The following is a 56526-nucleotide window of genomic DNA, read 5'->3' as shown; positions in this document are numbered from 1 at the left end:
GATCCAGTGTGGGAAGGGGCTTGCCCCCTCCCATAGCTGGGCCTCGTTTGGCAGTACCTTCTTCGTGGGGGTCAATGATGTCGAGCAAATACCTGCAAGCGTTTACCCTGGCCTTCGCCGCCTTTCTGGCAGCCTGCTCCCCAATAAAAGTGCTCAACGCACTCACCCCCAACAGTACCTTTACCAAGACTTCAGCCATTGCCTACGGCGATGATCCCCGCCAGAAACTCGATATATACCGAGCCGTTCCTGCCGTGCCCAACGCTCCCGTAGTGGTGTTCTTTTACGGCGGCAGCTGGAACAGCGGATCCAAGGACGACTACAGCTTTGTCGGCGAAGCCCTGGCTTCAAGGGGCATCGTGGTGGTGATCGCCGATTACCGGCTGTACCCGCAAGTGCGTTACCCCGCCTTTCTCCAGGACGGCGCCAAAGCGGTGGCCTGGACGTATGACCACGCCGCTGAATATGGCGCCGATCCCCAGCAGCTTTATGTGATGGGCCACAGCTCCGGCGCCTACAACGCCTCGATGCTGGCGCTGGATGGGCGTTGGCTAAAAGAAGTGGGCTTGGCGCCGTCGATCTTCAAGGGATGGATCGGCCTGGCCGGGCCTTATGACTTCCTGCCGATTGAAAACCAGGACGTGCGCCCGGTGTTCTTCTTCCCCGATTCACCGCCGGAGTCGCAGCCGATCTACCACGTCAGCCGTGACGCGCCGCCGACGCTGCTGATGGCCTCGACCGACGACAGCTTGGTCAACCCGACGCGCAATACCGCAGGGCTGGCGAAAAAATTGCGCGAGGCGGGTGTGCCGGTCGAGGCGTTCTACTTCACCAGGACTAACCACGCGACGTTAGTGGCGTCTTTCGCCAAGCCGTTGCGCTGGCTGGCGCCAGTGTTGAACCAAGTGACAGCGTTTATCCAAGCCACTGATCCCGCTGGTTCAAGCGCCAGGCTATCGCCCACAAAGTGAGGCTGCGCAGGGCCATGAACAGCAGAAAGGTTATCCACAACCCATGATTGCCCAGGCCCTGCAACGCCCAGGCAAACGGCAGTGTCAGCAATACCGTCAGTAGCATCCCATTGCGCATTTCCCGCGCGCGGGTGGCGCCGATAAACAGGCCGTCCAGCAGGTAACTCCACACCGCAATCAGTGGCAGCAGCGCCAGGTAAGGCAGGTAGGTGTCAGCGGTGTCGCGCACGCTGGGGATATCGGTCTGCATGGCGATAAACAGGTGCCCGGCAAAGCTGAACAGCAGCGCAAACCCGACGCTGGCGATCAGCGACCAGCCACCGGCGACCACCAATGAGCGGTGCAGCGACTGGCGGTCGCGGGCGCCGATGGCGTGGCCGCAGAGGGCTTCGACCGCGTGGGCCAGACCGTCCAGCGCATGCGCCGTCAGCAGCAGGCCGTTAAGCAGCAAGGCATTGGCAGCAACGGTGGCATCCCCCAGCCGCGCGCCTTGCACCGTGATCATGAAAAACACCGATTGCAGCGCCAGGCTGCGGATAAAGATGTCGCGGTTGACCGCCAGCAACGGGCGCCAGCTTTGCCACACTTTCAACGCGGCCCAAGCGATATGGCCTGGATAGGCGCGCAGGGCCTTTTGTGTGAGCGCCAGGCCGAGCAGGGCGCCGGTCCATTCGGCGATGACCGACGCTCTCGCCGACCCGACGACACCCCAATCCAAACCGAGTACGAACCACAGGTTGAGAGCGATATTCACCAGGTTAGTGGTCAGCAGAATTGCCAGCGGCGCACGGGCGTTCTGTGTGCCGAGGAACCAGCCGACCAGCGCATAAGTGGCCAGGGCTGCGGGCAGGCCGAACAGGCGCGTGTGGAAGAAGTCGCGGGTGAGCTGATTCAGCTCGGGGGAGGGCTGCATCCATTCCAGGGCGAGGTGGCTCAGGGGGATGCCCACGGTGCCCAGCAGCATCGCCAGCCCCAGTGCCAGCAACAGACCTTGCAGCAGGATTTGCCGCAGTGCCGCCCCGTCATTACGCCCTGCAGCCTGCGCGGCAAAACCGGTGGAGCCCATGCGCAGAAAACCCATGGCCCACGCGAGAAAGGTATACAGGCTGGCCCCGACGGCCACGGCGCCCAGTTGATGGGCATGGGGCAGGTGGCCGATGACCATGCTGTCGACCAGGGCTACCAGCGGCACCGAGATGTTCGACAGAATCATTGGCGCGGCAAGGGCCCAGACGCGTCGATGCGTAGGGCGGTGGCGCCAGTCGGTGAGTAAGGTGGACATGCAGGCTCCTTGGGGGAGCGGCATTGTAACCGTCCAGTAGCTACGCAGCAGAACCAATGTGGGAGGGGGCTTGCCCCCGATAGCAATAGATCAGCCAGCCTATCTGTAGCTGACCCACTGCTGTCGGGAGCAAGCCCCCTCCCACAGTTTGATCTCCAGTGGGTGTGGGAACTGGCTTGGCTTGAGCCGATCGAGAACCAAACCACCCTCCGTCGGTCAATGTGACCAGCGCCACATCGGCTTCGCCGGCACTGATATATAGTTCACCCCTCGGTTCCCTCTGACTACGAGTGCCCCATGCTTAACAAAGGATTGTTCCTGGCCTGCGCGCTGGCTCTGCTGAGCGCCTGCGATTCCTCCGATAAACCGGCTACGCCGCCCGCACCTACAGTGGCGGCAGCGCCGAAACCGGCCAAGGCGGCGGTGGATGTACCAGCGCTCAAGCAGCGCTACGCCGGGCGTGAGTTGAGCGTGGTGGACGTGTCCGAGGTTCAGTTGGACGGGGCCAGCACCTTGTCGGTGAGTTTTTCCATTCCCTTGGACCCCGATCAGAAATTCGCCGACAAGCTCCATCTGGTGGACAGCAAGTCGGGCAAGGTCGATGGCGCCTGGGAGCTCTCGGATAACCTGATGGAGCTGCGCCTGCGCCACCTTGAGCCGCAACGCAAACTGGTGCTGACGGTCGACGCCGGTGTAAAGGCGGTCAACGACAACACGCTCGCCGCCGAGTACATCGCCCGCCTGGAAACCCGTGACCTGCAAGCCACTGTCGGCTTTGCCAGCCGTGGCACCTTGCTGCCGACGCGCCTCGCTGAGGGCCTGCCGGTGATCGCGCTGAACGTCGACAAAATCGACGTTGAATTCTTCCGCATCAAGCCTGAATCCCTACCGTCATTCCTGGCGCAGTGGGGGCGTAACACCAGCCTGCAAAGTTATGAATCCCGCGAACTGCTGCCGCTGGCGGATCTGGTCTACGGCGGCCGTTTCGACCTCAATCCGGCGCGCAACACCCGCGAAACCCTGTTGCTGCCGATCGCCGGCCTCAAGCAATTGCAACAACCGGGCGTGTACCTGGCGGTTATGCGCGCGTCGGGCACCTACAACTATTCGCAACCGGCGACGCTGTTTACCCTGAGTGATATCGGGCTGTCGGTGCACCGCTATGCCAATCGCCTGGATGTGTTTACCCAGGCGCTGGAAGGCGGCAAGGCGCTCGATGGCGTGGACCTGGAAGTGCTCGATGCCGATGGCCGCGTGTTGGGCCAGGGCAAGACCGAGAAGGGCGGCCACGCTGAGTTGCCGTTGCCGAAAAAAGCCCAGGTCTTGCTCGCCAAGCAGGGCGAACAGACCAGCCTGTTGCGCCTCGACAGCGCCGCGCTGGACCTTGCCGAGTTCGACATCGGCGGCCAACCCTCGCACCCGTTGCAGTTTTTTGTGTTCGGCCCACGCGACCTGTATCGCCCCGGCGAAACCGTGCTGCTCAACGCCCTGCTGCGCGACAAGGACGGCAACGCCGTCAAGCCGCAACCGGTGAGCGTCGAGGTACGTCGCCCGGATGAACAGGTCAGCCGCAAATTCGTGTGGGATGCTGACGCATCCGGCCTGTATCAGTATCAACTGCAACTGGCCGGCGAAGCACCGACCGGGCGCTGGCAGTTGGTGTTCGACCTGGGTGACGGTAAACCGCAGCTGTATGAATTCCTCGTCGAAGACTTCCTGCCCGAGCGCCTGGCGTTGGAACTCAAGGGCAGCGACACGGCGCTGAGCCCGGCGGATAACCCGGTCATCCAGGTTAACGGTCGTTACCTGTACGGCGCGCCTGCGTCGGGTAATCGGGTCAGCGGGCAAGTGTATGTGCGGCCGCTGCGCGAAGCGGTCAAGTCGCTCCCTGGTTATCAGTTCGGCTCGGTCACCGAAGAAGAACTGAGCCAGGATTTCGAACTGGACGAAAGCGTCCTCGACGCCAAGGGCCAGGAAAAACTGACCCTCGAAAGCAAATGGGCCGAAGCTAAATCCCCCTTGCAACTGATCGTGCAGGCCAGCCTGCAAGAGTCGGGCGGTCGGCCGATCACCCGTCGCTTGGTGCAACCGATCTGGCCGGCCGAGCAACTGCCGGGCCTGCGCGGGCTGTTTGACGGCACCGAAACCAATGGTGATGGCCCGGCGGAATTCGAAGTGCTGCTGGCCAATCAGGACGGGCAGAAACTCGCCGCGCAAAACCTCAAGGTGCGCCTGGTGCGCGAGCGCCGCGACTATTACTGGAACTACTCCGACAATGACGGCTGGAGTTACCACTACAACGAGAAATTCCTCAACCTCGACGAACAGACCCTGAATATCAAGGCCGGCGACACCGCCAAGGTCAGCTTCCAAGTGGAGTGGGGGCCTTACCGCGTCGAAGTCGAAGACCCGCAGACCGGGCTGATCAGCAGTCTGCGTTTCTGGGCCGGTTATCAGGCCCAGGACAACACCGAAGGCGGCGCCGTACGGCCCGATCAGGTCAAGCTGGCGCTGGATAAACCGGCCTATGGCGACGGCGACACCGCCAACGTCACCGTGACGCCGCCCGCTGCCGGTAAAGGCTACTTGCTGGTGGAGTCCGCCGAAGGACCGCTGTGGTGGCAGGAAATCGACGTACCGGCCGAGGGCAAAAGCTTCGCCGTGAAGCTCGACCCGAAGTGGTCGCGCCACGACCTGTACGTGAACGCCCTGGTGATTCGCCCCGGCGAGCGCAAAGCCAACATCACCCCCAAACGCGCAGTGGGCCTGCTGCATCTGCCGCTCGATCGCACCCAGCGCAAGCTTGGCGTGACCCTCAGCGCGCCGGAAAAAATGCGCCCCAAACAACCGCTGACGGTGAAGATCGCCGCCAAAAACGCCGACGGCAGCGTGCCGAAACAGGTGCATGTGCTGGTGGCAGCCGTGGACGTCGGCATCCTCAATATCACCGAGTATCCGACGCCCGATCCGTACTCCAGCCTCTTCGGCCGCAAGGCCTATGGCGTGGACCAATTCGACATCTACGGCCAGTTGATCGAAGCCGGGCAGGGCCGTTTGGCCAGCCTGGCCTTTGGTGGTGACGCCGCGCTGGCCAAGGGCGGCAAGCGCCCGGACACCAGCGTGACCATCGTCGCCCTGCAAAGCGCGCCGGTGACGTTGAACGACAAAGGCGAGGGTGAAGTCAGCGTCAATATCCCCGACTTCAACGGCGAGTTGCGCCTGATGGCCCAAGCCTGGAGCGATGACCGTTACGGCATGGCCGAAGCCAAGACCGTGATTGCCGCACCGCTGATTGCTGAACTGTCAGCGCCGCGCTTTCTGGCCGGCGGTGACCAGACCACCTTGGCCCTGGACCTGTCGAACCTGTCGGGCAAGGCGCAGAAACTCGATGTGCAATTGAGTGCCGAGGGGCAGTTGGAATTGGTCAACACTGCCGCGCAGACCGTTGAGCTCAAGCAAGGCCAGCGCACTACCCTGCGCATCCCGGTGAAAGCCTGGGGCGGGTTGGGCAAAGGCAAGGTGAAAGTGACAGTCAACGGGCTGGATCTGCCGGGTGAAAACCTGCCGCCGTTCAGCCGTGAGTGGACCTTGGGCGTGCGCCCGGCCTATCCCGCGTTGCTCAAGCATTACCGCGCAGTGCTTAAAAGCGAACCCTGGAGTTTGCCAGCCGGCACCCTGGATCAGTTCGACACCTCCGGGCGCGAGGCGCTCTTGAGCCTGTCGAGCCGGCCGCCGCTGAACCTCGGCGCACAAATCTCGGCGCTCAAGGCTTACCCCTATGGTTGCCTGGAGCAAACCGCCAGCGGCCTGTACCCGTCGCTGTACGCTGACGATGCCTTGCTCAAGCGTCTGAGCATCAAGGGCGAGCCGGATGCCGAGCGCAAGCGCAAGATCGAGCTGGGCATTGAACGCCTGCTGGGCATGCAGCGCTACAACGGCAGTTTTGGTTTGTGGGGCGCTGACGGTGAAGAGGAATATTGGCTGACGGCCTACGTCACCGACTTCCTGCTGCGCGCCCGCGACCAGGGTTTTGCCGTGCCGCCTGAAGCCTTGAAAAAGGCCAGCGAGCGCCTGCTGCGGTACGTGCAGGAGCGCAACCTGATCGAAGTCGACTACAGCGACAACGCCGAACACACACGCTTTGCCGTGCAGGCCTACGCCGGCATGGTGCTGGCGCGCAGTCAGCAGGCGCCACTGGGGGCGCTGCGCAGCATTTTCGAACGGCGCAGCGATGCGCGTTCCGGGTTGCCGCTGGTGCAGTTGGCCATTGCCTTGCAGAAGATGGGCGACCAGCCACGCGCGGACCAGGCCTTGCAGGCTGGCTTGGCAGCCCAACGTAGCGCCAAGGAATGGCTGGCCGACTACGGCAGCCCGCTGCGGGACCAAGCGATGATCCTGGCGTTGCTGGAAGAAAATGACTTGGCCAAGGGCAAGCGTGAGGAGCGTCTGTTCACGTTGTCGGATCAACTGGCTGCCAGCCCGTACCTGTCGACCCAGGAGCGCAATTCACTGTTTCTGGCGGGGCGGCTTGGGTTTGCCAAGCCTGAGGCGAACTGGCAGGTGTCCCTCACCGGCAGCGGCGGTGTGCACGAGTTGAACAACCAGCAGTCGACGTTGGCGCTGGAAGGCAACCTGCTGTCCAGCGACCTGAGCCTGAGCAATCAGGGCGAAACACCGGTGTACCAGCAACTGACGATCTCGGGTTACCCGCAAGTGCCCCCGGCACCGGGTGGCGACAACCTGAGCATCCGCCGCGAATACCTGGGCATGAACGGCCAGCCGCTGAACCTGCGCAACCTCAACAGCGGCGACCTGGTGCTGGTGCACTTGGCGGTCAGCGCCAAGCAGCGTGTACCGGATGCCTTGGTGGTCGACCTGCTGCCCGCGGGCCTGGAGCTGGAAAACCAGAACCTGGCCCAGAGTGCCGCCAGCCTGGAAAACGCCAGCAGCCAAGTGAAGGAATGGCGCGAGTCGATGCAGAATGCGGCGCTCAAGCATCAGGAGTTCCGCGATGATCGCTACGTGGCGGCGATCAACCTGGACGGCGATGGCACCACGCACCTGCTGTACCTGGCGCGTGCGGTGACTCCGGGCACCTATCGCGTGCCGCCTCCGCAAGTGGAGTCCATGTATCGACCGAACTGGCAGGCGGTGGGAGAGACCCCGGCGGACTTGGTCATTAAGGGTCGTTGAAGAAGCAATGTGGGAGGGGGCTTGCTCCCGAGAGCGGTGGGTCAGTTGCCAGATGCATTGACTGAAACACTGCTATCGGGAGCAAGCCCCCTCCCACAGGCGATTACTGACCGTCCTGGCTTAGTGCACGACCCAACTAAGCAGCCAAAGGCCCAGCAGCAGCCAGATAATCCCCATGATGATCGACGCCCGCATAAACGCGCGTACTGCCGAGTACAGCAGCATCAGGCCGACGATCAGCGTGATGATGCTGATAATCGACGTATCCATGCCCAAGGTTCGGGACAGGCCTTCGACAAAGTTGCCCCCGGCATGAGTCAGGGCCCCGAATAATCCGCTGAGGCCGTCGACGATAAAACGGATGATGGAACCGAGCGCCTGGCCCAACCATTCGAAAAAGCTTTCTACCTGCATGTGCATGTCCTGATAAGAGGTGGGCGTGTCTGTGCCTTTGGTTGTTAATGCAACAGGCTAGTTCCCTACCAGCATAGAGGTTTGCCCGTTTGAATTTGCGTTTAGTTGCCCGCTGGACCCTGGCGACCCTTCTGTTGGTGATTGCCCTGCTGTGGCTGGCCGACCGCATCTGGCCGCTGCCCCTGCCCAAGGACGACTTGGCGCGGGTGGTGCTGGCCGAGGATGGCACACCCTTGTGGCGGTTTGCCGATGCCAATGGGGTGTGGCGCTACCCCGTGCAAACCGGTGAAGTCTCGCCGTATTACCTGGATGCCTTGCTCACCTACGAAGACCGCTGGTTCTACCAACACCCTGGCGTAAACCCGTTGGCGTTGGTGCGCGCGACGTGGCAGAACCTGACCGGCGCGCGGGTAGTGTCGGGCGGCAGCACCTTGTCGATGCAGGTCGCCCGTTTGCTCGACCCGCATTCGCGCACGTTCCATGGCAAGTTGCGTCAGCTGTGGCGCACGGCGCAGTTGGAGTGGCACCTGTCCAAGGAAGAGATCCTTAACCTCTACCTGAACCGCGCGCCTTTTGGCGGCACGTTGCAGGGCGTGGCGGCGGCCAGTTGGGCGTACCTGGGCAAATCCCCTGCGCAATTGACCCATGCCGAAGCGGCCTTGCTCGCGGTACTGCCACAGGCGCCGAGCCGCCTGCGTCCAGATCGGCATCCGCAGCGCGCCCAGGAGGCTCGGGACAAGGTCTTGCGCCGCCTCGCCGAGTTCCAGGTATGGCCGCAATCGGCGGTCGACGAAGCCCTTGAAGAACCGCTGCTACTTGCCCCGCGTCTGGAACCGAGCCTGGCGCCCTTGCTCGCTCGCCGCCTGAACCGCCCCGACAGCCCGCCGCTGATCCGCACGACCGTTGACGCCACCCTGCAACGCCGCCTCGAAGATCTGTTGCTGGGCTGGCGCGCGCGGCTGCCGGAGCACACTTCGGCGGCGATCCTGGTGGTGGAAGAGGAAACCATGGCGGTGCGGGCGTACCTGGGCTCGGTGGATATCAACGACGCCAAGCGCTTTGGCCATGTGGACATGATCAGCGCGCTGCGCTCGCCGGGCTCGACGTTGAAACCCTTTCTGTATGGCATGGCCCTGGATGATGGGTTGATTCACTCCGAATCGCTGTTGCAGGACGTGCCCCGGCGGTATGGCGATTATCGGCCAGGCAACTTCTCCATGGGGTTTACCGGCGCGGTGCCGGCGAGTACTGCGTTGTCCAGCTCCCTTAACCTGCCGGCGGTGCAGTTGCTGGAAGCGTACGGGCCCAAGCGGTTTGCCGCCGAGATGCGCATCGGCGGTGTGCCCTTGGCATTGCCCGCGCTGGCCGAGCCGAACCTGGCGCTGATCCTGGGCGGCGCGGGCAGCCGTCTGGAAGATCTGGTGGGCGGTTACAGCGCCTTCGCCCGGGACGGCAAGAGCGCCTCTATCCGACTGCAGCCGGACGACGCGCTGAGAGAGCGGCCAATGCTGTCGCCGGGCTCTGCCTGGATTGTGCGGCGCATCCTCAGTGGGCAAGCGCGGCCGGATCGCGACCCGCGTGCCGAGTTGGTGCAGCGCCCGGTGCTCGCCTGGAAAACCGGCACCAGCTACGGCTTTCGCGATGCCTGGGCGATTGGCGTGGGGCCGCGTTACCTGATTGGCGTGTGGATCGGCCGACCGGACGGCACGCCCGTGCCGGGCCAGTTCGGCTTGGCGTCAGCGGCGCCACTGATGTTGCAGGTGCACGACGTGTTGACCAATCGCGACAGCCAGCGCGGCATCAGCGCGCCAGTCAAACCGGTGCCGGCCAACGTCGGCGTGGCGGCGATCTGTTGGCCGCTGGGCCAGCCCATGAGCCGCAGCGATCCCAATTGCCGCCGCCAACGCTTCGCCTGGACCCTGGACAACACCACGCCGCCGACCTTGCAGGCGTTGGATCAACCGCTGAGTGTGGGGTTGATGGAAAGCGTCTGGGTCAATGCCAAGGGCTTGCGGGTCGATGCTCATTGCCCCGGCGCAGTCGCCAAGCCTATCGCCCTTTGGCCAGCACCGCTGGAACCTTGGCTGCCAAGGGCCGAACGCCGTGAAGCACGCATCCCAGCCGCCGACGCGGATTGCCCGCCGCCGGCGCTGGCCGCGTCTTCACCGTTGTCCATCGTCGGCGTGCGTGAAGGCGACCAATTGCGCCTGCCCGCCGCCAGCCAACAAGCCCTGCGTCTTAAAATCTCCGCCTTGGGCGGCAGTGGTCGACGGTGGTGGTTCCTTAATGGCGCGCCGTTGGGCGACAGCGCCAATCAGGACTTTATCAATGCCAGTTTCGAGCGACTGGGCCGCTATCAATTAAGCGTGCTCGATGAGGCGGGGCAGACGGCCAGGATTGAGTTCAGCGTGGTGGATTAACTTGCCTTCTCTGAATTTCCGCCGGAAGCTACACACCTTCAGGAGCCCCTCCCATGAACCTCGAACACCTCACCGAACGTCTTCACCGCATCCGCGATACCAACGACTGGAAGCAGTTCCACAGCCCTAAAAACCTGGCCATGGCTGCCAGCGTGGAAATGGCCGAGCTGGTGGAAATCTTCCAATGGCTGACCGAAGACCAATCTCGCCAGTTACCCGCTGACAAACTCGCCCACGCCGGCCAGGAAGTCGGCGATATCGTGCTGTACCTGCTGCTGTTGTGCAGTGAGCTGGGCCTGGACATGAATGAGGTGGTGCGCGCCAAACTGGCTGACAGCGAACGGCGGTTTGCCCATGAGTGATCGTCATTTCGACCAGTTGGCTACACGCTTTGCCGAGAAAATCTACGGCGGTGCCAAAGGCGCAATCCGCCTGGCGGTGCTTCAGGCCGACCTGGCCGAAGCCCTGCCGGAACGCCCGTTGCGCGTGCTGGATATCGGTGCAGGCCTGGGGCATATGTCGCTGTGGCTGGCCGAGCGCGGCCACCTGGTGACCCTGGCCGAACCCGCCGAGCCGATGCTTGAGGGTGCGCGCCAACGCTTCGCCGAGGCCGGGCAAACGGCGACCTTTATCCAGGCGCCCTGGCAAGACCTGCTTGGCCAGCTCACCGAACCTTACGATCTGGTGCTGTGTCACGCGGTGCTGGAATGGCTGGCCGAACCCCATGCGATCCTGCCGGTGCTGCACCAGCTGACCGTGCCCGGTGGCTGGCTGTCCCTGGCGTTTTACAACCGTGATGCGCTGATTTATCGCAACCTGCTCAAAGGCCACTTCCGCAAAATGCGCAAGAACGACATGGCCGGCGAAAAGCAGAGCCTGACCCCGCAACAGCCCCTCGACCCCCGCGAATTAGCGGCGCAACTCGACGGGCTTTGGCAGGTCGAAAGCCAAAGTGGCGTGCGGGTTTTTCACGACTATATGCCGGTGGAATTCCAGGCCCGCGCGGATTTACAGGACCTTGTAGAGATGGAACTCGCTCACCGTCGTCACCCAAGCTTTGCCGGACTTGGGCGTTATTTGCACTGGATCTGCCGTCCGGTTTAAGCGGCCCAGCCTGCGGAGGTCGAAATGCGTCGTCTCTGTTTGATTTTGTTATCCCTTGGGCTGGGCGCGTGCTCCAGCCCTAACCCTTATGTGGCGGCTTCTGCGCCCATGCCACCGGCGCCGGCCCAGGCAGCCACTACGTTCGATGCCAGTGCGTACCCTGCGCCGGTACGCGACTACGGGGCCTACCGTAATTGGGCCTGGCGCAACGGCCAACTGCCGGCGGGCTCGGCATGGGCCGATTCGGCGCAGATTGCCGAAGCCGTCAGCGGCGCCCTCGACCAGCGTGGCCTGCGCCCTTTGCACGACAACCGGGCGCCCGACCTGCTGGTCAGCGCAGATGTGCGCCTTGAGAAGCGTCTCAAGCAAGTCCAGGACGATTATGGCTACGGTTACGGCGGCTATAACCGCTACGGCAATGGCTATGGCATGTACAACTCGGCGCCGATCGTGCGCACCTACGAGGTGACGGTTGCGGTGGTGCGGGTCAACCTGTTTGATGCCCGCAGCGGTCAGCCCGTGTGGAGCACCAGTGCCGAAACTGCCAGCCAGGGCAGCCTCAGCGAACGTGCTGACGCTTTGCGCCAGGCCGTGCAAAAGGCCATGACCGCTTACCCGCCCAGTTAACCGCTATTCTCATTTCAAGCGCAGTTCGCTCTTTGGAGAAAACCATGTTTCGTCGCATCGCTATGCTCGCTTTTGTCGTGCTGCTGGGCGGTTGCCAGACCAACCAGGTCAACCACGATTTTGACGCCAGCCGAGACTTCGGCGCCTACCGCAACTGGGCCTGGAAAGATCCGGCCCTGCAATACCGCCCAGATGATCCACGGATCAAGAGTGACCTCACCGAACAACGCATCCGCCAGGCGGTAGGCGAGCAACTCGACCAACGGGGCCTGCGCCCAGCCGCAGCGGGCACCAAGGCTGACCTGATCGTTCAGGCCTACCTGATCGTCGAAGACCGCCAGCAACAAGTCACCACCAATTACGGCGGCGGCTGGGGCGGCCCGTGGAACGGCTACTGGGGTGGGCCGATGTACAACGAAACGCGCAACATCACCTACAAAGTGGCGACCATCCAGATCGACCTGCTCGATGGCAAGGACGGCAAACTGGTATGGCGCGGCAGTGATGAGCAGATGATGGGCAGCACGCCCAACCCACAGGACCGCAACAACGCGATCCGCACGACGGTGACGCACATCCTCTCCAGCTATCCGCCGCACTGACTTCAGCCGCCGCGATTTGTGGCGCTTGGCCAGCGCACATTCCAAGCCTTGTCTACACTCCACAGCACCTACGGAGAGTAAGCGCTAAGGAGTGCTCGATGTCTCCCGGACTTCGTTGCAGGCAGCGTGGTGCGATCGGCTTGATGGCGGCCTTGACGCTCGGTTTGGCGTTGGTCTTCTTACTGCTGGTGGTCGACAGCGGGCGGCTCTATCTCGAAAAGCGCAAGTTGCAAGGCATTGCCGACATGGCCGCGCTGGAAGCGGTCCAGCGCAATGGCGATTGCCTGGCCGCGAACAACAACACCGCCACCACCTATGCCGGCGCCAGTGCGGTGCGCAACGGCTACATCATTCCCCCCGCCAATGCACTGGACGTGCGCTGTGGTTCGTTGACCACGGCGGCTTCGAATCTACGGGTGTTTTCCGCAGATGCCACCAAGCGCGATGCGATTCAAGTGATCGCCTCGCGCCCGGTGTTGACCAGTGTCGCCGGTGGTATCTGGTCGATGTTCAATGGCGGCGCCTACAGCCTGACCACCCTGTTGACGGCCAAGGCCGTGGCCGCGCCGAAGATTTTGCCGCCCCAGGCGCAATTGACGATCAAGTCCACGTTGGTGACGGTCAACTCCACCGATTCCGCCGCGCTGAACCTGCTGTTCGGCAAGTTGTTGGGCGGTAACCTGTCGCTCGATGTGGCCGGTTGGCAGGGGTTGGTGGACACCAATCTCAACCTGTTGAGTTACCTGAACCAGTTGGCACTGAACGTGGGCGTCCAGGCGGGCAATTACGACGAGTTGCTGGCCAAGAACCTCAAGCTCGGTCAACTGATCGATGCGGCGGTAACCGTGCTTCAAGCCGGGTCGGGTACCGCGACGGTGGCCGCCTCAGGGCTTACGAAGATCAATGCATTGGTGGGCAATCTCGACGTGACGCTGGGCAGCCTGTTGCAATTGCAGACAGGGGCTGTGTCCGCCGGGCTTAACACCACGTTGAACGCGTTCCAGCTGGCTGAGGCTTTTGTGCAATTGGCCAACAAGAAGAACGGGGTGGTGGCTGCGGTGCCTGTGACCATTCCCGGTGTGACGGCGAATCTCAAGCTCAAGGTCATTGAGCCGCCCATACTGTCCGCGATCGGTGACCCCACCTATGCCAAGAATAAAACCGATGCGAGTACGCGGATTTATGTGCGCACGGCGCAGGTAAGCCTGGGGCTGACAGTGACGCTGCCGGTACTCAACATCCCTGCGGTGAATCTGGTTGTGAACGGCTTGGTCGCTCCGCTTACGGACGTGCTGAACAATTTGCTCAGCCTGAACCTGGCCGGGACTGTCAGTTCGCTGCTGTGTGCCGTGGGAGGCGTTCCTTGTCAGACCACAGACTTGAGGCTGCTGTCTTCCGCCACTAACCCGCCGGTTCCCAGTGTGGATGTGATTCTTGAGCTGGGCATTGCTGAAAGCTATGTCACAGGGTTTACCTGCGCGAGTGACGCGACCAAAACGCTGACCACCCAAACCAATGCGTCGGTGGTGAGCATCAAAGTCGGCCAGAGCCCTACCCTGATCGATTCACTGGGAGCCAGCCCGCCGCTGGCGGCCGTGCCACCGCTGCCGGTGATCGATATCGGCGCGGTGACGTGCCTCAAGCCGCTGCTCGGGCTCGGGCCCACCGTCTGCGATTACCCTAATCGCAAAGCGTTTTATGGCGGGGGGGGTGGGATGCTTATCGACCCCAGCGTGGGCTCAGTGACTTCGGCGGGTGGCGCTTACACCTACAACCAGCCACCAGAGATCAAGCAGCCACCGCTCTATCATTCGCTATCGACTGCTAGCCTGGTGACGTCCCTCGGACAGGCTTTGCAAACAGGGCTGAAATTCGAGGTTTACAAGCCCACGGGGTTCAATCTGCTGGGCGGGTTATTGGCGACCAGTGCAACGCTGCTTAACGATTTGAATAGCACGCTGGGCAACGTCATCGGCACTGTCCTTAGCCCAATTGTCGACCCGCTGGTAAACGGCTTGCTGTCCACCTTGGGCATCAACCTCAACAAAGTTGAAGTCGGCGCCAACCTCAGTTGCAGACCTCACGGACAAGCGGCATTGGTGCTTTAAGCCTCCACGATCGGTAACTCCACACAAAACCTGGCGCCTTCTGCGCCATTGACGACGCTCAGCCGGCCGCCCATGTTTTCCACAATTCCGTAGCTCACCGACAACCCCAGCCCCGTGCCCACGCCAATCGGCTTGGTGGTGAAGAACGGTTCGAAAATCCGTTCCAGCAGGCGAGGGTCAATACCGCCGCCGTTGTCCTCGACCCAGATCCGCACGTGGCGGCTGTCGTGCTCGCAATGCAGTGCGATCCAAGGGCGCAGTGCCGGGTTCTGTTCGCGATTGCTCAGCAGTGCATCACGGGCGTTGACCATCAGGTTGATCAGTACTTGTTCCAACTGGTCGACGTAGCCTTTGACCTGCACGGTGAAGTCCACCGGGGTGACGCGCAGGTCCATGCCTTTGCCCTTCAAGCCTTCGCTGAGCATCGACAGCGTGCCCTCCACCGCCTGTGCCGGGTCGAAGGGCTGCTGCTCGATTTCCGAGCGGCGCCCAAACACCCGCATATGGTCCACCACCCGCGCCGCGCGCAGCACTTGGGCGTCGATGCGCTGAAGTTTTTCGGTGAGGTAATCGACGTCTGCGTTGCCGCTACTCAGGCGCTTGAGCACGTTGACGATGGCCATGCGCATCACGTTCAGCGGTTGGTTGATTTCATGCGCCAGGCCCGTGGCCATTTCGCCGAGGGTGGCCATCTTGGCGCTTTGGGTCAGCTGTTGTTGGGAGCGGCGCACTTCCGTGTTATCCCGGCCTACGGCTTGCACTTCCACCAGCGCGCCGCGCTCATCAAACACCCCGCGGTCCGACCAGACCCACCAGGCATGCTCGCGGCCAGGCAGTTCCAAGCTGATTTCGGCGGTGCTGACCGGGAACTCCGGAGTCAGTTGGTTGATGCGCTGCTCAAAGGCTTGGCGCTGCTCTACCGACAACCAATGCCCCAGGTTCATCCCCGGCAGCTGCGTGGGCAAACATTCCAGATAGTTGGCCAGCGGTGTGTTGCCGAAGGTCAGGGTCAGGTCTGGTCGGTAGCGGCAGATCATGGCCGGGGAGTCTTCCACCAGGATGCGATAGCGCTCTTCGCTCTTTTTGATCTGTTCGGCGGCCAGGGTCGCTTCGGTGACGTCCAGCCATAGCCCGACGGCCTCTACCGGTAGACCCAGTTCATCGCGCAGCAGCTTGGCTTCGTCGAGCAACCAATGGTCTACGCCGTGTTTATCGCGAACGCGGTAGCGGCTGCGCACGTTGCCTTCGCGAAGCAGTTGGCGAGTGCGCTCGAAGTAGAGGTCACGGTCATCGGGATGAATCCATTCGATAAGACTGGCCGGCGTGCATTCTTCGAGGGTGCGGCCGAGTAGAGGCAGCAGGCTGTCGCTGAAAAACAGCGGCTGCAGGGTGCCTTCGACATACCGTTGTACGTAGATGATTGCCGGTGAGCTGGCGATCAGGTTGTCCAGCCTTGCGTGAGCGGCGGCGGCTTGATGCTGCTGGTTTTTTATATCGCTGATATCCAGCATGAAGCCGATCAGCCGCCGTGTGCTTCCCACCCCTAACGCTTGGCCTTGAACGCGGTACCAAAGGGGGTTTTGTGCGGCGTCCATACGATGCAGACGTACGCTGGTGGACACCGGTTTGCTCGCTGTCTGCAAGTCTTGCAGGCGACTGGCGAGCTCCTGGCGGTCAGCGGGGTGGATCAGCATCAGCCAGTCTGTCAGGGCCATGCGCGGGGTGCTGTGGTTGGGGCTCAGGTGCTGTAACAACTGCGGTGCCAGCTGGATCTCTTCAGTGTCTGGTTGGAGTTCCCACCAACCGGTGCCCAGTAACCCCTGCAACGCTTCCAGCCGGTCAAGTTGCTGCTGATGACGCTGCTCGCGAAGGCGGCTGAGTAATGGGGCGGCGATGGCGGCGGTCAATTGGAGCCAGTCACGGTCACTGGCCTTTTCTTCGCCGCGATAAAACCCGCAAAGCAGCCAGGCGGCAACGCCATGGTCGTCACGGTAGGGCACAAGGAAGCCTGCGGCATTGTTGAAAATGCCCTGCAAGCGCGGGTGCTCGCTGTGGCCATGGTTCAGGCTCAGGTTCAAGGGGGTCTTGCCGTCGAGGCTGTCCAGCGCGGTTCCCAGGGGCTGTCCGTCGTGCCACAGGGCAGGTGCATCGTGTGCGCGATAGTGGCTGTGGATCAACCAACCCTGCTCCTGGCTATCGAGCAGGGCAATGGCGACACAGGGAATCTGCAAGCATTGCGCAATGCTTTGCAGGTTGTCTTGGAGTTCCTCGGGCAGGCGCGCCAGGCTGCAAACCCACAGTCGCTCACTGATCTGGGCACTCAGGTACTGATTCTGTTCGCGGGTTTCAGCTTGATTGCGGTGGGCAATCAAGTCGCCGATGTCGAGCAGTTGTAATACCCAGCCATCACCTTGAGGTTGAATCCAGCCTCGGGTTTGCAGGACGCGCCCCGCATGCGCCTTGAAATCCAGGTCCAGGGTTTGTCCTTGCCAGTCGCCGGGGCAGCCCTCGATCACCACGGCGCTGTGGGCATCTACATAGTCCAGCAGTGGCATCGGTTGTTGCGGGTCGGTTGTTTTCGCCAAGCGATGGCGCAGCGCGCCGTCGGTTTGCAGCACGCGACCCTGATTATCCAGATAAATGTGCAGGCCGGCGTTCGCGGGGGCGTGTGCTGGCGAAGCAGAGATACCCGGAGGGCGGCCCAGGAGTCGATCGAAAAACCTTTCCCCCGAGTTCAAAACTGCAGGCTCGCTTGGGCCGAGAGTGTCGTAGGCAAGTTGGGCACAGTGCCGAAGCCCGGCAGGACCAGGAAGGGCAGAACGCTCTTGAGGTTGTCGGAGGGGTAATTGATTCGTACGGTCAGCATCCCGGTGCCCGAATAGTCTGCTGTGACATAGGCCGGTACGAATTTGAAGGCCGGCGGCAGCCACTGCAATTGCGCCTGGGCGGCACTGATCGCGCGGGTTTTCAGCGCATCGGTGTAGCCAGGCGTCGTAGGGTCAAGCGCCACGCCGCGTCTTACACCTTCTGCCGTTGCCTGGTTGAACGATTGCAGCAGCAGTAACGGCAGGCTGTAACTGACCAAACCATAAAACACGGCAAAAAAAATCATGAATACCATCGCGAACTCAAGCGCGGCGGCACCTTTCTGTTTTCTAGGGAGGCCCTTTTTCATGACTGCGTCTACCCTGACAACCACTACCTGATATCAGCATAGAATCATTCAGCGAAAAGGGATTTTTTTTACGTGATTCATAGCCTGTTGCTGTTTGTTTGGCTGGCGTTATGCGCCGTGCAAGATATCCGTCAACGCCAGATCGCCAACCGCCTGACGTGGGGTGGGTTGCTGCTGGCATTGGTTTATTTGCTCTGGAGCGGGTCCACCTGGCTAGGGGCATCCGCTGCCGAGGGCGGATGGGCGTTTACCCTGGCGCTGCTGTTTACCTTGCCCGGTTATGCCTTAGGTCGGCTGGGCGCGGCGGATGTGAAGTTATTGGCGGCGTTGGCGTTGGCGACCAACAGCCAGTACTTGCTCGGCACGTTTGTCGGCGCAGGGCTGGCGAGCGTTGCATGGTTGTTGGTGGCGCCCAGGATGTGGCCGCTGATGAATCAAGGAGTTAGAAACGCTCTTTGTCACCTTGAGCCGCAGGCGTCAAACAAACAGCCATTTGCGCCCTTTTTGTTCGTCGGATTTGTACTCGCTTGGGCTTGGATCCCATTAGTCGTGACGTAGCCTAGTGCTATGTACATAGTAAGAAAGTACGTCTACGTTTAAGGGTGAGTTGTACGGAAAATAAGCGGTTGGAATGGAACGGTTGGTCTTTGGCTTGCCCAGGCATGGAGTCGCGCGTGAACAAGCTTACCTCTCTAGTGAAAGTGCTCGTTGTCGATGATCAACCTTTGATCGTGGAAGAGCTGTGCGAATACCTCGAAAGCAGCGGCTATCGCTGCATCCCATGCCATTCCAGCCTCCAGGCTGTAAAACGTTTCAGCGAAGACGCTGACATCGGCCTGGTGCTGTGCGACCTGCATATGCCGGAAATGGACGGTATCGAGTTGGTGCAGGCGTTGCAGCGTTTGGCCGGTAAACAGCGTGCCTTTGAATCCATCATGCTGACGGGGCGCGCCGACAAACAAGATGTCATCAAGGCCCTGCGCGCAGGAATCGCGGACTATTATCAAAAACCGATCAATCTCCCCGAGTTGCTGGAAGGGTTGCAACGTCAGGAGGCAGTGCTGCAGGAACGGCATAAAAGCCTTGAGCTGGGGCACCTGAACCAGAAGCTGCAATACCTGTCGGCGTCCATCGATGACCTTTATCACGATCTCGACAAGGTGCGTAGCAACCCTCAATCCTCCATCAGCGCCACTGAGGCGCAGGGGGAGGGTGAAGCACTTGATGTTGAGATGCCGGTTATTTTCAAACAGTTGTCACCGCGTCAATTGGACGTTGCACGGCTGGTGGGCAAGGGGCAGACCAACTACCAGATTGCCTGTGAGCTGGGCATCACTGAAAACACGGTGAAGCTCTACGTTTCCCAGGTGTTGCGCCTCACCCACATGCATAACCGCACGCAGTTGGCGCTGGCGCTGTCACCGAGCAATTCGGCGATACGCCAGCGGGTGACCGCCCACTAGTTGCTACCGCTCGGCGAGGTACCGCCTTGTTTCTGATCGTAGTACTCAGGAATAGGGTGCTTGTAGCTCTCTATCAGGCGCAGCATGGCGCCCTCGCGTTCAGCGGGGGTCGCCTTCTGCGGCTTGGACGACGCCAGTTGGCCGCTGACCTGCAGCTGTAGCCAGCCTTCGGTCTGTTTCTGTTGAGGCGAAGACGGGCCGGGCTCAATGGCCATGGCGGTCAGGGGCAGCGTTGCCAGCAGCAGGTTGGCGAGCAATGCGAGTTTCATCTGGATTCTCCCTGATTGACTGACTTGATAGGCGCCTGCAAGGCATCTCTGACAGCCGCTATTTGATCCTTGGCGGGCGACGCAGGCGAACGCTTGAGTTGCTGCGCCCGGGCCTGGGCCTGGCTGACTTGAACGGGGCTCAACCCCATGCGACTGACCACTTGCGCGGCCTGCCCCCAGTTGTCCTGGTAGATCAGCAGGGTCACCAGGTTAATGGCGGCCAACTGATTGCTCTGGTTGAGCTCCATGGCGGTGAGGAACTCGAAACGTGCATCGTCCATACGCAGTTGGTTGAGGTAGACCACCCCCAAGTCATTGCGGATTTTTTCATCTGTAGGCGAGAGCTGGGCGGCCCGTTGCAAATGGGCCAGTGCTTTACCGTTGTCGCCCTTGGCGACGGCGAGTTGCCCGAGTCCATGTTCGCCTTCAGCCGACAAGCATGTACCCAGCAGGGTTTTGTACAACGGCTCTGCGTCGTTGCGCCCTAACAGCCGGTAGACCTTTGCTTTGCGCAGGCGTACTTGAGGCAAGGAGTCCGGCAGATTTTGCAAATTGGCCAGGCTGGCGTGCAGCTTGCCGTCGTTGGCCATGTCGTCGGCGAGGTTCAGCGAAAGCTCCTGGTCGGCGCTGGGCTTGGAGCAACTGCCGTTAGCGGCGAACCCGGACCAAGGCGTCTGGCCCAGGTTCGCGCAGCCGCTCATGAGCAACAAACTGCACGCGGCAATCAGTGTTTTCATCGGTTGTCCTTTCAAGGCCCCATGGCCTTCGAGATGGCGATAAAGCCGGGACCGGCCAGTACGATCAGTAACGCCGGAAACAGAAAGACCATCATGACCACGGACATCTTGGCTGACATCTTGGAAATGTATTCCTGCATGCGCGTCAGGCGCCGGTCGTCCAGCAGTTGCTTGAGTGCCTGCAGCGACTTCATGGCGCCGCCGCCCTGATGCAGCAGCTGTTGCAGAATCGTGCAGGTGTCGCTGAACTCATCGACGCTCAGCATCAGGCTGGTTTTGTTCAACTCTTCGCCAAGCTCCAGGCCCGAGTCCACCCTGGCCAGCACAATGCGCAATTCCGAAGTGAGTACCGGCAGCAGCTTTTGCGCTTCTTGGGACATCACGCGCAAGGTTTGCTCAACGGCCATGCCGGATTCAAACAGGATGCGCAGCAGCGGAATGAAGGTCGAGATTTCCTGGGTGATCTGCTCCTGGCGCCGTTTGGCCAGCGACGCGAGCACGCGCTTGGGCAGCAGGTAACCGGTGGCCAGCCCGAGGAAGGGCGCTAGCCAAACGGGGTCCGCATCAGGGAAAAACACGCTTTGTATCAGCAGCGTCAGGCCCAGCAGTACCAGTGGCGCGCCCACTTGGCAGGCGGCGAACATCGAGCGCTGCCCGGCCTTGCGCCAGCCAATACGGTTGAGCAGGGTTTGGGTTTCGTTGTCGAGGCTGATGGTGCGTTGGCCAATCCGGGTGTTGCCCAGCGTGCGCAACCATCGGCCTATCTTGTCTTCACGTTCGGTCTCGCCCTGCAGCCGAGAGGTGACCACGCGCTGTTGACGACGGTGAGCCAGGACGTTACCGACCAGCAGTAACGTCGCTGCGAAAAACAATACTGCGCTGATCAACATGGCCATGTCAGACGCTCCTCAGCATGCGCCACAGGGCGATGCAACCGAACACCTGCATGGCGAAGGCACCAATTAACATCCACCTGCCGCTGTCATCGGCCCACATACCCACCAGATACGTTGGGTTGGTCACCAGGAAGTAACCGGCCACGCTGATCGGCAGCAATGCCAGCACCACGGCGGTCACGCGAGTCTCCCCCGTCATCGCCCTGAGTTGGCGAGCGCCCTGGTCCCGTTCGCGGATCATTTTGATCAGATTTTCCAGCAACTCGCTGGCGTTGCCGCCATAGCGATGATTGACCTTCAACCCCAGGGCAAAGAGGCGCAGCTCATCCTGTTCGTAAAACTCGGCAAAGTCGTGCACCGCATCCGGCAGGCTGACCCCGAGGATGACATTGCGCTTGATGCGTCCCATGGACTTCTTCAGCGGGTCATCACTGGCTTCAATGCCACCCAGCACGGCGTCCGCCAGCGTGCGGCCGGATTTGAGGCTGCGTACGGCGTGATCGAGCAACTGAGGCAACTGCTCAATCATCCGGCGCAAACGGCGTTGATAGCGCAGGGCCAGGTAGAACCGCAGGATCAGGGGCGGCAGTACGACCATCGTCAGCAAGCCCAGCCATTCGGCAGCCAGGAAACCGAGCGCCACGCCAAAGCCCCAAAGCATGAGCCATAGCCCCAGGCGTTCGGTGGGCTTGCCCAGACCGGCACGAATGAACATACGTTCAAGGCTGGTCACGACGGCCTTGTCATTCACTGCCTTAGGTTGGCCCTGGCCCAGTCGCTCCATCACACGCTCGGCCTGTGCCTGGCGCAAGCCACTGCGCATCATGTGCGTCGCCAGCAACAGCATGCCCAGAGAGATCAATGCGAGCAGGATCGGACCGATCATCAGGCGGCTCCTACAACGGCAGCGGGATTTCGCGGCGCAGTTTGTCGCCGGCGGGGTTGATGGCTTCGCGCAGGAAACCGAAGCCGGTGCGCTTGTCATGCCGGAACAGCGTGTTGGTGACGTACACGTCATCACGCACGCCCACGACTTCCACCACTTCACTGACGCAACGGCGACCGTCGGGCAAACGCGTCAGTTGGATCACCACATCCAGTGCCGCGCAGATCATCTGGCGCAGGGTTTTCTCCGCGACCACGCGGCCGGTGAGTCCAACCAGCGTCTCCAGGCGCAGCAGCGCATCCTGTGCGTTGTTGGCGTGCACGGTGCTCATCGACCCGTCGTGGCCGGTGTTCATCGCCGTGAGTACATCGAGCACTTCCACGCCACGAATCTCCCCCAGAATGATGCGGTCCGGGCGCATCCGCAGGGCGTTGCGAATCAGGTCGCTGGCCTTCACTTCGCCGTGCCCTTCGGCATTCGGCGGGCGGGTTTCCAGGCGTACTACGTGGGGGTGGCCCAGTTGCAGTTCGGCCACATCTTCGATGGTGACGAGCCGCTCATGGGGGTTGATCAGTTGGCTCAGAATGTTCAGCAGCGTGGTTTTACCGGTGCCGGTACCGCCGCTGATCAAGATGTTGCAGCGCTTGCCCACGGCCTCTTGGAAGAACTCGAAAATCAGTTGATCGATGGTCTGCATGGCCATCAGGTCGCTGCTTTTGAGCATGTCCTTGCGAAACTTTCGGATCGACAGGCAGGGCCCGTCCAGGGCAATCGGAGGAATGATCGCATTGACCCGACTCCCGTCCGGCAACCGCGCATCGACCATGGGTGACGACTCATCCAGTCGTCGCCCCAAGGGTGCGAGGATGCGTTGCATGACCCGCTCCACATGGTGGTCGTCGATAAAACGCAGGTCGCTTTGGTGCAGCAGGCCGTCGCGTTCGACGAACACTCGGTGGGGGCCGTTGACCAGGATTTCAGTAACGGATGTATCGCGCAGCAGCACCTCAAGCGGCCCGAAACCGGTGAGTTCGTCGACGATTTCTTCTGCCAGGCGCTCCATTTCATAGCGGGAGATCGCCAGGTGCATGCGGGTGATGTACTCGGCGACTTTATCCATCACAAATTGCGCCAAAGATTGGCGCGTGCCTTCCAACAGGTTTTTCCCCGACTCCTCTATGGCATCGATGATGTAGCGGTGCAGGACCAGTTTGAGGCCGTCGTGATCGGTGTTGTCGACGGTGCCGCGTAAGGGCGAACCGAACAGTTTATCGCTGCTCATTTCGTACTCCAGAGACGGGTAAGCCAGTTGGCCGGTGGTTTCTCAAGGCCTTCGGAGCGTTTGGCCAGGCGCTCGCCAAGGGTGCGCAGGCCTTGGGTGAGCGGCTCGCGGGGCGATAACGCAAATAAGGTCTGGCCCTGATTTTTGGCATTCAGGCGGATTTCCGCGCTCAGGGGCAGCACGGCAATCACTTCCAGGCCGAAGGTCTTGCCCAGCGCTTCGGCCTCCGGTGCGGCGCCTTTGATATAGCGGTCGACCAGCAGACGGCCGTGCTCCAGTTTCATGCCTTTTTCACGCCATCGATTGAGCACCGCCAGGTTGCGTCGGCAGTCGAGCACGCTTTGATCGGTGCACCACAGCAACTTGTCGCAATGGCTGACGAAGGTGCGCAGCGCTTCGCTGTCCGGCTGGCCGGTAAGGTTTACGACAATGTGCTGGAAGTGTTGGCGCAGGGCGCTGAGCAGCATGTACAGCTCGGCAGCGCTGGTTTGCTCCAGCGATTCGTCGCCGTCGGTGTAGGCCAGAATGCGCAGACCAGCCTCGGCCGAGGTAAAGGCGCTGTTGATCAAGGTGGCATCCAGGCGTCGTAAGTGGCGCAGGGCATCACCGAAGTGAAACGAGCTTTCCAGGCCCAACAGCGCCAGGCTGTCGCCCCGAGGCAGTCCCAAATCCAGTACCAGGGTTTGCTGCCCGCTTTTTTGCACCACTTGCGCCAGGTGGGTGGCCAGTAATGCGCCGTCGGTACCGCATTGGGTGCCATAGAGCACCGTCAGGCCACCCAGGTGAGTGGTGTGGCTGACCGTCGGCAGGCGCTTGCTCAGGCGTCGAACCAGGCCGGCCACTTCACTGGAACGCGAGCCATAGGCGACAAAGTCGCGGGCGCCGGCCCGCATGGCATTGAGCACGAGTTGATTGTCCATGCCGTCGCCCAGCGCGACGATGGCCAACATGGGTTTGGCCTCCAGTGCCCCTTCAATCAGGGCACATTGCGTGGTGACGTTTTCACGGTCCAGGCCGATGAAGACCAGGTTGGCGAAGGTCACGTCGACCAGTGCCAGCAGTTCGTCCAGACTGCCGCCGCCGGCACTGACCACTTGGCCCAACGGTGCAAGCGCGCCCTGAAGCCACTCCAGATCGGTGCTGTTACGCGTTATTGCCAGAAACGTTTGGCTCAGGCTTTCGCTCATTGGGACAGCCCCGTGCGACGGTCGAAGTTGCCATTTTCAAGGAAAAACAGGCGGTACCAATTAGGGTCGTAGCTGCGCAGCTTTTCGCCGGGCAGCGACGGCAACTGCGCATCGGCCGCCAGGGGTTGTACGAGGTGGGGTGTGACGATCATCAGCAACTCTTTTTCCTCGCGGCTGATGTTGGAATCGCGGAAGAACGCACCCAGGATCGGGATGTCGCCCAGGCCGGGAAATTTGTTGATGGTGGAACGGTTGTTGGTACTGATCAGGCCACTGATGACGAAGCTTTCGCCATCGGCCAGGGACACGCTGGTGTCGGTGCGACGCACAGTGAGTGCGGGTACCTGAATGCCCTGGATCTGCACGGCGTTGCTGTAGTCCAGTTCGCTGACCTCCGGTGCGACCTTGAGGGTGATGCGGTTTCGATCGACCACGGTGGGGGTCAGGGTCAACCGAATACCAAACTCCTTGTACTCGATGGAGATGGTGTCGCTGCCGGCGCTGGGCACCGGCACAGGCACTTCGCCCCCGGCCAGGAACGTTGCGCTTTGCCCGCTCAGGGCGACCAGGCTGGGTCGCGCCAAGGTGTAGGCAAAACCGCTGCTTTCCAAGGCATTGATCATCGCCGACACGCGCCCGCCGCCGAAGCCGATATTGAAGTTGGAGGCGCTCACCGGCAGGGCCAAGGTGTTTGCGCTGGGCACCGCGAGGTTGGGGCTGCCGATCAGGAAGTTTTTGCCAATCCCCAGGATCGAGGTGCTCGCCTCCTTGAGCTTGGTGCGACTGACTTCGACGAAGCGGATATCGGTCTGTACCTGGCTCGGCAGCAACGGGTCGTCCGAGGGGGACAGCGACAAGCTGGTCAACGCTGAAGTGGCTTTGCCTTTGACGAACACCATGCTCTGGCGTGGGGTGTTAGAGCACGCGGTCCAGATCATAAGGCTGGTGGCGCCTTGGGAGATGCCAGTCAGCAGGAACGCCTGGTTGCCGTTGACTTGAACGTCGGCGATTTTGGGGTCGCCGACCGCCAGGCGGGTAATGGCAACCGGGGATTGCATAGCTTGTTGCATGCCTTCACCGACTTCGAGCGTCGCAGGAAGCTTGCCCAGGCTCGCGCAGTTGCCCGGTGCTGCCTGTGCGATCGCGATGGGCAGCGTCAGGGTGACGAGGGCCCAGAACGCTCGTGAAAAAAACCTCAGGGAACGACTGCTCATTCAAGGCATCCTTAGCGCTATCTGGGCGTTTGTTGAGTAACCTGGTTGCCGCGTATCACCTCGACACCCGAGCGACGTGGAGCGCTGGTGGTGGCCGATGGGCTGAAGTTGCTGGTGGGTGGTGCAGTAAAGGCCAACTGATTGAACTGGTAGAGGTCGCGCTTGGCGTTGTCGAGGTTTGCCGCTGATTCATTGGTGCCCGACCAGTACTGGCTCAAGCGTTGTTCGTCAGCGCTGCGTAGGGCCAGGCGCATTGCACCGGCTTGCGTGGCAAGCACCAACCGACTCATCAGTTGTTCTGGAACGGCCAGCAACACGGTGCGCGCACTGGCACGGCTCTGTTGTTGCTTGGCTTTGTCTTCGGCCGTTGTTGCTACAGGGGAGCCGGGTTTACCGTCATTGGTCAGCCCGAGTTGGTCACCCACTCCAAGCAGGCGAAGTGCGGGGACTACGGTTTGCGCCGAGGGTTGCGGGTTACCGTTTTCCTGGCGCAGGTACAGCATCACGTCAACATAATCACCCGGGTTCAATTGCCCAGCGGCGCCGGTTACTTCATCCACGGCAACGGCCAGCGCGCGTTCGTCAGAGCGGATCATCCGGGCGAGGCTTCCGCCAGCCTCGAAGCTTTGTTCGGTCAGCCAGGTTCCTGCTTCCAGGCTGCGCCAAGGCGTGCGTCCGATGGCTTGCTCCAGCGTGGTGAGGCTGCCAGCCGGTGCAGTGCGCAGTTTTTCCAGGGTCAGGTCGGCGGCGGTGAGGGCGACGAAGGGCGGCACGTCGTGGGCCAGAACCACCACGGATTGACGTGTCGGGTCTTCGACGGGGGCCACTGAAGAGGGGGGCGCAACGGGCTGAGCAACCACGGCGGCCGCCGGTTCCGGACGGCTCAACACGAGGCCCCAATAACCGGCAATCAGCGCTCCCAACAAGAGCAACCCGGCCAGAATCATACTGATGCGACTGCTCATAAAGGCTCTCCCTTTCCCACTGCAGAACCTGCTGTCTGGTCCATCCAGCACTGCGCAATCAGTTCACTATCAAGGTCTAACTATTTCGCTATTTGAAGGTAGTTCAGCTAGGACGAAATGCCATTACTCCTTGGAAAATTTCTCTTCATTAGTGGGAAATAAGGTTCTTCAGGCGTCATCGATTTGGCTACTACTTTGTGATTAGTCGCTTATTACAGTTGTTGGGAGTGGATTTGCCGACAATGCTCTAATGGCACAGCGAGATCATGCTGTAGCCCAGCTACATCAGCGCCCGGAGCGCAAAGGAGAAGTCAAATGTTCCTTGACGTCATTCGCAAGGTGTTTATCAAAATCCAGATTTTGTCTTACGGAAGAGAGGGGGCCTCCGGTATCGAATATGCAATTGTCGCGGCGATGTGTGCAGCGGTGATCGGGCTGTTCATGACGCCCATCAGCACTAAAGTGAAAGCCATTTTTACATCGATTCAGACCGGTATCGGCACTTGAGCTTTTAACCCTTGTTGGAGAGTCGCATGTCAGCAATTGGCAAGGTGTTCTTAAAGCTTCAACTGATGGTCTGCGCCAGGGATGGCGCTTCCGGTATTGAGTACGCCATTGTGGCTGCCATGTGTGCAGCTGTGATCGGTATCTTCATGACGCCCATCAGCGACAGAGTCACTGCGCTGTTCAAGTTGGTCGAAGCCAGTATCTTGTCCACTTGATCAATGACGCGATACGACTACCCTGAGTGCACGTTTAGTATCAGGATCCTTACATGAGCCCCATGTCGTCCCCCCGGCAACAAATCCTGTTAGTGGACGACGAAGAGGACGCGCTGATCGAGCTCGCCGAATCCCTCGGAAACGAGGGGTTCGTGTGCTTTACGGCAACATCCGTCACCTTCGCCCTGCAAGAGTTGACACTTCACCCCGATATCGCGTTGGTCATCACCGACCTGCGCATGCCCGAGGAAAGCGGTATCTCCTTGATCAAGCGCCTGCGCGAACACACCTCACGCTCGCACCTGCCGGTGATTGTGATGTCCGGTCATGCCGAAATGGATGACGTCAGCGACATGCTGCGCCTGCAGGTCCTGGATCTGTTTCGCAAGCCGATTTACCTGGTGCGGTTGATTGATACGTTGGACAGCTTGTTTCCTCTCAGCAAACGGTAGGGCTTTTGGGGACTGCTGCGCAGTCGAACACGAGCAAGCCCGCTCGCCACAACAAGCCCTCTTACCACAGCAAACTCGTCTGCCGCAGAACCCCGCTCAGCCTAAACTGAGCGCTGTAGGCCTTGTCAGAGTTGATAGCTGAAACTCAACGTATACCGCGGCTGGCGGTTGAGGCTGTCGAGGGCCTCGTCCGACATCGGCTTGGCCGCTTCGAGCGCGATGTTGTAATACTTCGCGTCGCCAAAGCGCAGGCCCACGGCGGCTGAAGACAGGTTGTTGCCTTTGATGGGCTGGTCGTTGAACCAGGTCTTGGCACGGTCGAATACGATGTAGGGTTGCAGGATTCTTACCCACTCGCCGGCACGGTTGTAGCTGTAGTTGATCTCATAGGCCATGCCCCAGCCTTTGTCGCCCGAGCCTTGATCATCGGGGTAGCCACGACCGAAGTTCTGCCCGCCGAAGGTGGCGCGCTCGCTGTCGGGCAAGGTGTCGTCACTCCAATAGAGCGCTCCTGACAGCACGCCCTGAACGTTGCCGAACAGCTTGTTGCTTTGCACGCCCGACAGGCGCAGGCGGAAGAAGTCCAAGTCAGGTTTGAGGCCTTCGAGGTCGCTGCGTGTCTTGGCGCCCATGCCGTCGATGCCTTGGTACAGCCCCGCGCTGAGGATGCGCAGTTGGTCGGCGTCGGCCTTGCGCCAGTCGCCTTCGAACGCCACGGCGCGCAGGTTGGTTTCGATGTCGAAGCGCTGGGGGAATCCCACCAGTTGATAGCGGGTTTTCTGGTCGACCCCATAGAACCGCGTGCCCAGGGTCAACGACTCGGTGGGCGAGGCGATCAGCGGGTGACTCAGGCCAATGGAGAATCGGTCGATTGCCTGATGGGGCTTGAGTTCGAAGCCGCCGCCCAGTTGCAGGTTGGTGCCGGGGTCGGCGCGATAGCGTTCACCGGATAGCACCAGTTGGGTGCCCTCGGCATTGACGAATTGGCTGTAGGCGGCGCGGTAGTAGTGTTCTTTGTCGTTGCCCGGTGGGAACAGGCCGCTCACGCTCAGTTGTTCACCCATGGCGGTCTGGGAATTGCTGGTGGCGGTTAACAAGGCTTGCGTGCCGCCACGACTGGCTTGGTTGAGGCTCATGCTGGTGGTGAAAGGCTTGCGGCTGGCAGTGATCTGCATGTGGGTGCCGCCGTCGGTGGTGCCAGGTGGCGGCACTTGCGCTTGCAAGGTGACGCCGGGGATCGCGCCCATGAGTGTGGTGTAGCGCTCGAAGGTTTTACGGGTCAGTGGGCGCTCGGCCTTGAGTTTGTCGGCGAGCTTTTCGACGTAGGACGATACTGAGCCAATATCGCCTTGTACTTGGTAATCGCGGATATAACCCTCCACCAGAATGACGTGCACCAGGCCGTCATCGAAGCGTTGCTCCGGCAGGAACGCATAGGACAGCAGGTAGCCGTCTGCCTGGTAGCGCCGGGTGATGCTGCGTGTCGCCTCGATCAATTGGGCCAGGTTGGTTTCGTGGCCGATCAAGGGCTCGAACGCCAGGGCAACGTCGTTGAGCGGGTAGACCGTGCCGCCGTCGATCTGCAGTTTGCGAATGGTCACCTTGGTGTCCATCAGCAACGGTTGCGCCTCACTCGCCGCGGGGGTGGGCAGCTGCGTTTGCGGGGTGTTCGGGCGGTAGGCATCGGCGGGCAGATTGGGCACCGGCAGGTTGCGGATGGTGTCGTTGCTATTGAGGAAGCTGGGCAGGGTATCGGCGTGGGCGTAAGCACTGAGGGTGAGCAATAACAACGGTGTCAAAGCGCGCATAGGACACTCCATGGTCAAAGCAGCAGCGTTTCGCAGGTGCCCGCCGGGCTCTGAAGGCGCGGTTCGGGTGTTTTTCAGGGGCCGTTCAGTGGCCCTAAAAAAAGACGAGAGATTTATTAGATCTCTCGTCTCAACCAAGCGTAGGCGCTGTAGGTGAGGCCGTCTAATCGGCCAGGTGCAATTCTATTTTTTGCCGGTGAGGCCACCGAGCAACCCCCCCAGGCCACCGCTGGTGCTGGCCCCGGCACTGCCACTGGCGCCGGCAGATGCGCTGCCGCCCAGGTTCAAGCCGCCGCCGAGCAACCCGCCGCCGCTGGTACCGCCGGTGACCAGGCCACCCACCGACGCCACGGTGCCGCCGACAGCGCTCACGGTGCCGCCCAGGGCGTTGGTGACCGGGTTGGCATTGGCGCCGCTGATTTTGCCGCCCAGGCTGTTGACGGCGCCGCCGACGTTAGTCACCAGGCCATTGACTGGCGCGCCCAGGCCGGTGGCGTTGCCGACGTTTTGGGTCAGGCTGGCGATGCCACTGGTGGCAGGGTTAAGTGCGCTGCCGAGGTTGGTGGTCACCGCCATGATCGGAGCGCCCGCGGCGGTGTTTGGAGTGCCGCTGCCGCCCAGCAAGGTGCCCAGAGATGCCACCGTGCCGCCGGCGCTGGCGCCGGTGACGCCAGCAGCGCTCACCACGCCATTGGTATTGCCGGCGTTGAGGCCGTTGCCGGCGCCGGCGATGACACCACCGATCAGTTCCGGCAGACCGAGTTTGACGCCACTGCCGCTACCGCCGCCGTTGCCGGTGGCTGGGTCGACATAGCCGCTTGCGGTGCCGACCACGGTGCCGACGCCATTGAGCAGGTTACCCACGGCGCCGGTCACAGGGTTACCGGTGCCGCCAGCGCCGGCGACTTTATCGCCGAGGCCATCGACGGTGCTGCCGACTTTATCCAGCAGGCCGCCGACCGGGCTGTCCAGGCCCGTTGCGTTGCCAACTTTGCCGGTGGTTTTTTCCACCAGCGAGACGACCGGCACCAGCACTCGGGCGCCCACGGCATTTGTCACATTGCCCAGCGGGCCGGTGGTGCTGGCGGTGCTCAGGGTATCGCCGAGCATGGTCACCACTTTGCCGACTTTGTCGACCGCGCCGCCCACCACTGGCGCAGTTGCGCTGACCACGGGCACTTTACCCAGCAGCGTGCGCACGTTAGCGCCGGTGGTGCTGACGCCATCGCCCAGATCGGAAACACCTTGGCCTACGCCGTCGAGGGTGTTGCCCAGTGCATTGCTGTCAGTGCCCAACGAGCCGAGCCCATCCGACAGGCCGTTGCCGATGCTGCCGACCGCAGTGCCGGTGGCCACCACCAGACCTTGGGTGGTCGCGCCAACAATCGGCAAGCTGCCGAGGGTGGTGCCGAGACTGCTGACGGTGCCGCCCACGCCGGTCACGGTGTTGCCCAGCGTGTCGACGACGGTCGCGGTGACCAGTGGCGTGGTGGTGCCGCCACCAGTGCCTCCACCGGTACCGCCACCAGTACCTCCACCGGTACCGCCACCAGTGCCTCCACCGGTGCCTCCACCGGTGCCTCCACCGGTGCCTCCACCGGTGCCGCCACCAGTACCTCCACCGGTACCGCCACCAGTGCCGCCACCGGTACCTCCGCCAGTACCTCCACCGGTTCCGGCAGTATCCGAAGAGGAGGAGCCGCTACTGTGATGCCCGCCACCACCGCTGCTGCAGCCACCGAGTGTCATTGCTATTGCCAGGGCCAACGCGGTACTTGCTTTCCAAAACACTACTTGAGTTTTCATGATTGAATTCCTTGCACCCGTACAACCTTAGTTGTCTTCAAACGCTCGTTATTTCTTGGGATAGCGATGCGTTTGTCCGTAGGTCTATAACAGACCCGGGTGCGTGTTCCCTCAAGGCTCAACTTGGTATTAACGATTTATATAGAGGGCGTGAGGTGTGTGCTTAATGACTAGTCGTAAGGGTATAAGGGGAGGGCGTATCAAGATGTATATGTCTATTGAATCAGTCGCTTAGATAAACAAATAGCGGACTTTTTCAAGTCCGCTATTACTTATGGCGTATATATACAATTAAGCAGGTTTTGTTATGCGATTGGCCGCCATTTCCCCACCATATGTTCAATATCCCCCGCGCCTTTCAACAGTAATTCGCCACTGGAGCCGGCGGTGCTGCTGTGCAACGTCACTTCGCTGGGCAGGCGCACCGGTTTTTTGAATACCACTTCGATTTCTACATTGGCAGCGGGCAGGTGCTCACCGAGTGCGGCCAGTGTGCGGGCCTTGTTCCACAGTCCATGGGCGATGGCCTGGGGGAAGCCAAACAACTTGGCGGTCGGGGCACTCAGGTGAATCGGGTTGTAGTCGCCGGAGACCCTCGCATAGCGACGGCCGATATCCGAAGGGGCCTTCCAGTGGGTCAGTTCGCTGATGTGTACAGGTGTGGGCTGGGTGTCATCGGCAGCTTCGCCTTCGAGTTTTACGCCTCGGCAGAGCATTCGGCTCTCGGCTTCCCACAGCACTCCGAGAGAATCTTCGACGGTGGTTACCACCTCAAAGGTTGCGCCCTTGGCGTGAGGTTGGAGGTTTTGCGCGTGCACGCTTATGAAGAGTTCGTTTACCCCGCCCAATGGGCGATGGATTCGAATGCAATTGCTCAGGTGGATCAACCCCAGCAACGGGAAGGGAAATGCCTTGGCCGTGAGCAACTGCATTTGCAATCCAAACGCCAGGATGTGTGGGTAGGTCGCCGGTAGGATCGGGCTGTCGGCAAAACCGCAGACCTTGCGATACGCCGCGACGTCCTTGGGGTTGACGCTGACCCGGCAGCGCAGCCCCTGTTCAGGCAGTGTGCTGCCGGTAATCTTGCGCTTGAGCGCCGCTCGCCAATACAACGGCGGCAGAAACGGGGTATTGCCTAAGGTCTGCCATTCCATGCTCACGCTCCCAATAGACTTTGCCCGCACACCCGCAATGCTTGCCCGCTGACCGCGCCGGAACCGGGCTGGCTCAGCCAGGCCACAGCTTCGGCGACGTCCTGCGGCAAACCGCCTTGGCCCAGGGAGCTCATGCGGCGCCCGGCTTCACGCAGGGCGAACGGGATGTGTGCGGTCATCTGGGTTTCGATAAAGCCTGGCGCTACAGCATTGATGCTGATCCCGCGCTCCTTGAGCAACGGCGCCCACGCCTGCACCAGGCCGATCAAACCCGCCTTACTCGCGGCATAGTTGGTTTGCCCACGGTTACCGGCGATGCCGCTGATGGACGCCAGCACCACCACGCGGGCGTTGTCGTGCAGGCTGCCGCTGTCGAGCAGCGCTTTGGTCAATACCTGCGGTGCATTGAGATTGACCGCGAGCACCGCATCCCAATATTCCGGGGTCATGTTGGCAAGGGTTTTGTCACGGGTGATACCGGCGTTATGCACCAGAATATCGAGGCCATCGGGCAGGTGTTCGATCAACTGGCTGGCGGCGTCTTCGGCGCAGATATCCAGCACCACCGTGCGAGCACCCAGGCGCGCTGCCAGGGCTTCGAGGTCGGCCTTGGCCTGGGGGACGTCAAGGAGAATGACCTCAGCGCCGTCGCGGGTCAGGGTTTCAGCGATAGACGCACCGATGCCACGCGCCGCACCCGTGACCAGCGCTTTGCGCCCGGCCAGTGGGCGGGTCCAGTCCTCAACGGGCGTGGCGCAAGCCTCCAGGCGAATCACCTGGCCGGAAATGTAGGCGCTTTTCGGTGAGAGGAAGAAACGCAGCGCGCCTTCCAGCTGGTCTTCGGCACCTTCGCCGACGTAGAGCAATTGCAACACACCGCCGTTGCGCAGTTCCTTGGCCAAGGAGCGGCTGAACCCTTCCAAGGCCCGCTGGGCGCTGGCGGCAAACGGGTCGCTGAGACTTTCCGGGGCGCGGCCGAGGATCACCAGGTGCGCGCTGTTATCGAGGTTTTTCAGCAGGGGCTGGAAGAACTCGCGCAGTTGCTTGAGCTGGTCGGTGTGTTGCAGCTCGCTGGCATCGAACACCACGGCCTTAAGCTTGGGGCCGTGCCCGGGAATCCACGTCGATGACTCGGCGCCGTAGGTATAAATCGCGTCGGTGAGTTTGTTGGCAAATGCCTGCACCTTACTTGTCAGGGCTCCACCGCCCAGCAGCAGTGCACCGTCTACCGGGCGTAGGCGTCCGGCTTGCCAGCGTTCCAGGCGTACCGGTGACGGCAGGCCAAGGGCGGCGACCAGGCGATGGCCGAGGCTTGAGTTGGCGAAGTCGATATAACGGTCAGACATGGAACGCTCTCCGAAGGCTGGGGTTCAAAGGGTTGACCATCCCAGGGTAGCAGTCGTTCGACTAGGCTCAGTGATCAAGCCCATAACAGACAGAGGGAGCTTTCCATGACTCAATTGCGCCGTGTAGCGATCATTGGCGGTAACCGCATTCCTTTCGCCCGTTCCAATGGCCCCTACGCCACGGCGAGCAACCAGGCGATGCTGACCGCCGCCTTGGAAGGCTTGATCGAACGCTACAACCTGCACGGCCTGCGCATGGGCGAGGTGGCCGCCGGCGCGGTGCTCAAGCATTCGCGCGACTTCAACCTGACCCGCGAATGCGTGCTGGGCTCGCGCCTGTCGCCGCAGACCCCGGCCTATGACATCCAGCAGGCCTGCGGCACCGGGCTGGAGGCGGCATTGCTGGTGGCCAACAAGATTGCCTTGGGCCAGATCGAATGCGGCATCGCCGGCGGGGTGGACACCACGTCAGACGCACCGATTGGGGTGAATGAAGGGCTGCGCAAGATCCTGCTGCAAGCCAACCGCAGCAAATCCATGGCGGATAAATTAAAAGTCCTGTTACAACTTCGTCCCCATCACCTCAAACCAGAACTGCCGCGCAATGGCGAGCCGCGTACCGGTTTGTCCATGGGCCAGCACTGTGAGTTGATGGCGCAGACCTGGCAGATCCCCCGGGCCGAGCAAGACCAGCTTGCGCTGGAGAGCCACCAGAAAATGGCGGCCGCCTATGCCGAAGGCTGGCACAACGATCTGCTCACCCCGTTTCTGGGCCTGACCCGCGACAACAACCTGCGTCCCGACCTGACCCTGGAAAAACTCGCCGCCCTCAAGCCCGCCTTCGAGCGCAGCGAAAAGGGCACGCTCACCGCCGGCAACTCCACACCGCTCACCGATGGTGCATCCCTGGTGCTGCTGGGCAGTGAGGCTTGGGCGAAGGAGCGGGGGCTGCCGATCCTGGCGTATCTGCGCGATGGCGAAGCGGCGGCGGTGGATTTCGTCAACGGCGCCGAAGGCCTGTTGATGGCTCCGGTGTATGCGGTGCCGCGTCTGTTGGCGAGGAATGGCCTGACGCTGCAGGACTTTGATTACTACGAGATCCACGAAGCATTCGCGGCCCAGGTGTTGTGCACGCTAAAAGCCTGGGAAGATGCGGATTACTGCAAGACCCGCCTGGGGCTGGACGCGCCGTTGGGCGCCATCGACCGCAGCCGGTTGAATGTGAAGGGCAGCTCCCTGGCCGCCGGGCACCCATTTGCCGCCACCGGCGGGCGTATCGTCGCCAACCTGGCTAAGTTGCTGGATGCGGCGGGCAAGGGCCGAGGGTTGATTTCGATCTGCGCGGCGGGCGGTCAAGGGGTGACGGCGATCATTGAGCGTTGATTGCAGCCGAAACTGGCATATAGGATGCATTCTTGAGTGGTCAAAGATCGGTAGCCCCTCCCACCGGCGAGCCGATTGCCGTATAACGAGTGCCATACGCGTATTTGGTAATAAAGGACCCACAATAAAAGCTGATGAAGACTCCTAAACGCATTGAACCCCTGATCGAAGACGGTCTGGTCGACGAAGTGCTGCGCCCTCTCATGAGTGGTAAAGAAGCAGCTGTTTATGTGGTGCGCTGCGGCAACGAATTGCGTTGCGCCAAGGTTTACAAGGAGGCGAACAAACGAAGTTTTCGTCAGGCATCCGAATACCAGGAAGGCCGTAAGGTCCGAAACAGCCGTCAGGCCCGGGCCATGGCCAAGGGCTCCAAGTTCGGTAAGAAAGAAACCGAAGATGCCTGGCAGAACGCCGAAGTGGCGGCATTGTTCCGCCTGGCCGGTGCGGGCGTTCGCGTGCCCAAGCCCTACGACTTCCTCGAAGGCGTGCTGTTGATGGAGCTGGTGGCCGACGAGTACGGCGATGCGGCGCCACGTCTGAATGACGTGACACTGGAGCCGGACCAGGCGCGCGAATACCACGCCTTCCTGATTTCCCAGATCGTGCTGATGCTGTGTACCGGCCTGGTGCACGGTGACTTGTCCGAGTTCAACGTACTGCTTACCCCCACGGGCCCGGTGATTATTGACCTGCCCCAGGCGGTGGATGCGGCGGGCAACAACCACGCGTTCAATATGCTGGAACGGGATGTGGGCAACATGGCCTCCTACTTCGGGCGTTTTGCCCCGGAGTTGAAGAAGACCAAGTACGCCAAGGAAATGTGGGCGCTGTACGAAGCCGGTACCTTGCACCCGGCCAGCGTCTTGACCGGCGAGTTCGACGAGCCGGAAGAGTTGGCGGATGTGGGCGGTGTGATTCGCGAGATCGAAGCGGCGCGGCTGGATGAAGAGCGCAAGCAAGCGATTCGGGCGGCAGATGATGCTCCGCCGAGCAAAGCGTCCGAAGAACCGCCACCGCCGCCTTGGATGCAATGATCTTCGGGTAAATGAAGATCAAAATGTGGGAGGGGGCTTGCTCCCGATAGCGGTGTGTCAGTTACAGATATTGAGACTGACACACCGCCATCGGGAGCAAGCCCCCTCCCACATTGGTTTTGTAGTCAGTCAGTTAGAGCCTCACGCGCAGCAGCTTCCTGAAGCCAACTCCTTGAGAATCGGACAATCCGGCCGATGATCGCCCTGGCAGTGCTCCACCAGATCTTGCAACGTATCCCGCAACTGCCCCAGCTCCAGAATCTTCTGGTTCAACGCCTCGATATGCTGGCGCGCCAGGGCTTTCACGTCGGCGCTGGCCCGTTGGCGGTCCTGCCACAGGGTCAGCAGCTTGCCGACCTCTTCCAATGAAAACCCCAGATCCCGCGAGCGTTTGATAAACGCCAATGTGTGCAAGTCGTCCGGGCCGTACACACGGTAGCCACTGTCGGTGCGGTGGGCGGCTTTGAGCAGGCCGATGGATTCGTAGTAGCGAATCATCTTGGCGCTCAGCCCGCTTTGGCGTGCGGCTTGGCCGATGTTCATGGGCGTTGATCCTCTAGGTCAGTGGGTTTCCAGGTTTTCAACAACAGTGCATTGCTCACCACGCTGACGCTGGACAAGGCCATAGCCGCGCCCGCCAGCACCGGGTTGAGCAGGCCGAATGCGGCCAGGGGAATACCGATCAAGTTATACACAAACGCCCAGAACAGGTTCTGGCGGATTTTTGCGTAGGTCTTGCGGCTGATCTCCAGAGCGGCCGGCACCAGGCGTGGGTCGCCGCGCATCAGGGTGATACCGGCAGCATGCATGGCCACGTCGGTGCCGCCGCCCATGGCGATGCCGATATCGGCCGCCGCCAGGGCCGGGGCGTCGTTGATGCCGTCGCCGACCATCGCCACCACGCCGGTTTTTTTCAGATGGGCGACGGTGGCGGCTTTATCGGCGGGCAGCACTTCAGCGTGAACATCGTCGATGCCCAGTGCGTGCGCCACCACGCGGGCGCTGCCGCGGTTGTCGCCGGTGAGCAAGTGGCTGCTGATGTGCTGGGCCTTGAGTTGCTCAACGGCTTCCAACGCACCGGGTTTGAGGGTGTCGCCAAAGGCGAACAACCCGAGTACGCGCGGTTGTGGACCCTGTTCGATCAGCCAGGACAGGGTGCGGCCTTCGGACTCCCAATCGCTGGCGACACCTGCCAAGTCACCCGCGCTCAAGCCGATTTCTTCCAGCAGACGGCGATTGCCCAGTGCCAGTGGCCGACCGTCGAGGGTGCCGGCAATGCCGCGCCCGGTCAGGGATTGGCTGACGCTTACATCAGGCACCTTCAGCCCTTGTTCGCTGCAGGCATCCAACACGGCTTTTGCCAGGGGATGTTCGCTGCCGCGTTGCAGCGCGCCGGCCTGTTGCAGCAGCAGGGCTTGATTGCCATCCACCGCGACCAAGTGGGCGATTTTTGGCGTGCCGGAGGTGAGGGTGCCCGTCTTGTCGAAGACCACGGCGCTCACTGCGTGGGCGCGCTCCAGCGCTTCGGCGTCCTTGATCAGGATGCCGTAGCGGGCGGCGACACCGGTGCCGGCCATGATTGCAGTCGGCGTGGCCAGGCCAAGGGCGCAAGGGCAGGCGATCACCAGCACCGCCACGGCGTTGATAATCGCGGTCTCCAGCGACGCGCCGTACAGCCACCATCCCACCAGCGTGAGCACCGCCAGTACCAGCACGGTCGGGACGAAGACCTGGCTGACTTTATCCACCAGTTTCTGAATCGGCGCCTTGGCGGCCTGGGCGTCTTCCACCAGGCGGATGATGCGTGCCAGGACACTTTCGGCACCAAGGGCGGTGGTGCGCACCAGCAGACGACCTTCGCCGTTGATGGCACCGCCGGTAACTTTATCTCCGGGTTGTTTCGGCACCGGCAGGCTTTCACCGCTGATCAACGCCTCGTCGGCATGGCTTTGGCCTTCGATCACTTCACCGTCCACCGGGAAACGCTCGCCGGGTTTGACCAACACCAGGTCATCGAGCTTCAACGCGCTGATGGCGACGTCTTCTTCACGGCCATCCTGGACACGCAGTGCACGTTCAGGGCGCAGGGCTTCCAGCGCACGGATGGCGCTGGCAGTCTGGCGTTTAGCACGGCTTTCCAGGTATTTGCCCAGCAATACCAAGGCAATTACCACCGCTGAAGCTTCGAAGTACAGGTGCGGCGCCATACCCGCATGTGCGGTGAGCCATTCATAAATGCTCAGGCCGTAACCGGCGCTGGTGCCGATGGCGACCAGCAGGTCCATATTACCGGCGCCGGCGCGTACGGCTTTCCAGGCGGCTATGTAGAAGCGCGCACCGAAAATGAATTGCACCGGCGTGGCGAGGGCGAACTGCACCCAGGGCGGGAGCATCCAGTGCAGGCCAAAGGGCTCCACCAGCATCGGCAGCACCAACGGCAATGCCAGCGCAATGGCCAGCAGCAGCGACCAACGCTCGCGGTGCAGGCGCTGGGCTTGATCGGTATCGGTGGCGATTTCGCTTTGAGGCAGGCTGGCGCTGTAACCGGCCTTGTCGACCGCCGCAATCAGCACGGCGGGGTCCATTTGGCCCTGCACTTCGACGTGGGCGCGCTCGTTGGCCAGGTTGACACTGACGCTTTGCACCCCCGGCACCTTGCCCAGCGCACGCTCGACACGCCCGGCACAGCTGGCGCAGGTCATGCCGCTGATGGGCAGATCAAAGGTGGTGGATCCATTCATGGGGCATTCCTCCAGAAGAAGTTGCCCCTAGCATCAACCTTGACCTGTGGGTAAGGTCAAGCGCCTTCAGTAATCCAATGCAGCCGCTTTGAGGTACATGCCATCCGGGCCCTGGGCGATCCGTAACTTGCGTACGTCACCGGCCTTGAGCGTGATGTTTTGCGCGGGCGGGGCGAGCAGGCCAGGCAGGCAGCCCGCAGCTTGGCCCGGCAGCAGCTTCAGGCGCAGTGACACATTGCCGGCGGGCAGGTTGAACGAGGTGGCCTGCTCCTGGTACAGGCGCCCGGCCAACTGGTCTTGGATGTACAGGCCGATCTCGCAATTGGTCAGCACTTCCAGGCGTTCCCGGGAAATGATCAACACCGCATAGTCTTGATCGGCACTGGCCATGGGCGCAGCGGCAGACAAACTCATCAAGCCGGCAAGGGCAAAATACGACCAGCGCATGGCGAATGCTCCGTGGTGTGAATCAAAGATGGTTCAAGCTTGGCCGACAGTGCCGCCGAATACCAGCCCGGCCGATTTTTTCAGAACTTGACCTTGCCATTGTGGCAAGGTCGAGACTGGGTTCAACCTCATCAAAGGAGTTATGTCATGCAAGTATTCAGTGTTGAAGGAATGACCTGCGGCCATTGCGTCCGGGCGGTGACCCAGGCGGTACAGAGTAAGGATTCAAGCGCTAGTGTGAAGGTCGACCTGGCCGCCAAGGAAGTGGGCGTGGAAAGCCGCTTGTCTGCCGAAGAGGTAATCAGCTTGATCACCGAGGAAGGCTACAGCGCCAAGCTCGCCTGATTTTAATAGTTAGCGAGCTATCGTTATGTTCAAGGCATCCAGGCCCGGCTAGACTGTCGGGCTGCCGACTCTCTTGGGTGCCTGATGAACCTTCGCATAATCCTGATTCTGGGTGCCTTGAGCGCCTTTGCGCCGCTGGCGATCGATTTCTACCTGCCGGGCTTCCCGGCGATGGCCACAGCGTTTGCCACCGATGAAAAACACATCCAGCTGACCCTGGCGGTGTATTTCGCCGGTCTGGCCATTGGCCAATTGATCTATGGCCCGCTGGCGGACCGTTTTGGTCGGCGCGGGCCGCTGCTCAGCGGCGTGACTCTATTTACCCTGGCGTCCTTCGCCTGCGCCTACGCGCCCTCCCTCGATTGGCTGATTGGCGCACGCTTCGTGCAGGCCCTTGGCGGCTGCGCGGGCATGGTGATTTCCCGCGCGGTGGTCAGCGACAAATGCGATGCCGTGGGCTCGGCCAAGGTGTTTTCCCAGTTGATGCTGGTGACCGGCCTGGCGCCGATTCTTGCGCCGCTGGCCGGCGGGGTGATGGTCGGGTTGTGGGGCTGGCAGTCGATTTTCCTGGCATTGACGATCTTCAGTGTGATGGCCGCTATCGCCGTGGCATTCGGCTTGCCTGAAACCTTTCCGGCCCATCAGCCACGCCAGCCGTTGTCGGGCTCGTTGCGCCGCTATTTTGGGCTGTTGTCCGACCGGGTTTACCTCGGTTACGCCCTTACCGGCGCGCTGTCGATTGCCGGGATGTTTGCCTACATCGCGGGTTCACCGTTCGTGTTTATCAAACTGTATGGCGTGCCCGCTGAGCATTACGGCTGGGTATTCGGCTCCAACGCCGCTGGCTTCATCCTGGTGGCGCAGCTCAACGCTCGCTTGCTGGCCAAGCGTGGCCCGGCGTTTTTGCTGTCGCGTTCGGTGTGGGTGTATCTGCTGGCGGGTCTGACGCTGCTGGGCATCACGGCGTTGCGCACCGATGCGCTATGGCCATTGCTGGTGCCGCTGTTTATCTGCATCGCCAGTCTGGGCTGCATTTTGCCCAACACCTCGGCGTGTGCCATGAGCGGGCAGGGTGCTCGGGCAGGCAGTGCGTCGGCATTGCTCGGCTGCATCCAGTTCGGTGTGGCGGCGGGGGCGGCGTCGCTGGTGGGGGTGTTGCACGATGGCACGGCCATGCCAATGGCGATGGTCATCAGCCTGTGCGGTGTATTGGCGGTGACGGTGGCCGTGTCGACCCAACGCCTGCAACGGGCCAGAGCCTTGCAGGCGCAGGGCTGAGAGGCGGGTCAGCCAGCGGCGGGGTGTTGCTGGCTGATTGGAAAACGGTGGGGCGCCTTGATACGCGCTTGCAGGGTATCGGCAAAGGCGCGCGCCTCGGCTTCAGTGTGGAAAGTAATGGCTTTCTGGTCCAGACGGACCTCCCACTGGGATTTTGCTAACGCTTTTATCAGGATCTTCATTGCTGACTTCCTCACGTAAAAGAATCGTGGCAAAGGCGGCCAATATAAACCCCGGATACGCTCACAAATATGACAAAGATCAACTCTCTGACTAGCGGTGTCGTCCATTACTCACACGAATAACGGACAACACTGACAGCCGTTGTTTTAGAACCCTTCCAGCACGATCTTGCCCTTGGCCTTGCCGCTTTCCAGCAGTGCATGGGCCCGGCGCAGATTCGCCGCATTGATCACGCCGAAGTGCTCTCCCACCGTGGTTTTCAAGGTGCCGGCGTCGATCAGCTCGGCCACGCGATTGAGTAGGTTGTGCTGCTCAATCATGTCCGGCGTCTCGAACATCGAGCGCGTGTACATAAACTCCCAATGCAGCGACAGGCTCTTGCGCTTGAGTTTGCTCACGTCCAACGCCTTGGGGTCGTCGATCAGTGCCAGCTTGCCTTGGGGTTGCAGCGCTTCGACCAACTGGTCCAGGTGATGCTCGGTTTGGGTCAGGCTGGCGACGTGGGTGACCTGCGGGTGGCCGGCTTGTTTCAACGCTTCACTCAGCGGTTGGCTGTGGTCGATCACCAGGTCGGCGCCGAGGGCCTTGGTCCATTCCTGGGTTTCCGGGCGCGAGGCGGTGCCGATTACTTTCAATCCGGTGAGCTGGCTGGCCAGTTGGGTCAGGATCGAGCCCACGCCACCTGCGGCACCAACGATAAGCAGGCTCTGGCCTCCGTCTTCTTTACCTTCACGCACCTGCAGGCGCTCGAACAGCAGTTCCCAGGCGGTGATGGCGGTCAGCGGCAGCGCGGCGGCTTCGGCAAAGCTCAGGCTCTTGGGCATATGGCCGACGATACGCTCGTCCACAGTGTGCAGTTCACTGTTGCCACCTGGGCGTACCAAGGAGCCGGCGTAGAACACCTTGTCGCCGACCTTGAACAGGCTCACGTCACTGCCGACCGCCTTGACCACACCGGCGACGTCCCAGCCCAGCACTTTGGCGGCGCCGTTTTCCGGGGCGACGTTCTGGCGCACCTTGGTGTCCACCGGGTTCACCGAGATGGCTTTGACTTCCACCAGCAGGTCGCGTGGGCCGGCGACGGGCGCCGGCAATTCGATGTCTTGCAGGGATTTTTCATCGGTGATTGGCAGTGATGCGTAGTAGGCAATGGCTTTCATGAGGGCTCCGGAAAAAGGCGGTGATCAGGCGAGAAACTTCAGGCGCTTGAGTTCGAAGTGTTCGAGTACATCAGCGGCCTTGGCGCGAAAACTTTGGATATGTGCGCTTTGGTCATGGTCGGCCAGTGCGGCGTCATCGCTCCAGCGTTCGAGCATGTAGAAAGTCTCGGGGTGTTGCAGGTCTTGGTGCAGGTCGTATTGCTCGCAACCGGCTTCAAGGCGGGTAGGTTCCAGCAGGCCGCGCAGCAGGGTTTCCAGGGTGGCCTGTTGGCCAGGTTTGGCGATCAGCGTGGCGATGACGTTAAAAGCTGTGGGCATATTCAATTCCAGACACGTAATGAACGGGATGGACAGATGATTGGTCATTTCCCCTGAAGATAAAAGCGGCTAAAACAGCACTCTGTTTCAATAATATTTTGATAATGGGTGGGTGGATGCTGCGTTTTGATGATTTGCAGTTGTTTGTGCGCGCTGCGGACTTGGGGAGTTTGTCGGCGGCGGCGCGGGTGATGGACTTGTCGCCTGCCGTGGCCAGCGCGGCGCTCAAGCGTATCGAGCAACAATTGGGCGCGCGCTTGCTGGCCCGTTCCACCCGCAGCCTGCGCCTGACTGCCGAAGGCGAGGGCTTTCTGGAATACGCCCGCGCCTCGTTGAGCTCCCTTGATGAAGGGCGACGTCTTTTGGCCAGCGGTCAGGACCATGTCAGCGGTGTGCTGCAACTGTCGGCGCCCTCGGATTTCGGCCGCAACCAACTGCTGCCGTGGCTGGACGAGTTCCAGCGTGAGTATCCGCAGCTCGCCGTACGCCTGCTGTTGGGTGACCGGATTGCCGACCTGTTCCGCCAGCCGGTGGACATTGCCCTGCGTTATGGTGAGCCCGAGGACTCCAGCCTGATTGCACTGCCCGTCGCGCCGCGCAACGTTCGTGTGCTGTGCGCAGCCCCCAGTTACCTCGCACGCCACGGTGAGCCGCGACACTTGGAGCAATTGGCCCAGCACAATTGCTTGCTGTATATGCTCGGCACCCGAGTGCATGACCACTGGACGTTTCACGACGGCAAGCGCGAAGTCAGCCTGACGGTCAGCGGCGACCGCTTCAGCGACGATGCCGATGTGGTGCGCCGCTGGGCCGTGGCGGGTATGGGCATTGCCTATAAATCCTGGCTGGATGTGAGCACCGACGTGCTGGCTGGACGACTGCGCCTGATCCTGCCGGAACTGCGCGGCGAGCGCACGCCGCTCAATCTGCTGTGTGCCCATCGCGCGCAGTTGAGCAAACCCATCAACCTGCTGCGGGAAATGCTTGTAGCTCGCTGTGCGACATTGACGGCTCAATTGTCGGAGCGATTGGACCTCGTGTAATAGCCTCCGTAACGCAAGGAAATTTCACTCAAAACCCGTCCCTACTCTGGCTGTCAGACGCCACGGAACCCGCCCTTGGCGCACTTATACTCTGGCGCCTACCGCATCAGAAAAGTAATTCGACAGGGAGTGAATCGATGGAAGAAGCACCATGCATTAGTCAGATTGCCAGCTTGCTTGCTGAGCCAAAACGCACAGCCATGCTGTGGTCCTTGATGGACGGCTCGGCGAAGTCGTCGAAGGAACTGGCGGCACTTACCGGTCTACCGTCGGCCTCGGCCAATGCACATCTGGCGCGGCTGACCAGTAGCGGCTTGCTGCGAACCGAAGCGCGGTATGGCAAGCGACTGTTTCGCTTGGCAGACGGCGATGTCAGCGCCGCCATCCATGCCTTGGCCAGTACTACCCTGGCCAGTGCCACACGCAGTGCGCCGGGTGTTTCAACGCAGGTCTTGGTTGCGCCGCCCTCATTACGCCGTGCTCGGCTGTGTCATGGTCATCTTGGTGGCGAGCTGGCGGCGCAGTTGTATGAACGAATGATGGCGGCGAGGTGGATCGAGCGCCATGAGCAACGGCTCGCCGTCACATTCAAGGGCGCGCAGCAAATGGCGGGCCTGGGCATTTTTACCCAAGCATTGGCAATGCCGCTGCTGTGCGATTGTTTTGACTGGAGCCAGCAGCAACCACACCTCGGGGGCGCGCTGGGTGCTGGGTTGTTTCAGTTGTTCCTGCAATCGAACTGGATCAGCCTGGTCAACGAGTCCCAGGCTGTGGTGGTCAACGACGTCGGGCTGGAAGAGATCGCCCGATTGGCCGCGCTGTAGGAGCAGGCGCCGTGGTCACAGGCGCTCACTCCAACATTCGCTCACGTCAGGGCTTTACGAGTCGCGCATCCAGGCTGTTCTGTGCCAGGCGTTTGGCCTGGTCCTGGGTCATGCCCAAGGAGGTGTACAGCGCGTGGAAGTTCTCGGTGACATAACCGCCGAAGTAGGCCGGGTCATCGGAGTTCACGGTCACTTTCACGCCACGCTCAAGCATGTCGAGGATGTTGTGCTGGGCCATGTCGTCGAACACGCAGAGCTTGGTGTTGGACAGCGGGCACACGGTGAGTGGGATCTGCTCGTCGATGATGCGCTGCATCAGGCGTTCGTCTTCGATGGCGCGCACGCCATGGTCGATTCGCTGGATTTTCAGCAGGTCGATGGCTTCCCAGATGTACTCAGGTGGGCCTTCTTCGCCGGCGTGGGCAACGGTGAGGAAGCCTTCATGGCGGGCACGGTCGAACACGCGCTGGAACTTGCTCGGCGGGTGACCCATTTCGGAGCTGTCCAGGCCCACGGCCACGAACGCATCACGGAACGGCAGCGCCTGGTCGAGGGTTTTTTGTGCTTCGTCTTCGCTCAGGTGACGCAGGAAGCTGAGGATCAGCCCGCTGGTGATGCCCAGTTGCTGCTCGCCATCTTTGAGTGCTGCGGCGATACCGTTGAGTACGACTTCGAACGGCACGCCACGGTCGGTGTGGGTTTGCGGGTCGAAGAAGGGTTCGGTGTGGATCACGTTCTGCTCTTTGCAGCGCAGCAGGTAGGCCCAGGTCAGGTCGTAGAAGTCCTGAGACGTGCGCAGCACATCGGCGCCCTTGTAATACAGGTCCAGAAACTCTTGCAGGTTGTTGAACGCGTAGGCCTTGCGCAAGGTTTCGACGTCGTTCCACGGCAGCGCAATCTTGTTGCGCTCGGCCAGGGCGAACAGCAGCTCAGGCTCCAGCGAGCCCTCCAGGTGCAGGTGCAGTTCAGCCTTGGGCAGGGCGTTGAGCCAATCGTACATGTCTAAATTCTCATCAGGTGCAATGGCGGCATTCTACAGGGCATAGCCGAAATAATCGGTAAAACCTGACCGGCAGGAGAGTATTCGTTTTATTCGCGCAAGAGGGTTGTGAACTAAGGTGTAACGAAACGTTAGCAGCGTGGCGCAGTCTGTACCCCATCAATGACTGATTTGCTGTACGAAAAAGGCCCCGAATGCTCACCTCCCTCAAGCAAGAAAAATTCATGCTACTGGCGCTGATTGCCGCCATCGCCGCCTACCCGCTGGAGCACTGGATGCTGCACAGCGGGCAAATAGTCGCGCTGTTGGCAGGCGTGGCGCTGATTGGTTTTATCGTAGTGGCGTCGATGCGCGTGGCCCACCACGCCGAGCAACTGGCGGAGAAAGTTGGCGACCCCTACGGCACCATGATCCTTACCCTGGCCGCCGTGCTGGTGGAAGTGGTGATCCTGGCGATCATGATGAGTAATGAGCCATCGCCCACCCTGGTGCGTGACACTATTTATTCGGCAGTGATGCTGGATATCAACGGCATCCTCGGTCTGGCCGCCTTGATGGGCGGCATCAAGCACGGCGAGCAGTCCTATAACGACGACTCGGCGCGCACCTACAGCGTGATGATCCTCACCGCCATGGGCGTGTCGATGGTGGTGCCGGAATTCATCCCCGAAGCTGACTGGAAAATTTACTCAGCCTTCACCATTGGCGCGATGGTGGTGCTCTACACCTTGTTCCTGCGCATGCAGGTGGGACCGCACAGTTATTTCTTCAGTTACAGCTATCCGGAAAAACGCCGCAAAAAACTGCCGGAAGAGGAGCAAACGCCGCCGGTGAACCTGGTGTTCTCCATCGGCACGTTGGTGTTTGGCGTGATTGTGATTGGCGCGTTGGCCGAGGTGATGTCCAAGACCCTCGACCTGGGTCTGGAAGGCACGGGCGCACCCCCGGTGATTACGGCGATTGTGGTTGCAGCCATTTCGGCGGCGCCGGAAATTCTCACGGCCTTGCGCGCCGCATTGGCCAACCGCATGCAGTCGGTGGTGAATATTGCACTGGGAGCGTCGTTGTCGACGGTGATTTTGACGGTGCCGGTGATGGAGGCCATGGCGCTCTACACTGGCCAGCCTTTCCAGATGGCGATGACGCCGGTGCAAACGGTGATGGTGTTTATCACGCTGATTGTCAGTGCGATCAACCTCAACGATGGCGAAACCAACGCTATCGAAGGGATGACCCATTTTGTGCTGTTTGCGACATTCATCATGTTGTCGCTGCTGGGATTGTAAGAACACCGCAGATAAAAAGCGGGAGGGGTGGTGCGACGAATCGACGTTCCCCTCCCGCATGTTGAACGGTGTTTACTTAGGTCCCTGCGATCAATCGTCGCGCCGCCTGGCTGTGATCGGCGATCAAACGTTTCAGATCCAGGCCCTCGACCTGCCCGTCGATCACTCGCCATTTGCCCGCGACCATCACCCGATCCGCACGATCCGCACCACACAACAGCAGCGCCGAAATCGGATCATGGCTACCGGAGAACCGCAGCTCATCAAGTTTGAACAGCGCCAGATCCGCCTGTTTACCCACGGCCAATTCACCGATATCCGTACGCCCCAGCAACTGCGCCGAACCTTTGGTGGCCCAGCCGAGCACGCCTTCGGGGGTGATCTTTTCTGCGCCATAACGTAGACGCTGGATGTACAGGGCCTGTCGTGCTTCGAGAATCATGTTCGATGCATCATTGGAGGCGGAACCGTCCACGCCCAGGCCGATGGGCGCGCCCGCGGCTAGCAAGTCGAGGGTAGGGCAGATGCCGGACGCCAGGCGCATATTTGAGCTTGGGCAGTGGCAGATACCGGTACCGGCGGCGCCAAGGCGGGCGATCTCATCAGGGTTGAAGTGAATGCCATGTGCCAGCCAAGTGCGTGGGCCGAGCCAGCCCACGCTGTCGAGGTAATCCACGGTGCGCAGGCCGAAGCGTTGCAGGCAGAAATCTTCTTCGTCGAGGGTTTCCGCCAGATGGGTGTGCAGGCGCACGTCTAGGCTGTTGGCCAGTTCGGCGCTGGCACGCATGATTTCCGGTGTGACGGAGAACGGTGAGCAAGGCGCCAGGGCAATCTGGATCTGTGCGCCGTCGCCGCGTTGGTGGTATTCGCGGATCAGGCGCTGGCTGTCGTCGAGGATGACCTGCCCTTGTTGCACGGTCTGTTGCGGCGGGAGGCCACCGTCGGCTTCGCCCAGGCTCATGGAGCCCCGGGTAAGCATGGCGCGCATGCCTAATTCGCGCACCGTATCAACTTGCACGTCGATGGCATTTTCCAGGCCGTCGGGGAACAGGTAGTGGTGGTCGGCGGCGGTGGTGCAGCCCGAGAGCAGCAATTCAGCCAAGGCGACTTTGGTGGCCAGAGCAAGTTTCTCGGGCGTCAGACGCGCCCACACCGGGTACAGCGTTTTCAGCCAGGGGAACAACGGCTGATTGACCACCGGCGCCCAGGCACGGGTGAGGGTTTGGTAAAAATGATGGTGGGTGTTGATCAGGCCGGGCAGGATCACGTGTTCGCGTGCGTCGAACACCTGTCCACAAGGCACAGCGGGCTCTTTTCCCCAGCCCAGCACTTCGGTGATCACACCGTCCTGCTGCACCAGGCCGCCACGGGCATCAAGGCCATTGGCAGTGAAAATCGCGAGGGGGTTTTTTAACCAGATACGGGTCGCAGGCATTGGCCGGCTCCTCTGAATGATGGGTTCAGGTTTGCCAGCTCAGTGTTGCCCTGTCTGCTGATCCAGGGTCGCCGGTTGGGGCGAGGGCGCAGTCTACGCGCGCAGCGTTATCGACGGCAATCAGTCGATAACGCTGCTCGTCGCTTACCAGGCGATGGTGTCGCCTTTGTAGTCCACGAAGTGGTGACCACCTTTGCCGGTGTAGGCATTTACCTGATCCACCAGGCCGCGCACGCTGGTGTCGACATCGATGTGCGCGTTTTCGCCGCCCATGTCGGTCTTCACCCAGCCCGGATGCAGTGACAGAACAGTGAGTGTGTGGTCGCCCAGTTGAGTGATGAAGCTGTTGGTCATGGAGTTCAGCGCGGCCTTGCTGGCCTTGTACAGCGCCAGGTCTGAGCCGTCGGGGATCGTTACGCTGCCCAATACCGAACTCATGAATGCGAGCACGCCGCTGTCTTTGCGGATCTGCCCGACAAAGCGCTGCGCCAGGTTGATCGGCGCCACGGCATTAGTGAAAAACAACTGGCCGACTTCCGCGAGAGTGGCGTGACCGGGCTCCTGGTTGGCCGGACCCTTGACGCCGGCGTTGACGAACAGCAGGTCGAAGGTGCGCTCTTTGAGGCGCTGGGCCAGGGCGATCACGGCTTGCTGATCGTCCATGTCCAGTTTTTCGATCTGCACCGGACCCACCGCTTTAAGGGCATCAGCCTTGCTCGGATCACGCACGGTGGCGGTCACGTCCCAGCCGTCCTGGAGCAATTGCTTGACCAGGCCAAGGCCCAGCCCGCGCGAGGCGCCGATGATCAGTGCGGTTTTTGGCGTAGACATGAAAAGCTTCCTTTAGAGTCGCGGTTCAGGGGGATTCAGCAAATAACAGTAACAGTTTCAGCGTTGCAGCAGGATACGCCCACGGCTCAGGTCGGCGAGTTGGGCTTGGAGCGTGTCGATGTGCGCCTCACCCAGTGCCAGTTGCAACTCCACACCGTTGGCGGTGAAGTTTTCTTCCACCACTAGGCCGCCAAGTTCAGCAACGCGCAGCTTCACCAAGTTCAGCTCGGAGAATCCACAGGCGCAACTCAGTGGTACGCGGCTGATCAGTTCGAGACGCTCGGCATTCTGCAGGCATTTGTTCGCTCCGCCGCCATAGGCACGGGCGAGGCCGCCGGTGCCCAATTGGATGCCGCCGTACCAGCGAATCACCAATACCGCGACTTGATCAAAACCCTGGGCTTCGATGGCGGCGAGAATCGGCCGCCCGGCAGTGCCACCGGGTTCGCCGTCGTCACTGCTGCGGTATTGGTCGGCCAGCTTCCAGGCCCAGCAGTTATGCGTGGCGTTCAGGTCGCTGTGTTGCTCGAAAAAAGCCTGAGCGTCCTGCGGGCTGGTGATCGGGGCGGCGAGGGTGATGAAGCGGCTTTTGCGTATTTCTTCACGAAACTCGCAAAGGCCGGTGAGCGTGAAAGGCATAAGTGACTTCGTCTAGAGGCTCGGCTTGATGCCGCAGCCTTTGAGAATGATGTGGATCAGGTTGGTGCCGGCATCTTCCATATCTTGCTTGGTCAGCTTGGTGCGACCGGTGACGCGGCAGATCTGGGTGGCGAAGTCTGCGTAGTGCTGGGTGCTGCCCCACAGCAGGAAGATCAGGTGCACGGGGTCGATGGGGTCCATCTTGCCGGCGTCGATCCAGGCTTGGAACACTGCCGCCCGGCCACTGAACCACGTGCGGTAATCCTGGCTGAAATATTCGGTGAGGCATTCGCCGCCGCTGATGATCTCCATGGCGAAGATCCGCGAGGCCTGGGGTTGGCGTCGCGAAAACTCCATCTTGGTGCGGATGTAGCGGGAGAGGGCCACGGCAGGGTCGTCCTCGGCGGTCAGCGTGTTGAAGGTGCTGTCCCACAGTTCGAGGATATTGCTGAGCACGGCGATATACAGGCCCAGCTTGTTCGTGAAGTAGTAGTGCAAGTTGGCCTTCGGCAATCCGGCGCTGGCAGCAATAGTGTTCATGCTGGTGCCCTTGTAGCCATGGCGCGCGAATTCATCTTCAGCAGCCTGGAGAATCGCTTGTTCGTTCTTTTGCCGAATGCGGCTGGCGGGCTTACCGGCGTGGTTGCTGTGGGCAGGAACTTCGAGGCTCATGGAGATTACCGTGCTGATCGATAGAGACGACGTGTGCACAGATAACCCACCCTCAAGCCTCAGACAAGTCCCGATGCAATAAAACCCTTAAAGCGGTTCCAAGGTGTCGCTTTCCGGCGCTTGGTTTGCGGCAGTTTCGATCGCCCTGGATTCCGGCAGTAGCAGACACAGTACGATGGCGGTCAGCCCGCCGCTGGTGATGGCGGAGTCGAACAAGTTCTGCACCAGGGTTGGCATCAGGTGAAGCAGATTGGGTTGGGCGGCGATGCCCAGGCCGACACCAAACGACGTGGCGATGATCAGCATGCTGCGTCGGTCCAGCGGCGCCTGGGCGAGGATGCGCACGCCAGCGGCGGCCACACTGCCGAACATCACCAGGGTCGCGCCGCCCAATACGGGTTTGGGGATTTGCTGCAGCACCGCACCAATCAACGGAAACAAACCGAGGCAAAACAGCACCACGCCTATATATAAGCCAACGTAACGGCTGGCCACGCCAGTGAGTTGGATCACGCCATTGTTCTGAGCAAAGGTGGTGTTGGGGAAGGCACTGAAAGTGGCCGCGATCATGCAACTCACGCCATCACCCAGTACGCCTCCCTTGAGTCGGCTTATATAAGAAGGGCCGCTGATGGGCTGGCGGGCGATCATGCAGTTGGCGGTGAGGTCGCCGACGGTCTCGATGCTGCTGATCAGGTAAATCAGCGCGATCGGTAGGAAAGCGCTCCAGTCGAAGTTGAACCCAAAGCGAAACGGAATCGGCAGGCTCACCAGAGGTAAGTCCGGCAGGGCTTGGGGCACGAGTTTGCCGCTGAACCACGCCGCCAGGCTGCCAAGGGCCAGGCCGATAATGATCGCCGAGAGCCGCACCCAGGGCGTGTTGGAACGGTTGAGCAGAATGATCGTCAGCACCACGAACAGGCCCAATGCAAGATTGGTGGGCGCGCCGAAGTCAGGGGCGTTGAAGCCACCGCCGAGGTCGGTAATGCCGACTTTGATCAGGCTGATGCCGATTAGCGTGATGACAATCCCTGTCACCAAAGGCGTGATGACTCGGCGCAGTTGGCCGATAAAACGGCTCAGCACGATCTGCACCGCCGCGCCGAAAAAGCACACGCCGAAGATCATCGCCATGATGTCTTCCGGGCTGCCGCCGCGTTGTTTCACCAGGAAGCCTGCCGACAGTACCGCGCCGAGAAAGGCAAAGCTGGTGCCTTGCAGGCAAATCATCCCGGCGCCTATCCCAAATGGCCTACGCGCCTGGATGAATGTGCCGACACCGGACACCATCAACGCCATGCTGATCAGATAGGGCAAATGGGCGGTCAGGCCCAGAGTGGAGCCGATGATCAGTGGCGGAGTGATGATGCCGACAAAAGCGGCCAGCACGTGCTGCAGTGCGGCCAGAAATGCCGGGGCGGGTTTGGGGCGGTCGTTGAGGCCGTAGATCAGGTCGCTGGGGGTGGAGGATTCTGGTGGCATGGCGGGTTAACTCAAGGCGGATGGTCAAGTTCCATCTGTTCTTGCAAAAAGCTGTCCAGTTGCTCAGCTTTTAGCGTAAAGCCTGAGCTAGCGCGTTGTGGCCAGGCTGTCGAGGAAGCTTTCAAGCACCAAATGAGGGCGACGGCCCTTGCGTGTGACCGATGCGAGGCTTAAATCGTAAAAACGCGTAGCCGATTTCAGCGCACGCAGTCGGCCTTGTTGTACCCAGAGGCTGGCGTAGTGGTCGGGCAGGTAGCCGATGTAGCGGCCGGTCAGGATCAGGAACGCCATGCCTTCGCGGTCCGAGGCGCTGGCGGTGCAGTTGAGCGCTTGGTAATGGGCCTGGATTTCGGCAGGCAAACGGAATGTTGGAGCGATGGCGTCCTGGCTGTCGATGCGCTCGTCGCCCAACTGCTTGTCTTCGGCGTAAAACAACGGATGGCCGACTGCGCAATAGAGCAGCGAGCGTTCGCTGTACAGCGGTTGGTACTCCAATCCCGAAAGGGCGCTGGCCTGGGGCACTACGCCCACATGCAAACGACCATCGAGTACGCCTTGTTCGACTTCATTGGGGGCGATCATGCGGATTTGGATCTGCACGTCTGGGCCGCGCTCCTTTAATTGGGCCAAGGCGTGAGTGATGCGCATGTGGGGCAGGGTGACGAGGTTGTCGGTGAGGCCAATGATCAACTCGCCGCGCAAATGCTGGTGCAGACCGTTGACCTCGGTGCGAAAACTTTCCAGTGCACTTAATAGTTGCAGGGCTGACTGATAGACCTCGCGGCCTTCTTCGGTCAGTGAGAACCCCGCGCGGCCACGTTGGCAGAGGCGCAATCCGAGACGCTGCTCAAGGTCGCTCATTTGCTGACTGATGGCCGAGCGCCCGATGCCGAGCACGGTTTCCGCTGCCGAGAAGCCGCCGCATTCCACCACACTCCGGAAGATGCGCAGCAGGCGAATATCAAAGTCGCTCACTTGGGCGAGGGGATCGGGTCGACGGCTGCTCATAGTTTAGTGAAGGCCTGACTGAAGGTTAGAAGAGTTGAATTTCACCGACTTTATCGCCGTGGCAATTTAGCTGCAACAACGCGTTTTAATCCCGACGCGGCCTTTTGCCCTGTGAGGTTTTGCTGATGAACATGCCTGAAAACGCCCCATCGTCCCTGGCCAGCCAACTGAAGTTGGACGCGCACTGGATGCCCTACACGGCCAACCGCAACTTCCAGCGTGACCCGCGCCTGATCGTGGCCGCCGAAGGTAGCTGGTTGACCGATGACAAGGGCCGCAAGGTGTACGACTCGTTGTCTGGCCTGTGGACGTGCGGCGCCGGGCACACACGCAAGGAAATCCAGGAAGCGGTGGCCAAGCAATTGGGTACGTTGGATTACTCCCCTGGCTTCCAGTACGGTCATCCGTTGTCCTTCCAGCTGGCGGAAAAGATTACCGACCTGACCCCAGGCAACCTTAATCATGTGTTCTTCACTGACTCCGGCTCCGAGTGTGCCGATACTGCGGTGAAGATGGTGCGTGCCTACTGGCGCCTGAAGGGCCAAGCCACCAAGACCAAGATGATCGGCCGCGCCCGTGGCTATCACGGTGTGAACATCGCGGGCACCAGCCTGGGCGGCGTGAACGGCAACCGTAAGATGTTTGGCCAGGCGATGATGGACGTTGACCATTTGCCGCACACCTTGCTGGCAAGCAATGCCTTCTCCCGCGGCATGCCTGAGCTGGGCGGCATCGCATTGGCCGATGAGTTGCTCAAGCTGATCGAGCTGCATGACGCTTCCAACATCGCGGCAGTGTTTGTCGAACCGATGGCTGGTTCCGCTGGCGTGTTGGTGCCGCCGCAGGGTTATCTCAAGCGTCTGCGAGAGATTTGTGACCAGCACAACATCCTGCTGGTGTTTGACGAAGTGATTACCGGTTTTGGCCGTACCGGCTCGATGTTCGGCGCCGACAGCTTCGGCGTGACTCCGGATCTGATGTGCATCGCCAAGCAAGTCACCAATGGCGCTATCCCCATGGGCGCGGTGATTGCCAGCAGCGAGATCTATCAGACCTTTATGAACCAGGCGACGCCTGAGTACGCGGTGGAATTTCCACACGGCTACACCTACTCGGCGCACCCCGTTGCTTGCGCGGCTGGCCTGGCGGCACTCGACCTGTTGCAGAAGGAAAACCTGGTGCAGAGCGTAGCCGAAGTCGCTCCGCACTTTGAGAATGCGCTGCACGGCTTGAAGGGCAGCAAGAACGTGATCGACATTCGCAACTACGGTTTGGCCGGTGCGATCCAGATTGCCCCGCGTGACGGTGATGCCATCGTGCGTCCATTCGAGGCAGGCATGGCTTTGTGGAAGGCGGGTTTCTACGTGCGCTTTGGCGGCGACACCCTGCAGTTCGGGCCAACCTTCAACAGCAAGCCGCAGGATCTGGATCGCCTGTTTGATGCGGTCGGCGAAGTGCTGAACAAGATCGACTGATTTCTCTTTCTATATAGAACAACTTTTCAGGAGCCCTGCATGAGCCTTATCCAGCATTTGATCAACGGTGAGTTGGTCAACGACAGTGGTCGCAGTGCCGACGTATATAACCCGTCCACCGGCCAGGTGATTCACCAAGTTCCGCTGGCCAGCCGTGAAACCATTCAACAGGCGATCGACTCGGCCAAGGCCGCATTCCCGGCGTGGCGTAATACCCCGCCGGCCAAGCGTGCCCAGGTGATGTTTCGTTTCAAGCAGTTGCTGGAACAGAACGAAGCGCGAATCTCGCAGTTGATCAGCGAGGAGCATGGCAAGACCCTGGAAGACGCGGCGGGTGAGTTGAAGCGTGGCATCGAGAACGTTGAGTACGCATGCTCGGCGCCGGAGATTCTGAAGGGCGAGTACAGCCGCAACGTTGGGCCGAACATTGATGCTTGGTCGGACTTTCAGCCGTTGGGCGTGGTAGCGGGTATTACGCCGTTCAACTTCCCGGCGATGGTGCCGCTGTGGATGTATCCGCTGGCAATCGTATGCGGTAACTGCTTCATCCTGAAGCCTTCGGAGCGTGATCCGAGTTCGACGCTGCTGATTGCGCAACTGTTGCAGGAAGCCGGTCTGCCTAAAGGCGTGCTGAGTGTGGTGCACGGTGATAAGGGCGCGGTTGACGCATTGATTGAGGCGCCGGAAGTCAAAGCGCTGAGTTTTGTGGGGTCGACGCCGATTGCTGAGTACATCTATTCCGAAGCGACCAAGCGCGGCAAGCGCGTGCAGGCGCTGGGCGGGGCGAAGAACCACGCCGTACTGATGCCAGATGCGGACTTGGATAATGCGGTCAGTGCGCTGATGGGCGCGGCGTATGGCTCCTGCGGGGAGCGCTGCATGGCCATCTCTGTGGCCGTCTGCGTAGGTGACCAGGTAGCTGATGCGTTGATCGCCAAGCTGGTGCCGCAGATTAAGGCGCTGAAGATAGGTGCGGGCACGACGTGTGGGCTGGATATGGGGCCGCTGGTAACCGGTCAGGCGCGGGATAAGGTCAGCGGCTACATAGAAGACGGTGTTGCTTCGGGTGCAGAGTTGGTGGTCGATGGCCGTGGGCTAAGTATTACCGGGAATGAAGATGGCTTCTTCCTCGGTGGCAGCCTGTTTGACCGTGTGACGCCCGAGATGCGCATCTATAAGGAGGAGATCTTCGGGCCGGTGTTGTGCGTGGTCCGGGTGAGCAGCCTGGAGGCGGCGATGCAATTGATCAACGACCATGAGTATGGGAACGGTACGTGCATCTTCACCCGTGATGGTGAGGCGGCCCGTCTGTTCTGTGATGAGATTGAAGTGGGTATGGTTGGGGTGAACGTTCCACTGCCGGTTCCGGTGGCTTATCACAGCTTTGGTGGCTGGAAACGCTCGCTGTTTGGTGACTTACATGCGTACGGTCCGGATGGCGTGCGTTTTTACACCCGGCGCAAGGCGATTACCCAGCGTTGGCCTCAGCGGGCCAGTCATGAGGCGTCGCAGTTTGCTTTCCCTAGTCTGTAAGGCTCTATGAGCAGAAAGCCGGCCCTTTTGGGCCGGCTTTTTCGTTTCTAGGGCTTTTTTTGAGTTATATGGCAAAAATATGAAAAAGAAGGTTGACCACAGATTCTAGGAGCCTATAATTCGCCCCACTTCCGGTGCAGTCGAAACGGAAAACTCCTTGGTAAACAACGAGTTACGCAGTTTTCGGCAGTAGGTTGCTTCAGTTCATCGAAGCCAAAAGGAAGTTGAAAAAGAGGTGTTGACAGCAGCGTGTAACGCTGTAGAATTCGCCTCCCGCTGATGAGAGATCAGAAGCGCAAGTGGTTGAAGTTGTTGAAGAAATCTTC

The 56526-nt window shown here is 60.9% G+C and carries 51 protein-coding genes; 22 read left to right on the top strand and 29 right to left on the bottom strand.

What is annotated here, in order from left to right; all coding sequences use genetic code 11:
* Positions 1-77 precede the first annotated feature (77 nt).
* Positions 78-971: an alpha/beta hydrolase gene (locus tag BW43_RS13435; protein WP_032887149.1), complete on the top strand. Its 894-nt coding sequence runs from the start codon at positions 78-80 to the stop codon at positions 969-971.
* On the opposite strand, the gene BW43_RS13440 is transcribed toward BW43_RS13435, so the two are convergent.
* Positions 916-2253 carry an MATE family efflux transporter gene (locus tag BW43_RS13440; protein ID WP_032887147.1) on the bottom strand — a complete coding sequence of 446 codons (1338 nt, stop codon included), beginning with the start codon at positions 2251-2253 and terminating at the stop codon, positions 916-918. The genes BW43_RS13435 and BW43_RS13440 overlap by 56 nt on opposite strands.
* A gap of 297 nt (positions 2254-2550) precedes the next feature.
* On the opposite strand from BW43_RS13440, the gene BW43_RS13445 reads away from it, so the two are divergent.
* Positions 2551-7446, top strand: coding sequence for an alpha-2-macroglobulin (locus BW43_RS13445; protein WP_032887146.1), 4896 nt, complete (start codon positions 2551-2553; stop codon positions 7444-7446).
* Between the two features lie 120 nt (positions 7447-7566).
* Here BW43_RS13445 and BW43_RS13450 read toward each other — a convergent pair whose 3' ends face one another.
* A complete protein-coding gene (locus BW43_RS13450; protein ID WP_032887145.1) occupies positions 7567-7860 on the bottom strand; it encodes a hypothetical protein in 294 nt (97 codons plus the stop codon).
* Between the two features lie 89 nt (positions 7861-7949).
* Here BW43_RS13450 and pbpC point away from each other — a divergent pair, with 89 nt between their 5' ends.
* The 6 genes from pbpC to BW43_RS13480 all read left to right on the top strand — a co-directional run bounded on the left by pbpC (position 7950) and on the right by BW43_RS13480 (position 14721).
* Positions 7950-10280, top strand: a complete 2331-nt coding sequence (gene pbpC / locus BW43_RS13455) for a peptidoglycan glycosyltransferase PbpC (RefSeq protein WP_050442835.1) — start codon at positions 7950-7952, stop codon at positions 10278-10280.
* A gap of 53 nt (positions 10281-10333) precedes the next feature.
* Positions 10334-10642, top strand: coding sequence for a MazG-like family protein (locus BW43_RS13460; RefSeq protein ID WP_003188211.1), 309 nt, complete (start codon positions 10334-10336; stop codon positions 10640-10642).
* Entirely contained in the window at positions 10635-11384 is a 750-nt protein-coding gene (locus tag BW43_RS13465; protein WP_032887143.1) for a methyltransferase domain-containing protein, read from the top strand. The genes BW43_RS13460 and BW43_RS13465 overlap by 8 nt, the downstream gene beginning before the upstream one ends.
* 24 nt (positions 11385-11408) lie before the next feature.
* The gene (locus BW43_RS13470; RefSeq protein WP_032887142.1) at positions 11409-12011 is read left to right on the top strand and encodes a DUF4136 domain-containing protein; all 603 of its coding nucleotides are present in this window, start codon (positions 11409-11411) and stop codon (positions 12009-12011) included.
* A gap of 44 nt (positions 12012-12055) precedes the next feature.
* On the top strand, positions 12056-12613 hold the full coding sequence (locus BW43_RS13475; RefSeq protein WP_032887141.1) for a DUF4136 domain-containing protein: 558 nt from the start codon (positions 12056-12058) through the stop codon (positions 12611-12613).
* A gap of 98 nt (positions 12614-12711) precedes the next feature.
* Positions 12712-14721 carry a pilus assembly protein TadG-related protein gene (locus BW43_RS13480; RefSeq protein WP_032887140.1) on the top strand — a complete coding sequence of 670 codons (2010 nt, stop codon included), beginning with the start codon at positions 12712-12714 and terminating at the stop codon, positions 14719-14721.
* Here the strand turns inward: BW43_RS13480 and BW43_RS13485 are convergent.
* A complete protein-coding gene (locus tag BW43_RS13485) occupies positions 14718-17459 on the bottom strand; it encodes an ATP-binding protein (RefSeq protein ID WP_032887138.1) in 2742 nt (913 codons plus the stop codon). The two genes, BW43_RS13480 and BW43_RS13485, sit on opposite strands and share 4 nt — an antisense overlap.
* Positions 17456-17896, bottom strand: coding sequence for a TadE/TadG family type IV pilus assembly protein (locus tag BW43_RS13490; RefSeq protein WP_032887137.1), 441 nt, complete (start codon positions 17894-17896; stop codon positions 17456-17458). Before BW43_RS13490 ends, BW43_RS13485 begins: the two co-directional genes overlap by 4 nt.
* 72 nt (positions 17897-17968) lie before the next feature.
* Between BW43_RS13490 and BW43_RS13495 the strand changes: the two genes are divergently transcribed.
* Positions 17969-18454, top strand: coding sequence for a prepilin peptidase (locus tag BW43_RS13495; protein ID WP_177326438.1), 486 nt, complete (start codon positions 17969-17971; stop codon positions 18452-18454).
* A gap of 116 nt (positions 18455-18570) precedes the next feature.
* Positions 18571-19359 (top strand): response regulator transcription factor, encoded by a 789-nt coding sequence (locus BW43_RS13500; RefSeq protein WP_032887159.1) that lies wholly within the window; start codon positions 18571-18573, stop codon positions 19357-19359.
* Here BW43_RS13500 and BW43_RS13505 read toward each other — a convergent pair.
* The 8 genes from BW43_RS13505 to cpaB are packed head-to-tail and all read right to left on the bottom strand — an operon-like array spanning position 19356 to position 26795.
* On the bottom strand, positions 19356-19628 hold the full coding sequence (locus tag BW43_RS13505; RefSeq protein ID WP_032887136.1) for a DUF3613 domain-containing protein: 273 nt from the start codon (positions 19626-19628) through the stop codon (positions 19356-19358). The genes BW43_RS13500 and BW43_RS13505 overlap by 4 nt on opposite strands.
* Positions 19625-20365, bottom strand: coding sequence for a lipopolysaccharide assembly protein LapB (locus BW43_RS13510; protein ID WP_032887135.1), 741 nt, complete (start codon positions 20363-20365; stop codon positions 19625-19627). The genes BW43_RS13505 and BW43_RS13510 overlap by 4 nt, the downstream gene beginning before the upstream one ends.
* A gap of 11 nt (positions 20366-20376) precedes the next feature.
* A complete protein-coding gene (locus BW43_RS13515) occupies positions 20377-21261 on the bottom strand; it encodes a type II secretion system F family protein (RefSeq protein ID WP_032887134.1) in 885 nt (294 codons plus the stop codon).
* A 1-nt stretch (position 21262) separates the two neighbouring features.
* Complete coding sequence (locus BW43_RS13520) at positions 21263-22147, bottom strand: type II secretion system F family protein (RefSeq protein WP_032887133.1); 885 nt, start codon at positions 22145-22147, stop codon at positions 21263-21265.
* 10 nt (positions 22148-22157) lie between these two features.
* Complete coding sequence (locus BW43_RS13525) at positions 22158-23429, bottom strand: CpaF family protein (RefSeq protein WP_032887132.1); 1272 nt, start codon at positions 23427-23429, stop codon at positions 22158-22160.
* A complete protein-coding gene (locus BW43_RS13530; RefSeq protein WP_032887131.1) occupies positions 23426-24616 on the bottom strand; it encodes a pilus assembly protein in 1191 nt (396 codons plus the stop codon). Before BW43_RS13530 ends, BW43_RS13525 begins: the two co-directional genes overlap by 4 nt.
* Entirely contained in the window at positions 24613-25830 is a 1218-nt protein-coding gene (locus tag BW43_RS13535) for a type II and III secretion system protein family protein (RefSeq protein WP_032887130.1), read from the bottom strand. The genes BW43_RS13530 and BW43_RS13535 overlap by 4 nt, the downstream gene beginning before the upstream one ends.
* A gap of 17 nt (positions 25831-25847) precedes the next feature.
* Entirely contained in the window at positions 25848-26795 is a 948-nt protein-coding gene (cpaB, locus tag BW43_RS13540) for a Flp pilus assembly protein CpaB (RefSeq protein WP_032887129.1), read from the bottom strand.
* 315 nt (positions 26796-27110) lie between these two features.
* Here cpaB and BW43_RS13545 point away from each other — a divergent pair, with 315 nt between their 5' ends.
* Genes BW43_RS13545 through BW43_RS13555 form a run of 3 tightly spaced genes read left to right on the top strand, consistent with a single transcriptional unit; the run spans position 27111 to position 27969 of the window.
* On the top strand, positions 27111-27302 hold the full coding sequence (locus tag BW43_RS13545) for a Flp family type IVb pilin (protein WP_032887128.1): 192 nt from the start codon (positions 27111-27113) through the stop codon (positions 27300-27302).
* A gap of 26 nt (positions 27303-27328) precedes the next feature.
* Positions 27329-27517: a hypothetical protein gene (locus BW43_RS13550; RefSeq protein WP_032887127.1), complete on the top strand. Its 189-nt coding sequence runs from the start codon at positions 27329-27331 to the stop codon at positions 27515-27517.
* A gap of 53 nt (positions 27518-27570) precedes the next feature.
* Positions 27571-27969 (top strand): response regulator, encoded by a 399-nt coding sequence (locus BW43_RS13555; RefSeq protein WP_032887125.1) that lies wholly within the window; start codon positions 27571-27573, stop codon positions 27967-27969.
* Positions 27970-28094: 125 nt separating this feature from the next.
* On the opposite strand, the gene BW43_RS13560 is transcribed toward BW43_RS13555, so the two are convergent.
* The 4 genes from BW43_RS13560 to BW43_RS13570 all read right to left on the bottom strand — a co-directional run bounded on the left by BW43_RS13560 (position 28095) and on the right by BW43_RS13570 (position 34083).
* Positions 28095-29777 carry a ShlB/FhaC/HecB family hemolysin secretion/activation protein gene (locus BW43_RS13560; protein WP_032887124.1) on the bottom strand — a complete coding sequence of 561 codons (1683 nt, stop codon included), beginning with the start codon at positions 29775-29777 and terminating at the stop codon, positions 28095-28097.
* Positions 29778-29960: 183 nt separating this feature from the next.
* Entirely contained in the window at positions 29961-31583 is a 1623-nt protein-coding gene (locus tag BW43_RS0127495; RefSeq protein ID WP_081797717.1) for a collagen-like triple helix repeat-containing protein, read from the bottom strand.
* 305 nt (positions 31584-31888) lie between these two features.
* The gene (locus tag BW43_RS13565; protein ID WP_032887122.1) at positions 31889-32737 is read right to left on the bottom strand and encodes a MaoC family dehydratase; all 849 of its coding nucleotides are present in this window, start codon (positions 32735-32737) and stop codon (positions 31889-31891) included.
* A gap of 2 nt (positions 32738-32739) precedes the next feature.
* Positions 32740-34083, bottom strand: coding sequence for a 3-oxoacyl-ACP reductase (locus BW43_RS13570; protein ID WP_032887121.1), 1344 nt, complete (start codon positions 34081-34083; stop codon positions 32740-32742).
* A gap of 105 nt (positions 34084-34188) precedes the next feature.
* Here BW43_RS13570 and BW43_RS13575 point away from each other — a divergent pair, with 105 nt between their 5' ends.
* Together BW43_RS13575 and BW43_RS13580 are read left to right on the top strand one after the other, a co-directional pair.
* Complete coding sequence (locus BW43_RS13575; protein ID WP_032887120.1) at positions 34189-35466, top strand: acetyl-CoA C-acetyltransferase; 1278 nt, start codon at positions 34189-34191, stop codon at positions 35464-35466.
* A gap of 134 nt (positions 35467-35600) precedes the next feature.
* Positions 35601-36500 carry a PA4780 family RIO1-like protein kinase gene (locus BW43_RS13580; RefSeq protein WP_032887119.1) on the top strand — a complete coding sequence of 300 codons (900 nt, stop codon included), beginning with the start codon at positions 35601-35603 and terminating at the stop codon, positions 36498-36500.
* Between the two features lie 141 nt (positions 36501-36641).
* On the opposite strand, the gene cueR is transcribed toward BW43_RS13580, so the two are convergent.
* From cueR to BW43_RS13595, 3 genes are all read right to left on the bottom strand, one after another.
* Positions 36642-37043, bottom strand: coding sequence for a Cu(I)-responsive transcriptional regulator (gene cueR, locus BW43_RS13585; RefSeq protein ID WP_032887118.1), 402 nt, complete (start codon positions 37041-37043; stop codon positions 36642-36644).
* Entirely contained in the window at positions 37040-39241 is a 2202-nt protein-coding gene (locus BW43_RS13590) for a cation-translocating P-type ATPase (protein WP_032887117.1), read from the bottom strand. The genes cueR and BW43_RS13590 overlap by 4 nt, the downstream gene beginning before the upstream one ends.
* A 66-nt stretch (positions 39242-39307) precedes the next feature.
* Positions 39308-39688, bottom strand: coding sequence for a hypothetical protein (locus tag BW43_RS13595; RefSeq protein WP_032887115.1), 381 nt, complete (start codon positions 39686-39688; stop codon positions 39308-39310).
* Positions 39689-39835: 147 nt separating this feature from the next.
* Here BW43_RS13595 and BW43_RS13600 point away from each other — a divergent pair, with 147 nt between their 5' ends.
* Together BW43_RS13600 and BW43_RS13605 are read left to right on the top strand one after the other, a co-directional pair.
* Complete coding sequence (locus tag BW43_RS13600) at positions 39836-40033, top strand: heavy-metal-associated domain-containing protein (RefSeq protein WP_032887113.1); 198 nt, start codon at positions 39836-39838, stop codon at positions 40031-40033.
* A gap of 84 nt (positions 40034-40117) precedes the next feature.
* Positions 40118-41311, top strand: a complete 1194-nt coding sequence (locus tag BW43_RS13605; RefSeq protein WP_032887112.1) for a multidrug effflux MFS transporter — start codon at positions 40118-40120, stop codon at positions 41309-41311.
* An 8-nt stretch (positions 41312-41319) separates the two neighbouring features.
* Here BW43_RS13605 and BW43_RS28965 read toward each other — a convergent pair whose 3' ends face one another.
* The 3 genes from BW43_RS28965 to BW43_RS13615 all read right to left on the bottom strand — a co-directional run bounded on the left by BW43_RS28965 (position 41320) and on the right by BW43_RS13615 (position 42972).
* Positions 41320-41493 (bottom strand): hypothetical protein, encoded by a 174-nt coding sequence (locus BW43_RS28965; RefSeq protein ID WP_177326437.1) that lies wholly within the window; start codon positions 41491-41493, stop codon positions 41320-41322.
* A 147-nt stretch (positions 41494-41640) separates the two neighbouring features.
* On the bottom strand, positions 41641-42654 hold the full coding sequence (locus BW43_RS13610) for a zinc-binding alcohol dehydrogenase family protein (RefSeq protein ID WP_032887110.1): 1014 nt from the start codon (positions 42652-42654) through the stop codon (positions 41641-41643).
* A 24-nt stretch (positions 42655-42678) separates the two neighbouring features.
* Complete coding sequence (locus BW43_RS13615; RefSeq protein WP_032887109.1) at positions 42679-42972, bottom strand: putative quinol monooxygenase; 294 nt, start codon at positions 42970-42972, stop codon at positions 42679-42681.
* A gap of 116 nt (positions 42973-43088) precedes the next feature.
* Between BW43_RS13615 and BW43_RS13620 the strand changes: the two genes are divergently transcribed.
* A complete protein-coding gene (locus BW43_RS13620; RefSeq protein WP_032887108.1) occupies positions 43089-44015 on the top strand; it encodes a LysR family transcriptional regulator in 927 nt (308 codons plus the stop codon).
* 137 nt (positions 44016-44152) lie between these two features.
* Positions 44153-44839 carry a helix-turn-helix transcriptional regulator gene (locus BW43_RS13625; RefSeq protein WP_032887106.1) on the top strand — a complete coding sequence of 229 codons (687 nt, stop codon included), beginning with the start codon at positions 44153-44155 and terminating at the stop codon, positions 44837-44839.
* A gap of 46 nt (positions 44840-44885) precedes the next feature.
* Here the strand turns inward: BW43_RS13625 and BW43_RS13630 are convergent, their stop codons facing one another.
* On the bottom strand, positions 44886-45839 hold the full coding sequence (locus BW43_RS13630) for an adenosine deaminase (protein ID WP_032887105.1): 954 nt from the start codon (positions 45837-45839) through the stop codon (positions 44886-44888).
* Between the two features lie 194 nt (positions 45840-46033).
* Between BW43_RS13630 and BW43_RS13635 the strand changes: the two genes are divergently transcribed.
* Positions 46034-47125: a calcium:proton antiporter gene (locus BW43_RS13635; protein ID WP_032887104.1), complete on the top strand. Its 1092-nt coding sequence runs from the start codon at positions 46034-46036 to the stop codon at positions 47123-47125.
* Between the two features lie 76 nt (positions 47126-47201).
* Here the strand turns inward: BW43_RS13635 and BW43_RS13640 are convergent, their stop codons facing one another.
* From BW43_RS13640 to BW43_RS13665, 6 genes are all read right to left on the bottom strand, one after another.
* Positions 47202-48560 (bottom strand): 8-oxoguanine deaminase, encoded by a 1359-nt coding sequence (locus BW43_RS13640; RefSeq protein WP_032887103.1) that lies wholly within the window; start codon positions 48558-48560, stop codon positions 47202-47204.
* A 144-nt stretch (positions 48561-48704) separates the two neighbouring features.
* The gene (locus BW43_RS13645) at positions 48705-49391 is read right to left on the bottom strand and encodes an SDR family oxidoreductase (protein ID WP_032887102.1); all 687 of its coding nucleotides are present in this window, start codon (positions 49389-49391) and stop codon (positions 48705-48707) included.
* Positions 49392-49448: 57 nt separating this feature from the next.
* Positions 49449-50030: a YigZ family protein gene (locus BW43_RS13650; RefSeq protein ID WP_032887101.1), complete on the bottom strand. Its 582-nt coding sequence runs from the start codon at positions 50028-50030 to the stop codon at positions 49449-49451.
* Between the two features lie 12 nt (positions 50031-50042).
* Positions 50043-50702 (bottom strand): TetR/AcrR family transcriptional regulator, encoded by a 660-nt coding sequence (locus BW43_RS13655; RefSeq protein ID WP_032887099.1) that lies wholly within the window; start codon positions 50700-50702, stop codon positions 50043-50045.
* Positions 50703-50789: 87 nt separating this feature from the next.
* Positions 50790-52184, bottom strand: coding sequence for a uracil-xanthine permease family protein (locus tag BW43_RS13660; protein WP_032887098.1), 1395 nt, complete (start codon positions 52182-52184; stop codon positions 50790-50792).
* A gap of 87 nt (positions 52185-52271) precedes the next feature.
* Positions 52272-53192 (bottom strand): LysR family transcriptional regulator, encoded by a 921-nt coding sequence (locus BW43_RS13665; RefSeq protein ID WP_032887097.1) that lies wholly within the window; start codon positions 53190-53192, stop codon positions 52272-52274.
* 125 nt (positions 53193-53317) lie between these two features.
* Here BW43_RS13665 and BW43_RS13670 point away from each other — a divergent pair, with 125 nt between their 5' ends.
* Positions 53318-54667, top strand: a complete 1350-nt coding sequence (locus BW43_RS13670) for an aspartate aminotransferase family protein (protein ID WP_032887096.1) — start codon at positions 53318-53320, stop codon at positions 54665-54667.
* 39 nt (positions 54668-54706) lie between these two features.
* Positions 54707-56200, top strand: a complete 1494-nt coding sequence (locus BW43_RS13675) for a CoA-acylating methylmalonate-semialdehyde dehydrogenase (RefSeq protein WP_032887095.1) — start codon at positions 54707-54709, stop codon at positions 56198-56200.
* The last annotated feature ends 326 nt before the right edge of the window (positions 56201-56526 follow it).

Origin of the sequence: Pseudomonas sp. RIT357 (assembly GCF_000632245.1) — a bacterium.
Taxonomy (GTDB): Bacteria; Pseudomonadota; Gammaproteobacteria; order Pseudomonadales; family Pseudomonadaceae; genus Aquipseudomonas; species Aquipseudomonas sivasensis.
Note: the sequence above shows the minus strand (reverse complement) of the source record. Positions and strands in the feature narration are given on the sequence as shown.

Bases quoted from the DNA above. Each gene is read 5' to 3' on its own strand.
- BW43_RS13435 (WP_032887149.1), top strand. From the start codon at position 78: ATGTCGAGCAAATACCTGCAAGCGTTTACCCTGGCCTTCGCCGCCTTT.
- BW43_RS13440 (WP_032887147.1), bottom strand. From the start codon at position 2,253: ATGTCCACCTTACTCACCGACTGGCGCCACCGCCCTACGCATCGACGC.
- BW43_RS13445 (WP_032887146.1), top strand. From the start codon at position 2,551: ATGCTTAACAAAGGATTGTTCCTGGCCTGCGCGCTGGCTCTGCTGAGC.
- BW43_RS13450 (WP_032887145.1), bottom strand. From the start codon at position 7,860: ATGCAGGTAGAAAGCTTTTTCGAATGGTTGGGCCAGGCGCTCGGTTCC.
- BW43_RS13460 (WP_003188211.1), top strand. From the start codon at position 10,334: ATGAACCTCGAACACCTCACCGAACGTCTTCACCGCATCCGCGATACC.
- BW43_RS13465 (WP_032887143.1), top strand. From the start codon at position 10,635: ATGAGTGATCGTCATTTCGACCAGTTGGCTACACGCTTTGCCGAGAAA.
- BW43_RS13470 (WP_032887142.1), top strand. From the start codon at position 11,409: ATGCGTCGTCTCTGTTTGATTTTGTTATCCCTTGGGCTGGGCGCGTGC.
- BW43_RS13475 (WP_032887141.1), top strand. From the start codon at position 12,056: ATGTTTCGTCGCATCGCTATGCTCGCTTTTGTCGTGCTGCTGGGCGGT.
- BW43_RS13480 (WP_032887140.1), top strand. From the start codon at position 12,712: ATGTCTCCCGGACTTCGTTGCAGGCAGCGTGGTGCGATCGGCTTGATG.
- BW43_RS13490 (WP_032887137.1), bottom strand. From the start codon at position 17,896: ATGAAAAAGGGCCTCCCTAGAAAACAGAAAGGTGCCGCCGCGCTTGAG.
- BW43_RS13505 (WP_032887136.1), bottom strand. From the start codon at position 19,628: ATGAAACTCGCATTGCTCGCCAACCTGCTGCTGGCAACGCTGCCCCTG.
- BW43_RS13510 (WP_032887135.1), bottom strand. From the start codon at position 20,365: ATGAAAACACTGATTGCCGCGTGCAGTTTGTTGCTCATGAGCGGCTGC.
- BW43_RS13515 (WP_032887134.1), bottom strand. From the start codon at position 21,261: ATGGCCATGTTGATCAGCGCAGTATTGTTTTTCGCAGCGACGTTACTG.
- BW43_RS13520 (WP_032887133.1), bottom strand. From the start codon at position 22,147: ATGATCGGTCCGATCCTGCTCGCATTGATCTCTCTGGGCATGCTGTTG.
- BW43_RS13525 (WP_032887132.1), bottom strand. From the start codon at position 23,429: ATGAGCAGCGATAAACTGTTCGGTTCGCCCTTACGCGGCACCGTCGAC.
- BW43_RS13530 (WP_032887131.1), bottom strand. From the start codon at position 24,616: ATGAGCGAAAGCCTGAGCCAAACGTTTCTGGCAATAACGCGTAACAGC.
- BW43_RS13535 (WP_032887130.1), bottom strand. From the start codon at position 25,830: ATGAGCAGTCGTTCCCTGAGGTTTTTTTCACGAGCGTTCTGGGCCCTC.
- cpaB (WP_032887129.1), bottom strand. From the start codon at position 26,795: ATGAGCAGTCGCATCAGTATGATTCTGGCCGGGTTGCTCTTGTTGGGA.
- BW43_RS13545 (WP_032887128.1), top strand. From the start codon at position 27,111: ATGTTCCTTGACGTCATTCGCAAGGTGTTTATCAAAATCCAGATTTTG.
- BW43_RS13550 (WP_032887127.1), top strand. From the start codon at position 27,329: ATGTCAGCAATTGGCAAGGTGTTCTTAAAGCTTCAACTGATGGTCTGC.
- BW43_RS13555 (WP_032887125.1), top strand. From the start codon at position 27,571: ATGAGCCCCATGTCGTCCCCCCGGCAACAAATCCTGTTAGTGGACGAC.
- BW43_RS13560 (WP_032887124.1), bottom strand. From the start codon at position 29,777: ATGCGCGCTTTGACACCGTTGTTATTGCTCACCCTCAGTGCTTACGCC.
- BW43_RS0127495 (WP_081797717.1), bottom strand. From the start codon at position 31,583: ATGAAAACTCAAGTAGTGTTTTGGAAAGCAAGTACCGCGTTGGCCCTG.
- BW43_RS13565 (WP_032887122.1), bottom strand. From the start codon at position 32,737: ATGGAATGGCAGACCTTAGGCAATACCCCGTTTCTGCCGCCGTTGTAT.
- BW43_RS13570 (WP_032887121.1), bottom strand. From the start codon at position 34,083: ATGTCTGACCGTTATATCGACTTCGCCAACTCAAGCCTCGGCCATCGC.
- BW43_RS13575 (WP_032887120.1), top strand. From the start codon at position 34,189: ATGACTCAATTGCGCCGTGTAGCGATCATTGGCGGTAACCGCATTCCT.
- BW43_RS13580 (WP_032887119.1), top strand. From the start codon at position 35,601: ATGAAGACTCCTAAACGCATTGAACCCCTGATCGAAGACGGTCTGGTC.
- cueR (WP_032887118.1), bottom strand. From the start codon at position 37,043: ATGAACATCGGCCAAGCCGCACGCCAAAGCGGGCTGAGCGCCAAGATG.
- BW43_RS13590 (WP_032887117.1), bottom strand. From the start codon at position 39,241: ATGAATGGATCCACCACCTTTGATCTGCCCATCAGCGGCATGACCTGC.
- BW43_RS13595 (WP_032887115.1), bottom strand. From the start codon at position 39,688: ATGCGCTGGTCGTATTTTGCCCTTGCCGGCTTGATGAGTTTGTCTGCC.
- BW43_RS13600 (WP_032887113.1), top strand. From the start codon at position 39,836: ATGCAAGTATTCAGTGTTGAAGGAATGACCTGCGGCCATTGCGTCCGG.
- BW43_RS13605 (WP_032887112.1), top strand. From the start codon at position 40,118: ATGAACCTTCGCATAATCCTGATTCTGGGTGCCTTGAGCGCCTTTGCG.
- BW43_RS28965 (WP_177326437.1), bottom strand. From the start codon at position 41,493: ATGAAGATCCTGATAAAAGCGTTAGCAAAATCCCAGTGGGAGGTCCGT.
- BW43_RS13610 (WP_032887110.1), bottom strand. From the start codon at position 42,654: ATGAAAGCCATTGCCTACTACGCATCACTGCCAATCACCGATGAAAAA.
- BW43_RS13615 (WP_032887109.1), bottom strand. From the start codon at position 42,972: ATGCCCACAGCTTTTAACGTCATCGCCACGCTGATCGCCAAACCTGGC.
- BW43_RS13620 (WP_032887108.1), top strand. From the start codon at position 43,089: ATGCTGCGTTTTGATGATTTGCAGTTGTTTGTGCGCGCTGCGGACTTG.
- BW43_RS13625 (WP_032887106.1), top strand. From the start codon at position 44,153: ATGGAAGAAGCACCATGCATTAGTCAGATTGCCAGCTTGCTTGCTGAG.
- BW43_RS13630 (WP_032887105.1), bottom strand. From the start codon at position 45,839: ATGTACGATTGGCTCAACGCCCTGCCCAAGGCTGAACTGCACCTGCAC.
- BW43_RS13635 (WP_032887104.1), top strand. From the start codon at position 46,034: ATGCTCACCTCCCTCAAGCAAGAAAAATTCATGCTACTGGCGCTGATT.
- BW43_RS13640 (WP_032887103.1), bottom strand. From the start codon at position 48,560: ATGCCTGCGACCCGTATCTGGTTAAAAAACCCCCTCGCGATTTTCACT.
- BW43_RS13645 (WP_032887102.1), bottom strand. From the start codon at position 49,391: ATGTCTACGCCAAAAACCGCACTGATCATCGGCGCCTCGCGCGGGCTG.
- BW43_RS13650 (WP_032887101.1), bottom strand. From the start codon at position 50,030: ATGCCTTTCACGCTCACCGGCCTTTGCGAGTTTCGTGAAGAAATACGC.
- BW43_RS13655 (WP_032887099.1), bottom strand. From the start codon at position 50,702: ATGAGCCTCGAAGTTCCTGCCCACAGCAACCACGCCGGTAAGCCCGCC.
- BW43_RS13660 (WP_032887098.1), bottom strand. From the start codon at position 52,184: ATGCCACCAGAATCCTCCACCCCCAGCGACCTGATCTACGGCCTCAAC.
- BW43_RS13665 (WP_032887097.1), bottom strand. From the start codon at position 53,192: ATGAGCAGCCGTCGACCCGATCCCCTCGCCCAAGTGAGCGACTTTGAT.
- BW43_RS13670 (WP_032887096.1), top strand. From the start codon at position 53,318: ATGAACATGCCTGAAAACGCCCCATCGTCCCTGGCCAGCCAACTGAAG.
- BW43_RS13675 (WP_032887095.1), top strand. From the start codon at position 54,707: ATGAGCCTTATCCAGCATTTGATCAACGGTGAGTTGGTCAACGACAGT.